Source organism: Pedobacter sp. GW460-11-11-14-TSB4 (assembly GCF_059423705.1).
Genome location: NZ_JBWKYI010000015.1, coordinates 1 through 57,671, shown reverse-complemented (window position 1 = coordinate 57,671; position 57,671 = coordinate 1). Strand labels below are relative to the sequence as shown.

Genomic DNA, 57,671 nt, shown 5'->3' with positions numbered 1-57,671 from the left:
AAGAATTTGTAAACAGGAAAAAAACAGGTTATTCACCTTCTTTGGTTTCGCTAACCTTACTGCGTAAACCCACAATATCTTTATCCAACTGATAAATTCCTCCCCGATCACTACCCACTAACTGAAGTTTCTCTAACATCGTTTTCGCCATTTTTTCTTCTTCAAGCTGTTCATCTAAATACCATTGTAAAAATTTAAAGGTGAGATAATCTTTCTCATTCAATGAAAGTTCTACCAAATCGTTTATACTTTTCGACACCAGCAGCTCATTATCCAGAAAATCCTGAAATACCTCTATCACCTGCCCGAAAGAATTTTTGGGCATTTCAAGAGCAGTGATGATCGCATGTCCATCACGATCATTGATATAATGGATCAGTTTAAGCATGTGATGACGTTCTTCGTCACTCTGGCGGTAAAAAAACTCAGTATACCCCTCTAAACCCGGCTGCGTTTCTAGCCATGAGGCAATGCCCAGATAAACTTGTGATGATTCGGCTTCCAATTTAACCTGGTTATTCAGCGCCGTCAACATTTTTTCAGATAGTAACATAAACTTGTATTTATTTTATAGGTAAACACATTACAATAAATCAATGTTTTAGCATGAGCTTGTTTAGAATCTATCTTTATATTTTTAAAAAATTCAGCATTCTGTTTCTATTTTTTACCTTTGCGCTACGATGAAGAAAAACCTGGTAATAGCAATAGATGGCTATTCATCTTGCGGAAAAAGTACATTAGCAAAAGCATTGGCTAAAAAATTAGGTTTCATTTATGTAGATAGCGGAGCGATGTATCGTGCCGTTACGCTCTATTTCTTAAGAAATAACATCGATATTACTGATGATACTAAAGTTGTTGATGCACTACAACATATCGAATTAAATTTCCATTCCCGCGATTACGAATCCCATATCACGCTTAATGGTGAAGAAGTTTCTGACGAAATCCGTTTGATGCCGGTTTCTGAAAATGTAAGTGAGGTTTCTGCCCATAAAATCGTTCGTCATGAAATGGTGAAACAACAGCAACGCATGGGTAAATCGAAAAACATTGTGATGGATGGCCGTGATATCGGTACTACCGTTTTCCCTGATGCCCCAGTGAAATTCTTTATGACAGCCGATCCGAAAATCAGGGCCGAACGCAGATTTAAGGAACTGGAGAGCAAAGGCAATAACGAAACCACTTTGGAAGAGGTTTTTGAAAACCTGGCGCACCGCGACTACGCTGATACGACCAGAAAGGAAAGCCCATTGGTTCGGGCTGATGATGCCATTATTTTAGATAACACCGATCTTACCCAGGAAGAGCAACTGGCTTTTGCAATGGAAAAAGTAGAACCGTTTTTGGTTCATTAGAACATTTGTTCACTGGTCATTAGTTCATTAGTTCCAAGCTATGAGCTACAAGACTATCAACCATGAACTATCCGACTATTATCCATAGACTTCGGACTCCCGACTGAAGATTCCCGACTTCCCTCCGTTTCCTGAGATAGAAAAAATTTCATATTTTTAGCACTTAACCCAAATGTTACTATGAAATTAAAATCAATTTATCTGGCGGTATTATTTTTATCGCTTAGTATTCTGAATGCAAATGCTCAAAAAGGCTGGATCAATCTCTTTAATGGAAAAGATTTAAAAGATTGGAACATCAAAATTGCCAAACACGAATACAAAGAAAATTTTGCCAATACTTTCCGCGTAAAAAATGGTGTAATGAAAGTAAGTTATGATGGATACAATGAATTTGACAAACAATACGGGCATATTTTCTACAAAAAACCGTTTTCGGCCTATCTTTTAAAAGTTACTTATCGTTTTGTTGGCGATCAGGCTAAAGGCGGTGAAGGTTGGGCAACCAGAAATAGCGGTGCCATGTTACATTGCCAGGACCCGGCAACGATGTTAAAAGACCAGGATTTTCCGATTTCAATTGAGGCCCAAATTCTGGGTGGAGACGGTGAACATGAACGTCACACCAGTAACGTTTGCACACCGGGAACATTAATAAATTATAATGGAAAACTATTTACCGGACACTGTTTAGATTCTAAATCGAAAACTTATGCTGGCGACCAATGGGTAACTGCAGAATTTTTAGTGTTAGGTGATTCGGTTGTAAAACACATTATAGCAGGCGAAGTGGTTTTAGAATACACCAAACCTCAAATTGGGGGTGGTAGCGTTTCTAATTTCGACCCGAAAGTTAAAATAGACGGCAAAGCATTAACTTCAGGTTACATTTCTTTACAAAGTGAAAGCCATCCGATAGAATTTAAAACGGTGCAACTTTACGATTTGGAAGCGTACATGAAAGATAAAGCAAAACTGGATAAGGTATTGGCTAAAATATTAAAAGAGTAAACCATATTAATACTCAGTTGTTAAATGATGATGTAAAAACCTTACACCTAAATTTACACGATGCTCAACCGTCATTTATTTAAACCCGCTACCCTACTATTCTTTCTTTTACTTGCCAATATTACTTTTGGGCAAACTGCTTACCAAGTAAAAGACATTCCAGATCCCAAAAAAAATGGTGAAGGTTATGTAAGTGATCCTGACGATATTTTGGGAAGTAGTGCGGTTTCGGGTTTAAATAATACCATTGCCCGGTTTGAACGTGAAACCAATGTTCAGGTGGCAGTGGTGATTGTTAACGATTTCGATCACGATAAAGAAGATTTCGATTTTGCCTACGAGCTTTTTAATACCTGGGGAATCGGGCAAAAAAAGAGCAATAACGGATTGTTGTTGTTTATTGCGAAAGATCGCCGCAAATACCGCTTTATTACAGGCACAGGAACGGAAGGTGTATTACCAGATGTAAAGCTTAAACATATTGCCGAGCAGAACCTCTTGCCTGCTTTCAGACAAAATGATTTCAATACAGGAATTACCAATACCCTAAATGCCATTGGGGTAATTATTTTAAACCCTGAACATCAATCAGAACTCAACCAGTTTTTCACCCAACGCGAAAGCAACACTTCGCTCGAAAATTTCTGGCTCCCTACGGGAATTATCCTGCTGGCCTTTTTCGGGGTGTTCAAAATCGTAAACAGGCAGGCTAAAAATGGTCTAAATTTAAAAGGTTTTGACAAGAATAAAAATAGTTATGATACGACCATAGCAAAAGGCTGTGGCGTGGTTTTCTTTATTGTATTCGTTTCTATTTTCATCTTTGTTTTTACCGGTGCTTTTGACCTATTTAAAAAAATAAAATTAACGCACATTCCCTACATCCTTTTTGCTATACTGGCCATCGCGCTTTTCTTTCGGTACCTCTTCTATTTGTCGGCATTGAGAAAAGCACACCAGGACGATAAAAATTTCTTTGATGCCGTTGTGGCTTTCCACAAAAAGAACTGGTGGTTGATACTCTTCTCTCCTATCATTTTAATTGCAATGATACTCCACCTCATCAGGCGTGTTAAAACAATTGATCGTTTCAAACCAGTTTTGGATAGTAAAAACAAGCCGATGATCCGGGTTGATCGCGATATCAATACCGAAGGAAAACCATTTTTAACGGCAGGCCAGCGTAAGGAAGAAGTTGTTTTAGCATACGATTACGATATCTGGGAAAGTGCTGACCATCAAGAACATATTATTAAGGCATGGCCTGCAGAAGAATACAATAGTTATACCGAATGCCCTGAGTGCGCTTTTAGAACTTACAAACTGAATAAACGGGTAACCGTTAAACAGGCCACATACAGTCATGAAGGCCAGGCGAAGCTGATAAACGAATGTAGTTTTTGTAAAAAAACAGAATTTATAAAATGGATAACATTGGCCATGCTGGTCGAATCGAGTTCATCATCAAGTTCCTCTTCTTCCGGCAGCTCATCGTCTTCATCATCAGGCAGTAGCTGGGGTGGTGGCAGCAGCAGCGGTGGTGGTACCGGCGGAAGCTGGTAATTGATTCAAAAAATAAACTATGAAAAAGATTATCTTCATTACTGCAGTTTTTTTTGTCATTCTTGTCTGCTTTTGGATTAGCATCAGGTTTTTCGGAATTTTTAACACCTACAAGAATGTTTCCGCTGCAAACGAACCCAATGTTGCCGTTGATCAAATTGTGACGGCATCTAACTTAAAAGAAGCCAAAAGAGGTGATTTCGTAGTGGTAAAAACGAGTGGTGAGCGTTGCATATACCGACTTTGTGCCCTGGCCGGAGATAAAATTGAACTAAAAATGGGCGAAGTTTATTTAAACGGCAAGTTGATGGTCCAAAATTACGACACTAAGCATAGCTATAATTTCAGCAATAAAATATACAATGACTTAGTTAGTTCAGGTAAAATAAAGGCTGAAGAAACCATGTATGCCATTGGAGACGAAATTCATATGGAGCTTATTGATGCTCAGGCTAAAAAAGCTGGTATTTATCAGTACAAAGAAGTAAAAACGCCTGCATACCGTGATGAGCAAATCGAGCAGCAATGGTCAAGGAAGTGGAATGTAGATAATTTTGGTCCTGCCCTGGTTCCAAAAGACAGCTTTTTTGTGCTCGGAGATAACAGAAACAACGCCCGAGACTCCAGATATATTGGTTTTGTCAAAAAAAGTGATCTGCAAGGTGTAGTTTTATAACCATATCGTTTTTACTTTTTTCAATCTTATCCCCTCCTATTAAATTATTTTCTAATTTTGAAACACTTAGCACGGTGTTTGCTTATAGCGTGTGCAATTACCTATTAAAACTGTTTCGCAGAATCCAATACTTATGACCAGAATTTTTTTCCTCCTCATCGCTCTTTCTATTTTTGCTAACCGATTAAATGCGCAGGAATTGTATCGCGTTAAGGCCGACAAATTGCGCGTAAGGGAAAGCAGCGATCAAAAAAGTAAGGTTATTGGAAATATTGCCCAAAATGAAAACATTACGGTTTTAGATGCCAGCAATGCCAAGTTCTACAAAGTAAAGTTTAAAAACCGTGAAGGCTGGGTAAGCAAAGATTTCATCGAAAAAATTGCTCCGGCAGCCAAACCAGTAACTCCTCAGGCAAATACCGCACCGCCCGCAGCTACTACTCAAACGGCAACCAGCACTGACATGTACCGCTCGACTGCAGATGATTTGAGGGTTAGGGAAAAAGCTGATCCGAAAAGTAAGATTATCGGATACCTGCCCAAAGACGAAAATGTTGCTGTTATTGATTCTTCAAACACAAGTTTCTACAAAATCAAGGTTACCAATGGCGAAGGATGGGTGAGTAAAGAATTTTTGGTGAGAATCTCTCCGGTGAAAACCACAGCCGAAAAAACAAGCATTGCCGCATCGGTACCCCAAGAAAACAAAGATTATACGAATATTATCTTTTTTGTTGTTGTGGCCTTAATCCTGATCACCATATTGTACTTTTCGATTAAATATGCCAGCGGCAATAAATTTTTAATCGGTTTTTCAGTAATTGTAATCCTGGTAACCGGTTATTTCTGCTACATTACTTTTATACAGGCAAAAGTGGTAACAGGTACTTTTGCAAGCAATGAAGATATACAATACAAAACTTTCAACTTTAAATCGAAAGATTCGGTAACCGTTACCGATGCCTATACTGATTCTATTTTCACTTCTAAATATGTGATCGAAGGTGACATGATCAAACTTTACGATCAGCAGAACACGATTATGTTATTAATCAGGGATGATGAAACATTAATTGGCGAAGGTTTTACCAGAGGGACGTTTACCAAGAAATAAATCCAGGATCATCAAACGTTCTACCGATGCTTCCTCCCGTTGGGACGAATCATAAACCAAAGCAACCAATTTTTAAATACGGTTCGTCCCATCGGGACGGTTTATGGGTAGCAAATAACATTTTGTTATTTGTGTAACGTTCTGTAGGAACGTTTGGTGGGAAGTTGTGCACAATTCTTTGTTTTTAAACCTGATAGAGCGGAATAGCCCGGAGCGTAGCGAGGACTATAAACGATAGCAGGGCTGCTGTTTTCCGATGAAATGCAGGGCGCTCATTTTCAAATATTTAACAAACAAAACCTACAATATTTCTGAATTTAGCCTGATAGATGCTGAAATAAATTCAGCATGACGCAAAAGCTGATTCTTAATCCGCTAAAAATCAGCAACATTTATTAAAAAAATCTTTTCTATTAATTAAAAAATTTTTACCTTTGCAGTCCCTAAATAGGGAAAAAAGGAGATAATTAATTAATGGCTAAAAAACAAGTAGCAGAAAAAGAATTAGCAGCTAAAACAGCTGAACTTCAGGGAGAAGGCGGACGCCTGACTGAAAAAGAAACGATTGAATCAGAAGCTGATTCAGTTTCGATCGAATCGATCAAATCATCATTGGCTACACCATCGGAAGATTTCGATTGGGATGCAGATGAAAAAGTTTTCGGTAATTACAATGACGCAGACCGTAAAAAGTTTGAAGATATGTATGCCGGAACATTCAATCAGATCACTAAAGGTGAAATCATTAGCGGTATCGTTGTTTCAATTAACAACAAAGACGTAGTATTAAACGTTGGTTTTAAATCAGACGGTTTAGTTTCTACTTCAGAATTCCGTGATACACCAGATCTAAAAATCGGCGATTCAGTTGACGTTTTCGTTGAAGCACCAGAAGATGCTAACGGTCAATTGATCCTTTCTCGCAAAAGAGCTAAAACCCAAAGATCATGGGAAGCAATTAACGAGGCACTTGAAAATGATAGAATCATCAATGGTTTCGTTAAGAGCCGTACTAAAGGTGGTTTAATTGTTGATATCATGGGCGTTGAAGCTTTCTTACCAGGATCTCAAATTGATATTAAACCTATCCGCGATTACGATGTATACGTGGGTAAAACAATGGAATTTAAAGTTGTTAAAATTAACCATGAGTTTAAAAACGTAGTTGTTTCTCATAAAGTGTTAATTGAAGACGATTTAGAAAGCCAAAAAGTAGAGATCGTTTCTAAATTAGAAAAAGGTCAGGTACTAGAAGGTACTGTTAAAAACATTACTGATTTCGGTGTGTTCATCGATTTAGGTGGTGTTGATGGTTTACTTCACATTACTGATATTTCTTGGGGCCGCATAGAGCATCCAAAAGAAGTATTATCATTAGATGAAAAAATCAACGTGGTTGTTTTAGATTTCGATGATGAGAAAAAACGTATCGCTTTAGGCTTAAAACAATTAACTCCACACCCTTGGGAGAACTTAAGCACCGACATTCAGGTTGGTTCTAAAGTAAAAGGAAAAATCGTAACTGTTGCAGATTACGGTGCTTTCTTAGAAATTATCCCAGGTGTTGAAGGTTTAATCCACGTTTCTGAGATGAGCTGGTCACAAAACTTAAGAAATCCACAAGAATTCTTAAAAGTTGGTGACGAGATCGAAGCTGAAGTTTTAACTTTAGACAGAGACGAGCGCAAAATGAGCTTAGGTATTAAACAATTATCTAACGATCCATGGCAAGAAGTTGCTGCTAAATTCCCAGTTGGAAGCAAGCACAAAGCAACTGTTAAAAACATGACTAACTTCGGTGTTTTTGTTGAAATCGAAGAAGGTATTGATGGTTTAATCCACATCTCTGATTTATCTTGGTCTAAAAAAGTAAACCACCCTAACGAATTCACTAAAGTTGGTGATGTATTAGACGTAGTTGTTTTAGAACTTGATGTTGATAACCGTAAATTAAGCTTAGGTCACAAACAATTAGAAGAAAACCCTTGGGATACTTTCGAAACGATCTTCACTTTAGATTCGGTTCACCAGGGTACTGTTGTTAAAGTAACTGATAAAGGTGCTGTTATTGCTTTACCATATGGTGTAGAAGGTTTCGTACCAACTAAACACATGGTTAAAGAAGATGGTACTTCAGTTAAAGCTGAAGAAACCAATGACTTCAAAATCATTGAATTCAACAAAGAAGCAAAACGCATTGTAGTATCTCACGCCCGTATCTGGGAAGAGGTTAAAGCTGAAGCTGTTGCTGAAGAAAGAGCAACTAAGAAAAAAGAAGCTAAAGCTGCTGTAACTGCGGTTAAAAAAGTTAAAGATTCTGTAGAGAAATCTACTTTAGGAGATTTAGACGTATTGGCTCAATTGAAATCGCAATTAGAAGGCGAAGAAAGCAAAGCTAAAAAAGGCTAGTTCTTTTTAACTGATCATATTAATCCCGATAGCGAAAGTTATCGGGATTTTTTTTGTGAGTTTTTTTACCGCAGAGAACATGGCTTTATTCATTACCTCGATTGATCGTCATTTCGAGCGGAGTGCAACGAAGTCGGGAAATCTAATTAGCAGATCTCTCCATTTCGCTGCGCTTCAGTCGAGATGACGATTTGCCTGTTAATTAACACCTCAAGCTAAGTTTTATGTAACATAAGTAGTTCGTTCCACCAAACCTTTTCCTTTCATATAGCTATAATTATTACTTTTGAAGCGGAAAATCACCCTATTATGAAGAAATTTATCTTTTTGTTTCTAACCTTAATTACTTTTAAGCTTTCTGCACAGGAAGTGAATATAATTCCCCAACCTGTAGAACTAAGGCCCGGAGCTTTTCCGTCAGATAAATTCAAACTTAAAAATAGTACCACGATCAGAATATTGGATTCTACAGCGGTAAACGCTGCTATTTTTCTTAAAAATTATATTGCCAATCATTATAATCTTAACTTAGAGATAAGCAATAATCTAGTGGAAACTAAGGGAAATGTCATTAATCTCGTTATTTCAGATCAATTGTATAAAAACCCTGATAAATACTTTGTATCTGTATTGTCTTCCACAATTAATGCAGGTGCTTCTTCACCACAGGGTTTGTTTTATGCAGTTCAAACCATTGTACAGTTATTACCAACAAATGCTGATAAAGAAATCAGTATTCCTTCAGTAGATATTATAGATTACCCCCGCTTCGATTATCGTGGTATGCACCTCGATGTGAGCCGCCATTTTTTTGATGTGGCTTTTGTAAAACAGTACATCGATTATTTAGCACTTCATAAAATGAATTATTTCCACTGGCATTTAACTGATGACCATGGCTGGCGAATTGAGATCAAAAAATATCCTAAGCTTACGGAAATTGGGGCCTGGCGTAACGGAAGCATCATTGGCTTATGGCCTGGACAAGGAAACGAGCATATAAAATATCAGGTATTGCCGGCAGACGTAAAAATTACACCAAAAGATGCCGTTATTAAAACCGATGGTACTCGTCACGGCGGTTACTACACCCAGGAACAAATTAAAGATGTGGTTGATTATGCTGCTAAACGTTACATCACCATCATCCCGGAAATAGAAATGCCAGCACACAGCATGGCTTTATTAGCGGCTTACCCCGAGTTAGGAACGACGCCGGACAAAAAATACCAGGTTGCCGAAACCTGGGGAATGATGAATAAATACAACAATGTACTTCAGGCTTCTGATACCACTTTCAAATTTCTGGAGAATGTACTAAGTGAGGTAATGGCCTTGTTTCCGTCGCAATACATTCACATTGGTGGCGATGAAGCTTCTAAAGTGTGGTGGAAACAATCTGCTGTTTCGCAGCAGATCATGAAAGACAATGGTTTAAAAAATGAAAGTGAACTACAAAGCTATTTCATCCGCAGGATGGAGAAATTTGTAAACAGCAGAGGCAAAACCATTATCGGCTGGAACGAAATTTTACAGGGCGGTTTGGCACCAAATGCAGTGGTGATGAGCTGGCAGGGAGAAAAAGGCGGCATTGAAGCGGCTAAACAAAACCACATGGCCATTATGACACCTGAAGACAAGATGTATTTCAATCATGGTCAATTTGTAAAAGAAGACAGTTTAACCGCAAACAAATTTTCGCCTTTAATTGATGTGTACAATTATGAACCCATACCGGCAGAATTAAATGCCGAACAGGTAAAATACATTTGGGGCGCACAGGGCTGTTTGTGGAGTGAATACATTACCAATCCGGCAAAAGTGCAATATTTGCTTTTTCCAAGGTTAGATGCCTTAAGCGAAATTTTATGGAGTCCGAAAGAAAAACGGAATTATCCGGATTTTCAAAAAAGGCTAAAAACGCAGTTTAAACGTTACGATTTAATGGGAATTACCTACTCCAAAAGGTATTTAGAAAATTAATTTCCGATTGCTGTAATTTTCCCATGCTGTTGCTTACTAACTGCTTAAATCAATTAAAATAGCAATGGAAAACAACAATTCAAAATTAGGTATCGCTGCATTTTTAAGCATTGTAGCCAATACAACGGGCGTTCAAGGTTATACCAAATATTTCTTATTAACGGTGGCCCTGATCTCTTTAGTCATTGGAATTTATCAATACCAGAAGATATTTAAAGCGAATCAATTATCGAAAGGCAGATAAGCTATAACATATGGTTGAAAAATCTTATCTCGACAAACTGGAAGCACATAAAGGCATTATCTATAAAATGGTAAACCTTTATGCCGATGATGAAGAGGACCGCAAAGATTTGTATCAGGAAATTGTTTTTCAAAGCTGGAGTGCTTATGGCAGGTTTAAGGGTGATGCTAAATTTTCTACCTGGCTTTACAAGCTTAGTTTAAATGTATCGCTTTCATTTCTGAGCAAACAGAAAAAGCATAGCCAGGTTAAAGAACGGGGGCAATTTGATCATTACTTCGAGCCGCCCGAATTATCAGAACGGGCCGATTGGCTGTATCGCTGTATCAAACAATTAACCGAAATCGACCGAAGCATCATCATGCTCCATCTTGATGGTTTCGATAATACCGAAATAAGCGAAATGACTGGAATATCACGAAACAACGCCAATGTGAAGTTACATCGGATTAAACAACAATTAAGTACACTGCTAACCCGTAAATAAAATGAATTTAGAACAAGAATGGCAAAATTTGAGTGGAGAATTTAACTCAGGGGTAAACAAAATAGATATCTCGAATATCACTATTGATGAAAAATCGCACAGTCTTCTGCAAGATTTACTATTTAAGCTAAAATGGAAATTAAGGTGGATCAGAATTATCGATTTACCCATTTTGGCTATGGCCTTTTTGATAAAAGGAGATTTAAAGTTCCTCCTGCTTTTTGTATTTATTACTTATGAAATTTCGAGGGCTTTAGGAGTTAACAGCTTCAGGAAAATAAAAACCGGTATAGATTACAACGCCAACACTAAACAAGTACTTACTGACAATTTGAAGGCTATTAAAAGAATTTTAAGAGGTGAAACCATTTATGGATATATTTTCTTGCCGCTTGCGGGACCAACTGGCTGGCTAGCATATCAGCTATATGTACATCAAACTTTTGAAAAAGTATTCAGTTTACCCCATTTTTTTATTCAAATGGTATTACTTATCCTCATTAGCATACCGTTTATTTACATCGCAAAAAAAATGAACGATAGCATATTTGCTAAACCCTTAAAAGAACTTAACGAAAAAATAAATGATTTAATGGATTAACTGATTTGCTACCTGCATTTGATATGCGCCCGGCGTAATCCCAACGATCTTTTTAAATGCCCTGATAAAGTAATTGGCATCACTAAAACCAAGCTCGTAACTGATTGACGCTACCTTAGCACCAGGTTGAGCCAGTAAAAGTTTGGCTTTATTAATCTTTTCGGTTAAAATAAAATCATTTGGGCTGATGCCGAGCTCGCGTTTAAACAACCGGTAAAATGTGGCTTTGCTCATGCAGGCCTTATCGCTCAGGCTATTGATACTGATTTTTTCGTTTAGGTTGGTTTTAATATAGTTCAATACAAAAGCCAGTGGGTTTTGGTTTAGGTTATAACCATCATCGCTAATGGTTTTAAGATTTTGGGTCTGCATAATGCGGACCAACAGTTCTTTTAAGGTTAAATCAGCTAAAACATCTTTTTCTTTCGTCCGCTCCGAGCAAATCCTGATCACCTTATTAATCAGGTAGGCAATTTCTTCATTGTTATAAAAATGGTATTCATCATAATTTAGCAGCCATTTCTCATTACTCCCCTCTTTCGGAAAAAACTCGTTTAAATAAGCAATTGTTTTTTGAATCTGCTCCTGATCGATAGCCAGGGCAATACATTGGGTTGGATTAAGGTTAGTCGCCTCCGGAAAATCAATTTCCATGGTAACGGCAGGCGGAACAATAACAGTTTGGCCAGGGAAATAATCAAAGCCTTTCTTATCAAATAAATGCATCACTTTTTTCCCCCTCAACATACTCGTAATTACGAAGTCGTTAAAAGTAAGCGGAACTCTATACGATTCGGTATAGGTTTCGAAAACATTTAATTCACATCGCTCTAAGGTATAAGAAGTTCTGTTCTCTACCAGAGTTTGCAACGTTTCCGAAGCACTGAGCTTTACCTGATCTAATGTATGCTGCATAAACCGAAATAATTTGGTTAGAAATATTTGCTATAAATCAAATATAATTATTTCATCTGTTTATACCTCACGTCCAAAACACCTATTACAGCTACACAAGCCTCAATCTTCGCTGGCTGGGTCTAAGATCGTTTAGCGTTTCAATATGGTTACATAAGCTGAAACAATAGTGCTATCAATTGATTCGATTATACTATCTGCTCCATCTGCTTTGCCATTAGGTTTGTATTAACCAAATCTTATAACCGCAAAAATCATGATGAGCAATCGCTTTAAAATCCTATACCTAAACCGCTCATGATGGTTTTTAAGCATTCAATAATCAATAATAATTATGGAAAATTTAATTGAGAAACCATCATTCAAACCGCAGTACGATAACTATATCGGGGGGAAATTTGTAGCACCTGTTAAAGGGGCTTACTTCGATAATATTTCACCGATTGATGGCAAAGTTTTTACCAAAGCAGCACACTCTACCAAAGAAGATTTAGAGTTAGCCGTTGATGCTGCCCACGAAGCATTTAAAACCTGGAGCAAAACCTCTTCTACCGAAAGAAGCATCATTTTAAACAAGATTGCACAACGGATGGAAGATAACCTCGAATATCTGGCAGCAGTTGAAACCATAGATAACGGAAAAGCGGTTAGAGAAACCTTAGCAGCAGATTTACCGCTGGGTGTAGACCACTTCAGGTACTTTGCAGGGGTCATCCGTGCAGAAGAAGGTTCATTATCAGAACTCGATCAGAATACCGTTTCTTTAATTGTACACGAACCAATTGGTGTAGTGGCCCAGATTATTCCCTGGAATTTTCCATTATTAATGGGCATCTGGAAACTGGCTCCTGCCCTGGCTGCCGGCAACTGCGTGGTTTTAAAACCAGCAGAAAGTACCCCAGTTTCGATTATGGTTTTAATGGAATTAATCGGCGATTTATTGCCCCCGGGCGTGGTAAATGTGGTAAACGGATTTGGTTCAGAACTTGGCCGTGCATTGGTTACGAATCCAAAAGTTTCGAAAGCTGCCTTTACGGGCTCTACCCCTACGGGCAGATTGGTCATGCAATATGCAACCGAAAATATAATACCCGTTACACTGGAACTTGGTGGAAAATCGCCTAACATTTTCTTCAGCTCGGTAATGGCCGAAGATGATGCCTTTTTAGATAAAGCGGTAGAAGGAGCGGTAATGTTTGCCTTAAACCAGGGCGAAATCTGTACCTGCCCATCTCGTTTATTGATCCAGGAAGATATTTACGAAAAATTTATTGCAAAGGTAATTGAGCGAACCAAAGCAATAAAAATAGGCAGTCCGCTGGATAGAACGGTGATGATGGGTGCCCAGGCCTCCAAAATCCAGTTCGAAAAAATTGCCGCTTACATTAAGTTAGGTAAAGAAGAAGGTGCTGAAGTTTTAACCGGGGGAGAAATTAATGAACTACCTGGCGAATTGGGTGGTGGCTATTACATTAAACCAACCATCTTTAAAGGTCACAACAAAATGAGGATTTTCCAGGAAGAAATTTTCGGTCCGGTATTGGCCGTTACAACCTTTAAAACAGTTGAAGAAGCCATTGAAATTGCAAACGACACTTTGTATGGTTTAGGTGCTGGTGTATGGACCCGCGATGCACATGAGCTTTACCAGGTGCCAAGAGCCATTCAGGCTGGCCGTGTTTGGGTTAACCAATACCACGCTTACCCTGCTGGTGCGCCTTTTGGTGGCTACAAACAATCGGGTGTGGGTAGAGAAAACCATAAAATGATGTTGGGACACTACCGCCAGACTAAAAACATGCTCATTTCTTACGATAAAAATAAATTAGGTTTCTTTTAACAGGAAATAAAGATTTACAAATCTAGTTCCGCTGATTTTGTCGATTACCGCAGGTCTTAAAGATCTGCGGTTTTCAAAAAAAAATCCATTTCAACCTAAAAAACAGATCATGATCAAGCGTATAGACAGTACAGAAAAAGCAAAAGAGCTGATTGCCGTACTTAAAGAAAAACACGGAGAACTGATGTTTTACCAGGCTGGTGGATGTTGCGAGGGTACACAGCCACAATGTTTCGAAAAAGGAGGCTATTACCTGCGGATGCGCGATGTTTGTTTGGGTGAAATAGAAGGCTGTGAGTTTTGGGTAGACCGGGATCTTTTCGAATACTGGAAATTCTCGCACTTTACTTTAGATGTGCTGGATGGATTTGGCGTGGGTGGTTTTTCTTTAGAAACCCCGCTTCAAAAAACATTTAAAATTCACTACAGACTGTTCTCCGGAGAAGAACTAAAAGACCTTGAGCCCGTTAAAACGGCAGAATAAATATTGTTAGTTGGTAAACACAGGTCAGTTTGGAGAAATCCGGCTGACCTTTTTTGATTACTGTTTCGTCATGCTGAATTTATTTCAGCATCTACCATGCTAAAAAACCCCTGACCACGAACCAGACATTAGGCTTTAAACGATCTGTCTTGTAGTTATTCACTAATCAAATCTGGCTAAAAATAACTTCCATTGAAGACTTACGTAATTTTGAAAATTAATGCAATCTTTGCATTAAAAATTAAACCATGCGTAAACTATTTGCCGTCCTTTCTACCATCATTACCTTATTTGCCATCAAAGAAACGGTATACGTATTTACTTCCACTGAGGCAGACATGGTTAAGCAAAAAGCGATCATGATTGTAATTGCCTTAAGTATCACTATTCCGTTAATTATTTTAACACTTTGGCTTTGGTCGCCGGGCAGAAAGAAAAATGATCAGCAACACTAAGCGATAAACTTACTTTTCAATTCGGGTGTTGGCACCCAACAACTTTCCTGCCTGCCCCACCATTGGTAACGGTTTTTGGCAATAATGTCGTAAAACCAATCACGGATAAATTTAGGAACCAGGAGAAATACATAAAGAAGCGGAATCAATCCATTAAGTTTTCCGGCTACCCGTAATGCGGCTGATGATTTGGTGTAAAGCCTCCCTTCTTGCAGTAACAAAATGGTATTTAACTGCTGAGGATCATCGTTAAATTTTGACAAAACTTCTTTGGCGTAATCGCCCTGTAATGCAGTAAATTTGAATTGGTCTTTTTTATCGTGTGCAATAACAAACTGAACCGATGCATTGCACAGATTACAAACGCCATCGAAAAAGATTATTGGTTGCTGGATCATATGCTATAAAAATAAAGCTTTTTAATAAGATAAATATCTGAGGAATGTCTAATAAAGATGAATTGATTAGCAGAACAATCCACATGCAAAAAATTGGATCTTTGATCAATACAGCGTTTTGGTTTTTGCCCTCAATAACTGCAAAAAAAAGGCCATCTAAACCGGATGGAAACGGCAGCTCGCGGTTGAAAACCGGGACTATAGTGTACAGCCGGACGCACATTAGAATAAAAAACAGTCTTTGCTTTTCAAATTTAAGCTGAAAATAGAAAGTCTGAATGAGCTAGAAGCGGAAAGACTAAAGCTTAAAGGCATAAATGATAACGCCAAAACTATGATCAAACAAATTGACCTTTGGTCTTTCTGCTTTGGTCTTTAATCTCTCTGCCTATAAAAATTTATTTTATGCATTTACATTTTGATAAAGAACAATTTAACTATAAAACGTTAAAACAATCTCCATTCAACTTTCTTACCTTAAAACATTTTTATATATTTGCCCAATCCTTCTTCAATGCAAAAGAAAACACTTCTTGACGGACAAAAAATTCAGATTACAATTAAGAGGCTCTGCCATCAATTAATTGAAAACCACGACGATTTCGCGAATACCGTTTTAATTGGCATCCAGCCACGGGGTATTTTTCTGGCAGATCGCATACATCAGGATCTTCAGCTTATCCTTAAAAACAAGAAAATTTTAAAGGGAAACCTTGATATTACTTTCTTTAGGGATGATTTCCGCCGTAAAGACGGACTGGTTACTGCGAGCAGCAACTCGATCGATTTTATCATCGAAGGCAAAAAAGTAATCTTAATTGACGACGTACTTTGGACTGGCAGAACCATTAGGGCCGCACTTGATGCCCTGCTTGCTTATGGCCGCCCGGAGAAAGTGGAACTTTTGGTTTTAATAGACCGCAGGTTTAGCAGACATTTACCTATTGAACCCGATTACATTGGGCATCAGGTAGATAGCTTAAACTCACAACAGGTAAAAGTAACCTGGGCGAGTGAAGGAAGTGAAGACAAAGTGATTTTAATATCGGAACCGCCCTTGCCAAAATGAGCGTAGACACCTTCCAGAATAATTATTTTGGCATGGAAGCTCTATCTGACAATTTAAACGATATAATAAACAGATAAAAATAATAAATAAAAATGGCAGCAGAAAAACTATCAACCCGACATCTTTTAGGCATTAAAGATATTAACCGGAATGATATCGAATTGATTTTCGAAACTGCAGATAATTTCAAGGAAGTGATTAACAGACCGATAAAAAAGGTTCCTTCACTTCGTGATATTACGATTGCCAATATCTTTTTCGAAAACTCTACCCGTACCAAACTTTCATTCGAACTTGCCGAAAAAAGGCTTTCGGCCGATGTGGTTAATTTTGCGGCCTCATCTTCATCAGTAAGCAAGGGCGAAACCCTGATCGATACCGTAAACAACATCTTATCGATGAAAGTGGATATGGTGGTAATGCGTCATCCTTATGCTGGTGCTGGTCAGTTTTTAAGTAAACATGTAAAGGCCCAGATTGTAAATGCCGGAGATGGTGCCCACGAGCACCCGACACAGGCCTTACTTGATGCCTTCTCTATCCGCCAGAAACTGGGCGATGTAGCGGGCAAAAAAGTAGTCATTGTAGGCGACATCCTGCACTCGCGTGTAGCCATTTCAAACATCCTTTGCCTGCAGCGTTTAGGCGCAGAGGTAATGGTTTGCGGGCCTACCACTTTAATCCCAAAACACATCCACCAACTTGGAGTAAAGGTTGAGCATAACCTAATTAAAGCCCTGAACTGGTGCGATGTAGCCAACATGCTACGCATCCAGCTGGAGCGTCAGGACATTAAATATTTCCCATCTTTAAGGGAATATGCCATGATGTACGGCTTAAACAAACAGATCTTAGATAACCTCGATAAAGAAATCATTGTCATGCACCCAGGCCCCATAAACAGAGGCGTGGAGATTACCAGTGATGTAGCCGACAGCAAACAATCAATCATTCTTGAACAGGTAGAAAACGGAGTGGCCGTGAGGATGGCGGTGCTGTATCTATTGGCAAGTCAGGGGTAGGTTAGTTTGGAGTTCTTAGTCTTGAGTCCGAAGTCATTAGTCTGGAGTCGGAAGTCCTAAGTTCAGAGTAATCAGCTGCATTGGTTGATGGTTTGATATAGTTCAAGATTTCATAGTGAAATATGGCAATTTAACAATCCCCAACAATTTAACAATTACTACAATACAGTTAACCAATTTAAACAATTAACCAGTTAACCAAGAAGAGCAATCTCACACTAGGCGGTCAATCTACCAATTACTAATGACCAATGAACCTAACTTTTCCACATTCGTTCAGCCCTTAATACCAAACCAAAAATCCTGTCGTTAATTTGTGTTATTAACAGATGTTAATTACTTCTGTTGATAAGCTTTGATACTATTTCTAATTTAGTACCAACCATATTTGAAACCAATGCAGAAAAAATACCTACTAATTCCGCTAATTTTAGCAGGAAGTTTTAGCACCTACGCTCAGGTTAGCGCTGTGCAAAACCTCAACAAAAACTATCAAACGGGCTTAGAATTATTAGACAAAGAAAAATACACTGCAGCTGCGCAACAGTTTAAACTTGTTGAGCTGCAACGTTATAAACCTTCTACCCAAACGGAGAGCAACGCTGAATTATCTTTACTGAAAGAGAATGCCAAATTTTATGCCGCCGTTTGTGCGCTGGAGTTAACCAACAGCGATGCCGAAAGTTTGTTTCAGGCATTTATACGCGATTATCCGTTAAACCCGAACACCAAACTGGCTTATTTCTACGTTGGAAAAACTTATTTCAACCAGAAAAACTATAAAAAAGCTTTAGAATGGTTCGAAAAAACAGATCCTTCTACCCTTTCGGGCAAACAAAGAAACGAATACCAGTTTAAACAAGGTTACGCTTATTTCGAACTTAAAGATTACGACAAGGCAGAACCTTTATTCGAAAAAGTTAAAAAAGAAGAAGGCGATTTTCAGGAAAGTGCCACCTACTACTTTGCTTATATCAATTACTTAAATAAAGAGTATAAAACGGCATTGGCCAACTTCGAAAAGTTAAAAGGCTCTCCTACTTACGAGGCCAGTTATCCATACTACATCACTTCGATGTACTATCTTGACGAGCGTTACGATGATGTAATCAGCTATGCTTTGGCAGCTATTCAAAAAACCAAGCAGCAGTTCGAACCAGAAATGCTGAGTTTGGTTGCCGCATCTTATTTTGCAAAATCGGAATTTAAAAATGCTGAAAAGTATTTCGCCGAATATTACGCAAAAGATAAAAGCGAAACCAAGAATAACCTCTTCATTTACCAATACGGATATTCTTTGTTCCAGAATAAAAAGTACAAAGAATCGGTTGCCGTTTTAGAAAAACTAAATACCGATGATGTTTACCTTCAAAATGGTATGCATACTTTGGGTAAAGCCTTTATTCAATTGGGCGATAAACCAAAAGCGCAGAGTGCTTTTTTCAGGGCATCGCGTTTAAGTTTTGACAAAGGGATACAGGAAGAAGCCTGGTTAAATTATGCCAAATTAAGTTACGAATTAGAATTCCACCAACAGGCTTTAGAGGCCACGCAGGGTTTCTTAAAAACTTTCCCAAAATCGCGTAAAATAAACGAAGCGAAAACTTTATTAGGCGAGGTTTTATTAACCACCAAAAACTATCAGGCAGCTGTAGATATTTTAGAACCCATTCCGGATAAAAACCTTGAAGCGAAAGAAGCTTACCAGAAGGTAACCTATTTCCGCGGATTAGAGTTTTATAACGAAAGGGCTTTCCCTAATGCATTATCAATGTTTTTACGTTCTGAGAAGTTCCCAGAAGACAATGAAATTAATGCTTTAAACACCTACTGGAAAGCTGAATCGATGTACGAGCTGCGTAAGTTTGGCGAAGCGGTTACCACCTTCGAGAAATTCCTGAAGATGCCCGATGCCGATAAAACCGGTGTTTATAATTTCGCGAATTATGCCCTGGCATATGCGGCTTTCGAAGATGAGAAATACAGCAAGGCTGCCAATTATTTCGAAAAATTCCTGACTGGTAATGATAAAGACCAAAAAACCATTGATGATGCCACCATTCGTTTAGCCGATTCTTATTTCGTAAACAAAAACTATGGCGATGCAATGGCTAATTATAACAAAATCATCAGCCGCAACACCACATCAGAAGATTATGCCACTTTCCAGAAAGGAATGATCCAGGGGCTGGAAAACCAGTACGATGCAAAAATTGCAACCATGCAGAGTTTATTAAAGGCTTTTCCAAACTCAAACTATGCAGATGATGCCGGCTTCGAAACGGCTTATACCTATTTCAACAAAGGCGATTTTGATAAATCTAAATCAGATCTGGTAGAATTGGTTGCTAAATATCCGCGCAGTAGTTATGTAGCAAAAGCTTTGGTTACCATTGGTTTGGTACAATATAACCAGGATCAGGATGATGCTGCTTTAGAATCGTTCAAAAAGGTAATCCGTGATTATCCAACTGCCGACGAAGCTAAACAGGCCATGGAATCGATCAAGAACATCTATGTAGACCGTGGCGATGCGAATGGTTTTATTGCTTATGCCGCTACCACCCCACTTGGAAATTACTCCGGTTCAGAACAGGATAACATCGTTTTTGCCGCAGCCAATAATACTTATTTAAAGGGCGATGCCAACGGTGCATTCCAGGCTGTAAATGCTTATTTTGATAAATTCCCTAAAGCCAACCACGAAAAAGAAGCCAAATTTATCAGGGCAGAATCGCTGGTTAAATTAGGTCGTCCGGATGAAGCCATTCCAGATTACGAGTTTATCTTAAACGACTGGACAAGCGATTATACCGAGCGTTCTTTGGTGAGCATCTCTCAGCTTTTCTTAAACCAAAAGAAATATAACGAGGCGATTGTTTACCTGAAAAGATTAGAAACTACAACCGATTACAAATCGCACTATAGTTTTGCCATCAACAATTTGTTAAAGGCTTACACGGCCTTAAACATGCCTGATGACATGCTTAAATATGCACAATTGACCAAAGAATCGGAAAAAGCTTCAGAAGAAGAAAAAAACAGTTCGAGTTTATACTCTGGTAAAGCTTACTTGTTAAAAGGTGATACCACCACAGCCATTAAAGAATTTAAAAATGTAGTGGCCAAAACAAAAACCATTGCTGCAGCAGAAGCCAAATACAATCTGGCTTTATTGGAATACAACAAAGGTGATTTCAAAACCTCATCTAAAACCTGTTTCGATCTGGTTAACAACATGGCTGCTTACGATTACTGGGTAGCGAAGGCATTTATCCTTTTATCTGATAATTATGTAGCCCTGAAAGACAATTTACAGGCAAAAAGTACACTTCTCAGTATAATTGATAATTACGAAGGCAAGGATGATATCATCCCTACGGCCAAAGAAAAACTAGAAAAACTAAACCAGAAGAAGTAGCATTATGAAATCGATTAAATATATATATAGTTCACTGTTTTTTTTAGCTGCTGGATTAATGACTGCTCAGGCGCAGGATAAAAAAACTGAGGAAAAAGGGGTGGTAAACGAAGAGATTGAAGTAGTGCGCCCGTACAAACCAATTTTGGCCGAGGCTGTAAAGCTAAGAAGAAGTCCGAATCTGGATGATGTTAAAACTTACAAAGCAAAATTGAACTACAGCATTTTGGATAGAAAGCTGGAGTTGAACAGTGATATCCAGAAGTTACAGGCACAGGCCTTAGCCGAAGAAAAAGAAAGCATTTTAGTAAATAATTATGTAAAAGGTGCGTTCGGATCGCTGGCTACACTTTTAGGCGAAGCTTATTTTAATACCGGTAAAGATGAAGGTTTACAGGTTGGCGGATACTTTAAACATTTTAGTCAGGAAGGAAAGCTGAATAAACAAAACAGCAGCAATCAACAGTTAAGCATTTTTGGCCGTAGTATCTTAGAACAAAATACCGTGAGTGGCCGCATCAATTTTGAGCGCAATGGTACTTACTTTTATGGCATAGATGATACCAGGCCTACGCTAAATCCTAACCCTGATAAACAAGCTTTAACCACCATTGAACTGGAAGGCGAACTGGTAAAAAACTTTACCGAAGATGAAGATGCCTTTAGTTATGCATTAAAAGCCAATGCTTATATCTGGAATGATAAATTCAGCGCTAAAGAAAACTACCTGAGCTTAAACGGTTATGTAAATAAACGCATTAATTCGTTAAACTTAGGCTTAGCCGCCTCAACCGAATTTGGTAACAGCAAAGATGCTTTAACCAGTGTTGGTAATAACCTCCTGCGTTTAAATCCATACATCCGTTTACAGGTTAAAGGTGCTAAAATTACTGCAGGGATTAATTTCGTACAGGAATTTGGTGCATTCAGCAGCTCTAAAATCTTCCCTGCCGTTACGGCCGATTTCACTTTAATTCCTGATTATCTACAGGTTTTTGGAGAAGTTAAAGGTGATGTCAACAGAAACTCCCTAAAAGGCTTTACGGATGAAAACCCCTGGTTAAACAGCAATATCGTGGTGAGAAACACGGTTGAAAAGTTAAGTTTCAGTGCTGGTATTAAAGGTACCGGTGGACCGGGTTTTGGTTACAAAGCACGGGTATATGTAAAACAGTTTGATGATATGCCTTTGTTCATCAACAACTTTACTGATTTTAACAAATTTGATGTAATATATGATTTCGGCAAAACGAAATTAACAGGTTTAGAAGGTGAAATTTCTGTTCAGGTAAGCGATGCCTTAAAATGGACAGGTAAATTAAACATCGACGATTGGAAGCCTGCTGCCGAGACTTATTCGTGGTTTAAACCAGGTTTAAAAGTAAGTTCGAACTTTGTTTATACCTACAATAAAAAACTAAGCTTTAACGCAGGTGTGGTTATCCAGGACGATATTAAAGCAAAAGTAAACATTTCTAATCCGGTTAATCCTGCACAATATGTGGTGCCAAATCCATTAATAGAGGAAATTAAAACAGTGAAGGGTTATGTTGATTTAGGCCTTGGTGCTGATTACCGCATCAACAAAAAATTCTCTGTTTTTGCCAAAGCAAACAATATCTTAAATACCAACTACAGCAGATATTTGTATTATCAGGCAAACGGATTTAATATTTTTGGTGGTTTGACTTACTCCTTTTAAGAAATAAAATTTATTTTTAATGCGTTATACGCCTTTAAGTTAAACTTAAAGGCGTATTTTGTTTATCATTAAATAGAAACATAGCGAACCTCAAAAAAACCTGGCATGAAACAAATATTCACAACCATCTTAACTATTTTGGCCTTGACTTCTTACGGTCAGGATAAAAACAACTATACTCATTTTAATAAATTAACAGAAGTTGAAGGGACAGATTATGTGATTGCAAGCGTTGAAAATTGGGGAAAAGTAGCTGATGCCAAAAACAAATACCTGTTGTTCATTAATACTAAAAACGGACAAAGCAAACAGGTAGATTTCCCGGCTGATGGTTATTTCGAAAAAATTGAACAGGTGAAGATTGATAACCTAGGGATTAACCACATTATTATTTCTGCTCAAACGATCGACCTTGACGAAAAAAAGGGAATTGACTGGAACGACCCGAAACAGATTATCATCTTATCTCCCGACGGACAAAAAAGAACACAGTTAACAGATAATAAACTCTTCGTAAGAACCTGGGTTGTGAATAAACAAACAGGAACGATGGTTGTAACAGGACACACTGACACCAACAACAATAACAAGTACGACAAAACTGATAAAAGCGAAATTTTAATTTACGACTTAAAAACGCTGAAACTGGTCAGTAAAATTTGAGAAAAATTGACGTATAATTAAAGCTTTTCGATTAACCACATCTTTAATATCTACCCCCTATCAAATCGTTTTTTTTGTTAGGGGCTTCCTCATAATTTTTATAGAAACGCTGAAAGAGATCATATTTCTATTCAGAATATTTCGTATTATTACATACGGCTTTAAATCAAAAGCCTAATCATCCCCAGAATTATTTCATGTTTAACTAAATTAAAAAAGCTTATGTTGAGCTCAGAAACCGGCTATGCAAAAAATTCGGCCAATTTGAAAGATTTAATTATTAGGTTAAAAACCTTGGGAACTGATTACCAACCACCAAAAGCCATGTATGAAATAAAGGCATTAGAACTGTTATCAAAAAATGCCGACGATGCCATGCGGGTGGTGAACCAACTGCTGCCAGTTTACAGCAAAGCCGTTGATGAGCAGGAACTCATTTTTAAACCCTTAAATAAGCTAATTACCAGAAGCTATAATTATTTAAAGGCGGCGATAGCTAATCCTGCAGCACTACAAACCGCCAAAACGATTGCTGATCATTTGAGGGGTCAGGTAAGAAAAAAAGTTTTGAGTACAGGTGATTCTTCTACTCCCACCCGAACACGCCTCTCTTACGACAGTAAAGTCGAAAATTTAAAACAATATATTGAGGTTTTAATTACCAGCCACGTTTATGAGCCAAAAGAAACAGTTATCAGTATTAAATCTTTACAGACATTGCTTAGCGCAATGGAAAGTAGCATTACATCGGTAGCTGTAGCTAAAACTCCTTTAGACGATGCCCGAAAAAAACGACACACCATTTTTTATGCAGCCCAGATTGGTTTGGTAGAAACGGTATTTGGGGTTAAAAATTATATTAAGGCATCATTAAGTACTGATCATCCGGAACGTAAACATATTTTAGCATTAACATTTAGAAAAATGCCTTAGTCAATATAGCTGTCCAAAATGATTATCTCTTTTAATTTTTTTAATAGGTTATCTGAATAAAGATGGCCTATTTTTTTTGAACTGGTAATTAATTATACAGTGATAAGCATAAAAATTATATCTTTCAATTTTCAACTGATCAAATATGTTAAACCGATTATTAGTATTTGCATTTATCTCAATTGTTTTTTCAGCTTGCGTGCAGAAAGACATAAAACAGTTTGTAACAGAAAACCGGGTGGATATCAAAACCATATCGCCAGATTCGACTAATTTTTCTGAATTGGAAGCTATTGGCCAGGCAATTGGTGATTCGAGAGTAGTCATGATGGGCGAACAAGATCATGGCGACTCACCAGCTTTTTTAGCGAAAACAAGATTGATTAAATATCTTCACGAAAAGAAAGGATTCAATGTTTTGGCCTTTGAGAGTGACTTTTTTGCATTGAATGAGGGCTGGGATCGGCTGGAAAAACAAAAGTCTAAAATTGATCCTTTCCTCTTAAATAATATTTTTAGTGTATGGACTAAGTGTAATTCCTGCGATGACCTTTTGTATCAATATGTACCAAAAACATTCAGAGATAAAAATCCACTTATCATATCTGGTTTCGATAATCAGGTACATGGGCTTTATAGCAAAGAAAAGCTGAAAACATTTCTTGATAATTATCTGAAAAGTAAAAAGATAAATTACACGAACACTGAAAAATATAAAGTAGATTTTCTTTCCTTTATCGACTCAATAACGTATAATAAAAATCTTCAAAAACAGCGAAATTTTAAGGAAGCATTACTCCAAATTAACCGCGAACTTTCGGTAACTGATACTACGACTTTTGAAACCATGTTACTTAAAAGCTTAAATGCTTTAACCAAAAGTGAGATTTCTTTTTTGAACAAGGGTGGTGATTATAACCAAATTAGAGATAAACAAATGGCTGAGAATTTAAAATGGCTCTTAAAATACAAGTTTCCAAAAGAAAAAATAATTGTCTGGGCGCATAATGCGCATATCCTCAAACATCCCGAACTCATAAAAAAATCGAAACGGCATACTGGAGATGAGATGAAAACGATGGGCAATTTTTTCACAGCAGATCCACAGCTTAATGAACAAACTTATATCTTAGGTTTTAACTCCAGAGTTGGAACCTCAGGTTTAGTTACCATCGAAAAAAAATATGCTGCAGAGCCACCAGCGAAAGACAGTTTCGAAACCTGGATTCCTGAAACTGTACCCTATTCTTTTGTAAACTTTAAGCAGTTTCGTGAAGAAAATCCAGGCAATAAAAAACATTTTCTGATGAAAGGTGTGTATCATTTTACTGATTCTGCATCGTGGACGGATATTTACGATGGCATTTTTTATATTCGGGAGATGTATCCTTGTGCCTTGGTGGTTAAATAAATTCTAAAAAACCGCTTTTTACGCCAATAGTTTCACAAAACAACATCATCAATTCCTTTAGAATACACCCCTATGAAAATATTTAATGTACAGCCCATCACAATAAATGAATACATCTACAATGATCAATATATAAAGGAAAGCAAAACATCTTACGATTATCAATCTGGCTTTGAAATTACCGGAGAAAAAATTGGAGAAACAAATACAATGTTCATCTCCTTTGAGATCCTTTACTGTGTAGAAACGGTTACAGATGATAAAGAAATTGTTAGCCCAACTGGCCCAAACACGTGGGATGTTAACGTTTCATTTTCAATTGGAGACGAGGTATTTATCTCTTACAAAAGTTCGTGTCAGTTTAACTTTGAAAGTGAAGGTTTTGATGCAGATGTAACCTCATTAACTCATTTTTTAACCGATTATCAGGCGCATACCAGCTTATTTTTTAGTCAGTATGGATATAAGCCTTTGTTAGCAATTGAAGAAGAAACGCGTTTGCGCCACACCTTAACAGCCGACGCTAAACTTGCAATTGAAAACTTGCGCGAAAACAATATGTATGAGTTTTAAATCTGCTCGCTCCAACGCTAGAAATCGCTGGTAATTTACAATAACGCTTCTTTAATTTGCAACAAAGCACCTGAAGTTCACAACAACACTCCTGCAATTAGAAACAAAGCATATGCAGTTTACAATAAGGCTCCAGCATCGTAAAACAAGACTACTGCAATTGGCAACAAGACAACTTCAGTCTACAACAAGCCACATGCAGTATGCAACAAGGCTATGGCTTCAAGCCATTCCAACAATTAATTACTTATCCCACCATACCCTAGCTGTAAGTACATCGCCCCCCGCTATCCTGGCTATTGCATCTTTATAGTTTTGAGGATTGTTCAGTACCTCCGTCGATAGGTAAATCATCCGGCGTGGTATGGTACCATTGGTAACGTTGCCTTTGTAGCTAATCGGGGTAAGTTTAGGATAATCGCTCCTTTTCCAGTTTAACCAGGCTTCTATAAAATTAAAATTGGTGCCCGTAGCTACCCAGTATTGGGTGTTTATGGCGTTTAATGCACTTTGTGTACTGCTTTCATCAAGCGGATTCTGGTTAACAAATGTGGTAATTTTATTGGCATCAACCGCAGCGAGAGGATCTAACTGCGCAAGCGACTGTATAGCTCCCGTTAATCCGTTGGTATAATGTAGTTTAGCCGTGCCATTAATATTCCAACCCCTCACCTTAGCCTCGGCCAGTAAAAATTCAGTTTCTGCATAACTCAAAATAAAAATCGGTCCTCCCAGTTTAAGGTAAATGGTAGTCCGTGGTCTGGAGTATTTTCCGAGCGGGGCAAAATCGCTTCCGGTACCCGTGCCCCCCGGGTAGTTTGGCGAACGACTGATATCAGTTGTCCCACCCTGCAGATCATATCCATTAGGCATACCCACCTGAACTGCTGCGTCGGTATTTCCACTCAAATTCTGATCGGCATTTCTGGTCAGTCCGTCTTTTGGTACCTCACCAACGACTGCCAGCCTGGGGTCGTTGGTATTTTTTAACTGATCGATTAAGGTTTTACTCCAACGTACTTCCAGGTAATCAGAAAAGGTCCTCAAGGCCAGCGATGTTCCGTTCTGGCTGTTAAACGAGGAAGCGTCGGTTAAGAGGATTGCATTGTCATTTATACTGGTAAAGGTTTTATCAGCAGCTTTCTCTGCCCAAAGTTTTGCTTTCTCCGGATCTGCCTTGGTTAAACGCATCGCAATCCTGAGCATTAGCGAGTAGCCAAACTTTTTCCACTTGCTTATATCGCCTTTGTAAAAAAGATCGGCAGTAGGTCCGGGTTTTTCAGTATCCAGTTGTGCTGTAGCGGCCTCAAGATCATTCAGCATTTGGTTGTAAATATCTTCCTGGCGGTCGTAAACAGGATATTTAATCCCCTGCATCGCCTTAACGGCCTGCGTGTAGGGCACATCGCCATAGGTATCGGTAATCCGTTGCAAAATCAACACAAACATAATATCACCTATCGCAATCAGGTTTTGATAAGCTACCGGATCTTTCAATCTGGCCAGTCGCTGCATCTCCCTGATGTAGGAAGCATCAGTATAACCCTCGTCGAAAATGCGGCCCTGATAATCTGTGAAGCTACCTACATTAATATATTTATCGCCATTGTTGTAATAGTAATAAGTAGAAGACAATAACTGCATCATGGTGCTCTGGTAGAGCAGCTGATAATAACCCAGGTTGGCATATTTTAGCTGCGCCTGTGCCAGCAAACTGTTCGGATCGTAATTGTTTTCGGTAAGTTTGGTGGGGTCGGTATTAATCTCATCCAGCTTTGCTTTAGAACAACTGCCCATTAAAACCAGGAAGAACACACCAATGATATATAACTTGTTCTGGCTCATCCTTTATTTGAATTTAAAGTTAAAATTGATTCCAAAGCTACGTGTAGCCGGTAGCGAGGCGCCTTCTATCCCCGCGTAACCTAATGTTGGCGAAAACTGCGATTCAGGATCGATGTTTTTGGTGTATTTAAGCAGCGTAAACAGATTCCGGGCCACCAGATCGATCCCCACACTGCTAAATGGTGTTCTTTTCAAAAAACGCGGATCAAAAGCATAACCTAAAGTCGCTTGCCTCAGTTTGATAAAACTCCCGTTAAGCACCGATAAGGTAGAAATGTTGGTGGCCAGCTCGGGGTAATAAGCATAAGCCGGAACATTAATCGTGTTCTTTTGACCGTTTTCTAACACGCCTTCGGCAACAATACCGGTCGCCCTGCCCACTAAGGTCGCCTTGTTTAAACCCAGCACATAGCTATAATATTCAGTTGCCGAAAGAATTTTATTGCCGAAACGGTAATCAATCAGGAAGGAAAAGCTAAACCGTTTATAGTTAAAACTATTGGTTATGCCACCATATAAAGTAGGCATGGTACCGCCCATGGGGATAAAATTGCCTCGTTTAGGTATGCCATCCGATCCGATAATGATGTTTCCGCTGGGATCGCGCAGGTAATCGTAAGCCATAATCTGGGTAATTGGTTTCCCTACCACTAAGGCTGTATTGGCGTTTAAAGGCCTGTAGGTGCCTGTAAGGGTATAATTGCTATTGCCATCGATAGAGAGTAGTGTATTTTTCACCTTGGTGAGATTAAAATTAACCTGCCATTTGCTTGTTGTGGTCAGAATTGGTGTATAGCCAAGTGCAAGTTCTATTCCCGCATTGCGGGTTTCGCCCAGATTAACGTAGGCCGAGGTAAAACCGGTAGTTACAGACTGTTTTGCATTGATGATTTCGTTGTGGGTAATGCGATTGAAATAGGTAAAATCAATATCCAGCCGGCTGTTGAAAAACTTCAGATCGAGGCCTGCTTCTATTTCATTCAGGGTAAAGGGTTTTAAATTGTAGTTGGGCAGATCGCCTGAAAAGCCACCTACAGGCGTACCATTCACCTGATTATCTACAGTATAATAAATCTGTGTGGTATAGGGAACAATGGGTTCGCCGCTGGTTTTGGCAAAATCCAGGCGTAGTTTACCGAAATCCAGGCCTTTCCACTTCAAGAGGTCTGAAAAAATAAAACTGCCTGATATCCCCGGCACAAAAATACCGCGATTGTTGGCAGGCAAAGTAGAATAGATATCGTACCGCCCGGTAACCGAGAAATTAAGAAAACGCTGATAGCTTAGATCGGCCGTGTAATAAGCAGATTCCGTTACGATCTTTGAAATGGCCAGTGTTTTGGTGCTGGTAATCAGATTTTCGGGAACATATAAATAAGGGACTTTAAACTGTGAGCCTATTATCTTTTCGCTGTTGCCTTTTCTTTCGCGGTAATTGGCGCCCATAGAAAGTTCAAGATTCAGTTTATCGCTCAGGTTACGGCTGGCACTCAGCAGGATATCGCTATTCAGTTCCGAAGTACGATTCTGGTTATAAGCATTTATGCCACCCTGCCGGTTGATAGAAAAAGCAGTTCCAGTGGGTAAAATACTCACCACCTCATCTTTACTCGAATCGTAACCTATTCTTCCCTGAATGGATGCCCAACTGGCCAATTGATATTTCAGTACTGCCGAAGAGATATAACGGTTCCGATTGGCATAATCGGCTTGTTTGTTCATCAGGAAATAAGGATTGGTTTTGTATTCATCGGCGTTCCAACGGCTTTCGAAACCTGTTGCGGCATCAAAACCGGGTGCCAGAATAGACTGATCTAAACTGGTGGCCAGGGCAGAAATCCCGTAATTAGGGTTTAAGGGGCCATCGCTCAGGTAACTCTTGTTTTTATTCCATTCGTAAATATAATTACCCGTTAAGCTGAGCGATATTTTGGGACTTAAGGCCACTGTACCATAAAAATTTAACGTTTTACGGTTTAAAGACCCGTTTGTTAAAACAGAATTATAATCCATATTGGAAACCGATACACGATAATTGTTCTTTATATTTCCCCCAACCAGCGAAAGTGTATTGATAAATGCCGGAGCTGTGCGGTAAAAAGTCTGAATGTTATTTTTCACAGGAGAATAAGGCCGCATAGAACCATCTACCTGAGGGGTTAATTTGCCATCCATGATTTCTCCCCAGCTTAATAAACCGGTTGAAATGGCATTGTACAAATCCGCAGGGCGCTTGTTTTGAGCGCCTTGTCCATACAAATATTGAAAATCAGTTGAATTAACAGGAACATCGAAAGACAGGTTCGTATTGTATTCGAACTTCGCTTTGGTATCCTCTCCTCCGCTTTTCAGGTTAATGAGGATTACGCCATTTGCAGCCCTTGCACCATATAAAGCCGAAGCGGCCGATCCTTTTAATATGGTTATCGTTTCGATATCGTCTGGGTTGATATTGCTGATACCGTCGCCATAATCGGCGCCACCATATTCATTAGCACTGCCCCTAATGCTGTTATCGATGGGTACACCATTTACGATGAATAACGGAGAAGCGGCAGTCATGCTCGAAACACCCCTGATGAGCACCCGTGCCGCTGAGCCAGGACCACCATTTACGCCGGTAATGTTTAGTCCGGCAACCCTGCCCTGCAGTGCCATAATCAGGTTGCTTTCTCTTGCTTTGGTAATAGATGAGCCTTTAATGGTGGTAAGGGCATAACCCACCTTATGATTATCTTTTTCGATACCCAATGCGGTAATCACGACCTCTTTTAAAAAACGAACACTATCCCTATCCATTTTTCCTTCGGCGTTTTTTCTGATCACAATTAAATTATTGGGAAGCACCGAATAAGTGTACCCACTGCCAAGCAGGAGTTGATCGATTACTTTTATGGCCTCTTCTTCTTCAACTTTGATTGATACCCGATGTTTAGGGATTTTAGATTCGCCGTATGCGAAGTGGTAAAGGGTTTGCGTTTGTATGGCTGCTATTACCTGTTCAAAACTGGCTTCGGTAAAATTTAGGCTAACCTTGGTTTGTGCGTATACACCTAGCGGAAAAATCAATCCAATTAATAATATGATTCTCTGCGCACAATTCATGGCTACAAATATACATGGCTTAACGGTATGTGCTAACGATAGATATATACATTTTCGCCCTTTATCGAATAATTGAAGTTTTCGATCAGTTTTAGCACCTCTAAAGCTTCGGGGAGTGTTTCTTTATCTACATGGCCCGTAAATCTTACTGACTTAAGTTCAGGTTCTTTAAAGGTTATTTTGATGCCATACCAACGTTCAAATAGTTTGGCTACTTCATCAAAACTGTTGTTTTTATAAATGAGCTCGTGGTTTGTCCATGCGGTTTCTAATATACGGTCAGCTCCTGTACCATTAAAGTGAGTGAGCTGGCTCATACTTGCTTTACCACCTGCCAAAGTAAATTTATCGTTTGGCTTCAAGATAAAAGTTTGTGCAGTATTGTTTTTAAGGGAGATGGATACCTTCCCTCTGATTAAGGTGGTTTCGGTAAAAGCATCGTTCTGGTAAGCTTTAACATCAAATGCGGTACCCAGTACTTTTACAGCCAGCTGTTCTGTATGCACAATAAAAGGATGTTTAGGATCTTTTTTAACATCAAAAAATGCCTCACCAGATAAGTAAACGTCCCTCGTATCTGCCGTAAAATGTTCGGGATATTTTAAGCTGCTTCCTGAATTGATTTTTACAGTAGAGCCATCAGCCAGTACAAGGGTTTTCACCTCTGCGGCTTTAGTTAATACCTGTGTTAGGGGCAACTGATCTGTTTTATTGAAGAAAATGGTTTCTCTATTGTAAACCAATACGCCTGCAATAAAAATAGCCAGCACCGCAGCAATTTTAAACCAGATGCTGTAAGGTTTATTTTTGGTAAACGTTAAACCCGATTCAGCAGAAACTTTAATCTGGGTTTTGATCCGGTCAAAAACCAGGTCGATATTTTCATCTTCAACAGCTTCGGCATCAAAATAAGTTTGTAACCGTTCATACTCCGCCCTAAGCGAACTATTACCAGCTAAAATAGATTTCAGTTCAACAGATTCATCCGGTGAAATTTCACCGGCCAATTGTTTTCCAAGCAATTCTGTAAATCTTTGATCTGTCATTTTTTTCCGTCCTTTATTATATGTTCCTTTTTCCGTTAAAATTGCCTACAAAAAATATAAAAAAGATAACGTACCTGCTAAGATAATCAGGGAGATCAGTTTTCCCAGTTTTTTTTCATCAGCTCCCCTATCTTTCAATGGTTGTAATACCAAACGAAGTTTAGCAATGGCCCTGAACAATTGAGTCTGTACCGTCCGGGGTGAGATATTCAATAGCTCAGCCACTTCTTTGTACTTCATTCCGCTTTCTTTTATCAGCCTGAAAACAGTAGCCGCCTGTGGTGCTAAACCTGCAATGGCCTGGTCGAGCTGCTGATGCAGTTCCTTAGTTTCGAGAATATATTCTGGTGTATGGGTTGATACCGAAATATTATCCTTTTCATCAACTAAATCGATAAACGTAATCGCCGAATTTTTTTTAAGGTATTTAAGCGATTGATTTTTAACGGCGATAAAAAAATAACTTTCGGGATTTAATACATGGGTACTGCTGCTACGGTTTTCCCAGCATTTCACAAATACCTCGGCTACAAGATCTTCTGCAACCTGTTTATCCACCACATAATAAACGGAAAACTTAATTAACCGGCTATACAGAAAGCGGTACAGCTGCTCAAAAGATTTGATATCACTTTCGAGGCAAATCTTATTCCATAAAACGACTAGATCTGGCTTAGCTGCTTTCAACTTGGTTAGTTTAGTAAATCGAATGTAAAGTAATTAAAAAAAAATCATAAAAAAATTTTAAGCCTGTAGGCAGTTTGTCAAAAAAAAGGATTCTTGTTAATGGTGTTCTACCTTATACACTAACCATTTTATAGAACTTTTGATGCAGAAAACAATAAATAACGAGCAATATGTGCTTGGAATCGATATCGGGGGCTCACATATTACTGCTGCCTTACTCGATATGCAACAGCGCAATATCCTTAAAAACACTTATACCCGCGAGCGGGTCGACTCGCATGCATCGGCAGAGCAGATCATCCAAACCTGGTGTAATGCCATTAGCACAGCCTACAAAAAAGCGGGAGTAGAAATTGGCCGCTTAGGCATTGCCATGCCCGGGCCTTTCGATTATGAAAACGGCATCTCCTATATCGCTGGCAACGATAAGTACGCCGCCTTTTATGGATTAAACGTAAAGGACCTGCTGGCTGGTGAATTGCAGATCAACCGCGATCAGATTTTGATGAGTAACGATGCCTCTTGTTTTTTAGCCGGAGAAGTATTTGCAGGCGAAGCCCGTGCCTACCAAAACCTGATTGGCATTACATTGGGTACCGGATTGGGGAGTGCCATATGTGTGGAAGGAAAAATTACAGATGCCAATCTGTGGTGCTCGCCTTTTTTGAATGGTGTAGCAGAAGATTACCTTTCTACCCGATGGTTTTTGAAACGTTATTACGAACTTACAGGATTAAACATCCTGAATGTTCGCGAGCTGACCTTGCTTTATGATGAGAACCCGACGGTACGGAAAATATTTACGGAATTTGGCCATCACCTTGGTCTTTTCCTCAAAAAATTTCAACAGGATTATGCTGCGGAAGCGATTGTAATTGGCGGTAACATTGCCAATGCTTCCGGCCGTTTTGTACCAAATGTGATTAAATACCTCGAATCGCAGGGCATCACCACACCTATCCACATCTCCAGGCTAAATGAAGATGCCGCGCTGGTTGGTGCCGCAGGTTGTTGGGCAGTTGGCCTTGCTAAGATAAACGAAAGAATCTGATTTTGGATGATTGAGCTTGAAGCATCGCCATTGCTAAACCAATTTTTCATCGGCTGAAGCCTGCCTGCTACAGGCAATCTTTATAGCACGAATGATAACCTATGTTCTAATCTATGTTTTCACTGTTTCCGTGGCTGCAAAAAAAAATAAAAATAATTCAATTTCCTTGTAGGCAATTTGTGTAAGCAAAATACTCTTATCTATAAAACCCTCAGGATGGAATCCTTAAGGTGAAAAACAATTAACCAAATACTTATTCAAAATTATTCGTAATGAATATGAAAAAATCTTTACAGCTCACGTGCTTATTGCTTTATGCATCCACAGGCCTGTATGCAGCTACACCAAACGATCATTTTAACCGTGCCGTTTCTTTCCATTCTGTTTACCAGGATGTGATTAAAGGAACAGTAAAAGACGAAACGGGTGCTACTCTTCCGGGAGTAACCATTACAATAAAGGGGGCCCAAGGCGGAACCCAAAGCAATACTTCAGGGCAATACAGTATTCCGGCTAAAGCGGGTGATGTTTTGGTATTTTCGTTTATCGGTTACCAGAGCAAAGAGGTTACCGTAGGCACCCAAAGCACCATTGATGTTACTTTAGGCAGTGATTCTAAAAACCTCGAAACGGTTGTGGTAACTGCTTTAGGGGTAAAAAGATCAGAGAAATCTTTAACCTACAATACACAACAGGTATCGGGCGATGAACTGTCAAAAGTAAAAAGTCCAAATTTAATGAACTCCTTAAATGGAAAGGTTGCAGGTTTAACCATTAGTCCAAGTGCATCGGGTGTTGGTGGTTCTGCAAAGGTAATTTTGAGGGGAAGCCGTTCGGTAAGTGGCAATAACCAACCTTTGTATGTGATTGATGGGGTTCCAATCAGCAACAATGGAAATGCAAATGGCCAGCAGAACAGCGTGTTCGGTGGTGGTCAGGATGGTGGTGATGGTATCTCTAACCTTAATCCTGATGATATTGCCAGCATCACTGTTTTAGAAGGTGCATCAGCCGCAGCCCTTTACGGTAGCCAGGCACAGAATGGTGTAATTTTAATTACCACCAAACAAGGTAAGGCAGGAAAAGCCGAAATTGGTTTTTCATCAGGTGTGACCATTGATAATATTGCTTACGAGCCAAAGTTCCAAAACAGTTACGGACCTGCATCTACCACAACGAGAGATAGCTGGGGTGGTGGAATCAGCAATACGACTGATAATTTAAAAGATTTTTTCAAAACAGGAATTAACACCTCGAATGCGATAAATCTTTCGGGTGGATCGGAAATGGCGCAAACATATTTTTCTTACTCCAATACTTACGCCAGTGGCATTCAGCCAGGCAATAAGTTAAACCGGAACAATTTAAACCTTCGCGAAACAGCTAAGTTTTTCGATAACAAATTAACGGTAGATGGAAGTGTGAACTACATCAATCAACGCATCAACAACAGTCCTTCTTTAGGTTTGTATTTAAATCCGTTATTAGGTTTATATCTTTTCCCCAGAGGTGTTGATATTACCCCTTATAAAGATCAGTATTTATTGGCTGGCAATACAGGTGGCGCACGCCAGAACTGGCTGGGTGGCGCTGCTGATATTAACCAAAACCCATGGTGGTTAACCAATTTAAACCCGAATACATCAGTGCGTAACCGTTTCTTATTGAGCGGAAGCGTTAAATATGATGTTGCACCATGGTTAAATGTACAGGTAAGGGGAAATATGGATCGTACTACGGATGATTATGAAAACCGCAGATACTCGGGTATTGCAACCAATTTCAACTCTACCGGAACAGGTTATTTTGCACAGAGCAACCAAACCTATGTACAAAAATATGTAGATGCGATTGCCAACATTACCGTTCCAATGGGTGGTTCTGATTTTAAAGTGAATGGATTAATCGGTGGAAGCATTAATGACCAGAAAACTTCAGGTTTATCTTTAGCAGGTAACCTTTCGGCAGTCGATTTCTTCTCTCCTGCCAATACTATCGTTGCCCTTCCAGGTACTTTTACCGGAAATACCTTAACCAATGTAGTGCCAATTGTTCCAAATCACAGCCAGCTACAGGCCGTATTTGGTAACGCCAATATCTCGTATAAAGACTGGGCATTCTTAACGGTAACGGGCAGAAACGATTGGTCTTCTAACTTATCGTATACACCAAACGATTCTTATTTCTATCCATCAGTTGGTTTATCATTTATTGTTTCGCAGATGTTCAAACTTCCTGAGGCCATTACCTACGCCAAATTAAGGGGAACTTATGCAGAAGTTGGAAATACCGTTCCGCCATACCTTACGTTTATTCAAAATACCTTAAAATCAGACGGTGCATTAAATTTCAACACCAACGCTGCTTTCAGGGAGTTAAAACCTGAAAGAACGAAATCATTTGAGGTGGGTACCGATTTACGTTTCCTGTCAAACAGAATCAATTTCAGCTTTACCTATTATAAAACCAATACCAAAAACCAGTATATCCCTGTAGTGGCACCTCCTTCCTCGTTGGTATCAACAGGCTATCTGAATGCAGGTAATGTAGAGAACAAAGGTTTCCAGTTTATTTTGGGTGCTGATGTTGTTAAAGGCGACGGACTGAACTGGAATACCTCAATAAACGGTTCGTTAAACAGGAATAAAATCATCGATATCGCTTCTGCTGATAAAATTAACAGTGTAGATTTAACAGGCGCAGGCAATACCTCTTATATTTCGAGGCTAAAAGTGGGTGGTTCTTACGGTGATATTTATAGCTATACTTTACAAAGAGATGCACAAAACCGCATCATATTAGGTGGAGATGGAACAACTGCTTCGCCCTATACACCGCTAAAAAGTAAAGAATTTAACTACGTAGGCAATCCAAACCCAAAATTCCAACTGGGATGGAATAACAGTTTCAATTATAAAGATTTCAGCTTAAGTTTCTTAGTTGATGGTAAATTCGGCGGTCAGGTATTATCACTTACCGAAGCCTTAATGGACGAAGCAGGTGTATCTGAAGCAACTGGTAATGCCAGGGCTCAAGGCGGCGTTAAAATTGATGGTGTAGATACAAAAGGTAACGCAGTATCTACAACGGTTAATCCACAAGCTTACTATTCTTTTGTGGGTGGCAGATCAGGCGTATCAGGCGAATATATTTATAGCGCTACAGTGGTCCGTTTAAGAGAGGCTGCTTTGGGTTATACCCTCCCGTTAACTGGCAAAACGTTTAAAAGTGTTAAATTTTCGGTTACCGGCAGAAACCTGTTTTATTTCTATAAAAAGGCGCCTTTCGATCCTGAAATCACCATGTCTACCGGCAATGGTTTATCTGGTGTAGATGTTTTTAACCAGCCTGCAACACGCAGTTTAGGCTTCAATCTAAATTTATCATTTTAATTCTATTCAAAAACAACATGAAAACTATATATCATAAATCCTCCAATAACGGGATTAAAGGATTGTCTGCTGTTTTGCTGGCATCTTTGATGTCCTTAAATTTTGGATGTACAAAAAACTTTGAAGATTTTAACACCAACCCAACGGCACTTTCACCTGAGCAGACTACTGCGCTTTTAAAATCGGCAATTGGTCCAATAGAGCAGGAAATTTTTCACAACTATCAGATTGCACAAAACCTCAGTGCCGATGCTTTTAGTGGTTACATGATGGCACCTACACCTTTCGGTGGCGGGATCAACAACATGAATTATTCACTAAATGATGGCTGGAACAGTGCCGGTTTTAACGATCAGTATAACTATGTAATGGCTCCGATTTCTAAAATCGGCCAGAGCGAGGTAAAAACCAAATCGCCTGAAGCCTGGGGAATTGCCCTTTTGGTTCAGGTAATGGCCATGAGCAGGGTAACAGATAAATTTGGTCCGATTCCATATACTACCGCGGGTTCTTCTTTGGTATCTACACCTTATGAAGATCAGAAAACGGTTTATAATGCCTTTTTTAAACAGATCGATACAGCAGCCAATAACTTACAGGCCTATATTGCTGCCAATCCTGGTAAAACGTCCTTCTTTGATAAGGGCGATTTAATCTACGCTGGCGATCCGGTTAAATGGTTAAAATTAGCCAACTCTTTACGTTTACGCTTGGCTACACGTATTGTAAAGGCCGACGCGGCGACGGCTAAACTTCAGGCCGAAAAAGCCTTAAGTGCACCTGGCGGTTTATTAACTACTGCAGCAGATAATGCAGCGGTAGCTCAATCGGGTACAAGGGACAATGATTTATGGGTGGTTACCGTTGCTTACGATGGTGATAATGCCTTAGGTGCAGCTTTACAAACGTATCTGGTGGGTTATAACGATCCGCGCTTACCGGTTTATGCCAGACCTGCTACCGATCCTTTATTTACGGGTCAATATGTAGGAATCAGATCGGGTGCAAATACCTCATTTAACGGTTTGGGTAAAGCAGGTTATAAAACTTATTCTACTTTAAACTCAACCGATAATGCCAAATCACCTATCGGACAAAAAGCACCACAAATTTTAATGACCGCTGCTGAAGTTTGGTTTTTAAAGGCAGAGGCTGCTTTACGTGGCTGGACAGGTGCAGGAGATGCACAAACCAACTATGAAACCGGAATTACCACCTCTTTACAGCAATGGAGCGTAGCTGCAGGAAGTTATTTATCAGATGCAACCAGTAAACCTACAGCCTATGTAGATCCAAAAAATGCCGGAAACAATGCTGCAGCCGTAAGTACAATAACCGTAAAATGGGACCCTACATCTACCAATGAACAAAAATTAGAGCGCATTATTACACAAAAATGGCTGGCTATTTTCCCTGACGGACAGGAAGCCTGGAGTGAATACAGACGTACAGGTTATCCTAAATTATTTGCAGTAGCCAATAATAACAGTGCAGGAAGTATCAATACCCAAACCCAGATCAGAAGATTACCGTTTCCATCAACTGAATATGGAAATGGTAACAGCGCCGAGGTGGTTAAAGCAGTTGGCCTTTTAGGCGGACCAGACAATGGCGGTACCAGATTATGGTGGGATATCGATAAACCGAATTTCTAATCGCCCCAAGCATTACCCGGTAGGATGACGTAAGTTGTCCTACCGTTTTTATAAAAACCTATTTCTAACCAAAATTTTTAAACCTATGAGAAAACTAACCGTTTTCGGCGTATTGCTGTTAACAGCTTTCGCCTTGTTGTACGCTTGTAAAAAAGCCAATTCTGAAAGAGAAGACAACCAATTAAATTCCAAAAGTACAGCCCGGGCTGCAACCAATGCTTCTGCCCTGGCATTAACCGCTCCATTCATGACCGCCTACGTGGAGGTTAACAGTAACAATTTTGTAAATCCGGGTTGTTATACCTACGGAACTTCAGCAAGTCAGTTATTTGGTGTTTCTGTTATTTTTGCGGCGAATATCAATTCAGTAAATGGCACACCTACCCTATACTTCAATCCGCAGGTACAGGAAACTTTAAATTCGGGTAAGGTAGCTTATCTTAAATCACTAGGCATAAAAGTAGTGCTCGATGTACTTGGGAATCACCAAAATGCAGGCTGGGGCTGTTTTACCACCTATGCCCAGGCTGATGCCTTTGCCATTCAATGTGCCAATGCCGTACAGCAATATGGCTTAGATGGAATTGATATTGATGATGAGTATTCTGCCTGTACTGCAAATGATGGTTCGCTCGTGCTGGCAGCTACAGCGTTGAGGGCACGTATGGGTGCCGACAAACTGATTACCATGGCTGCATTCAATCAGGCCAATTATTTTACGTCTACTTATAACAACCAAAAACTGGGCGATATTTTAGATTATGTATTTGAGCAAACTTACTTTTCTACCAATTATGCGGGTCGTTTACAGCCTTACATTAATGCTGGTGTACCCAAAAGTAAATTGGGCTTAGGTACTGATTTGGGTAATAGCGATCAGGCAGCAGTAGCCACTTATGTAAAAAATAATGGTTTGACCAGTGCAATGGTTTATAATGTCGCGAACAACTCTCAAACCAAATTATCGGCCATGTCTAACGTCCTGTACGGTTCTGCAACTGCTGTAAAAGCAAACTGTATCGATGGAAATGGAGGTACACCACCAGCAGCTGGAAACCGTTCATTGATTTTCGACGGCACAAATGAATATTTAAATTCGAATACTTTTAATCTTGCAGGCACCAGCTTAACTTACGAAGCCTGGGTTAAACCAAGCGCTTTTAAAGCTACTGCTCCAAATATCTCAACCATTATGGGTATTGAAGTGAGCGACGCCAATGTGGCTTTGCTCCGTTTAGGTGATGCTTCCTTAGCCAATAATAAAGTACAGTTTGTATTGAATACAGGTGGTGCAACACCTAAAAAACTAAATTCTGCTACAGCCCTAAGTGCCAATACCTGGTATCATATAGCGGCTACATATGATGGCTCGACCATGAAAATCTACATCAATGGCACTTTAGATGCCAGCATGAGCGCAACTGGTACTATTGCTGCCAATGGTACGTTCCAGATTTCGAGAAGCTGGGATGCCAACAGAGGTTTCAATGGTCAGTTTGATGAAATGCGGGTTTGGAAATCGGCACTGGCACAGTCGGCAATTTCTGCCAACAAATGTAGTGTAAGTGCAAGCAGTACCAACTTAGAGGCCTATTGGAAATTTGATGAAGGTACCGGAACCACCATTGCTGATGCAACCGGGCACGGGCACACTGCAAGCTTACTTAATATGGAAAGTACCGATTGGTTTACTACCGTTCCTTGTTTATAGGCGCTTTTCATAATTGTTAATTACCAAAAAACCTAAGAAGAGGTCGTCATTGCGAAGCCAATTTTTCATTGGATGAAGCAATCTTCATAGCAGAGGCTCGCAAGCATAAAAGATTGCTTTGTTGCTCCTCCCCGCAATGACGACCTTTCTATTTAATCTATCAATAGTAGCCTGCACGAGGCAAGCCTACATACTTTATCAGCTCAACGAGACAGATCTACATTGTTTTTATTTCATGATACAGCCGCTTTTAAATTCCCCCTCTTCGTTTTCTACATACGCTTTTCTATCGTTAAGCGCTTCTATGGCTTAGGCTTTAGCTTCAAATTAGATATTATATCGATTTAGCCATTTGCTTACTAGCATACCATTTCTATCTTTGTAACCGTTATCTTTGCACGGATACAGCTATAGGTTTAAAAAACTGTGATTTTTTTCATGACTAAAATAACAAAACTGTACTCGTTTTTGTCTCTTTATTGGAATAGGATGTGTAATAGCACCCATAGACACTATTTGAAGGTAGAATATAATTTTTAATTTTAAACGCTTAATTTTACCCGAATGGATATCTTATCATACCTGTTAGAACTCTTGCAGCAACGCAAAGAAGTTGGTATTACCGGCTTGGGCACTTTTTATAAAAAGAAATACCCGGGAAGATACGATAAGGAAAAACAAACGTTTTTGCCTCCCGGATATACGCTGCAGTTTTCGGCCGAAGTAACCGAAGAAGATGCTTTAGCCAATTTTATTTCGACTAAAACGAATACTGCAATTGAAGATGCCCGTAATCAAATCGCTGGGTTTGTTGAAGAAGTCAATCAAAAATTAGAGCTAAACCATGAGGCCGAACTGCAAAATACCGGCCGCGTTTTTTTTACCGAACAAGGATTAGGTTTCGAACCGGTTAAAAACATGAACTATGGTTCTGAATTTTACGGACTTCCGTCATTGGCAGAAACCGCAGTTGAAGAAACAAAAACCGATTCACCTCAACCAGAGGAAGAAGTTTATGATGAAATTGCGGAAGCACCGGCGGTAACTTCTCCATTTGAAAATAAGTCGTACCAGGCCCCGATAATCGAAAATATTGAACTGGATGAAGTTAAAGATGATCTTAAAAACACTTTAAAACACACAGAAAACGCTGCAGCAGAAATTACTGAGGCGCCTGATTTTATCAAAGAACAGCACGAAGAACATCCAAACCGTTTTGGTCATACGCCAGAATCGGAGGTAGAAAATATTGCTGCCGAACAACATGCGATTGAAACGCCTGAATCGGCTGAAACACCAACTGAGGAAGAAGAACTAGCAAATACTGTTGACGAAGTAGAAATACCTAAATCGGAAGTTGAAAATATCGCGACTGAACATCCTGCTATTGAAACACCAGAATCAGACGATGCACAAGATGAAACAAATGTTGCAGAAAATACTGCTGCATCTGAAGAAGGCAATACAGTAGAAGTCCCAGAAACGGTTATCCCGCAAAGTGAACACCCAGGTCGTTTCTCGCTAAGGTCGGAAACAGAGGAACCAAAAACATACATCAATTTAGAAGACGAAGCTAAAAAAGAAGAGCCAGTAATTGAGGCGCCGGCGTTTATCAAAGAGCAGCACGCTGAGCATCCAAACCGTTTTGGCCATGATCCAATTGAACATGGAGAAGATACGAGGCAAGGAATGTCTACCTGGCTGATGATTACCATTGCCGTTTTGGCCTTGGTGGTTATTGCAGCGATAACTTATCTGGTTAAGCCCGAATTATTCACCGGTGAAACAACAGCGCCTGTAAAACAGGAACAAGCAATTGTCGATTCGCCAAAGGTTGTTATCGATACCTTACAAGCTAAACAGGATTCAATAGCTAAAACAGATAGCATTTTAAAAGCCAATCAGGTTCAGAAAAAAGCAGATACCCTTAAAAAAGTAGCGGCAAAACCTGTGGTTAAACCTATTGTAGAAACACCAAAAGAAAATAAAATTGTACCAAACCCTGGTCCTTCTACGTTTTACGTTATTGCAGCGTCTTTTCAATCAGAGAAAAAAGCAATGGTATTTATTAAACAAATGGAGAAAATCGGTTTAAATGCTGAAATCGCAAAAGTACCCGGCCGTTTAAAAAAGGTAAGTATAGCGAGTTTTACAACTGAAAAAGAAGCTAAAGAACAGAAAGATATTTTACAGAAAAAACTAAAAGGAAAAGGATATTTCGTACAACAAAAATCTAACAACACACAACCATAATGATAACTTTATTAATTCAGGACACCACACAAGCACTACAAGACACCGCAAATGCGGTTAACCAGGCAGTAACACAACCACAACCAGAATTACATTTTATCGATCTGCTTTTTAAAGGCGGCTGGGTAATGATTCCATTGGCCTTTCTCGCTTTTTTAGCTTTGATTATTTTTGTTGAACGTTACTTAACCATTAAAAAAGCAACTAAAGACGAATCGAACCTGATGGGTCAGATCAGGTCTTATATTCAATCCGGAAATTTAGAGGGCGCAATGTCGCTTTTAAGAAATAATAACTCTCCGCTTTCGCGCATGTTGCAAAAAGGTTTAAAACGCATTGGTCGCCCGATTAAAGATATTGAAGGTGCAATTGAAAATGTGGGTAAATTAGAGGTTTCTAAATTAGAGAAGAACATTAGCATATTGGGTATTGTTGCAGGTATTGCGCCAATGCTTGGTTTCGTAGGTACCATTGTGGGGGTTATTACGATTTTCCACCAGGTATCCATAAAAGGTGCGATTGAAATCGGTACGATTTCTGGTGGTTTATATACCAAAATGATTACTTCTGCAACCGGATTAATTATCGGTATTATCGCTTACGTACTGTATCACATTTTAAACATTATGGTTGAAAAAATCATTCTTAAAATGGAAACCGATGCAATTGATTTTATTGATTTACTAGAAGAACCAGGCAAATAATGAATTTACGCAAAAGAACAAAAGGATCGGTAGAAGTACATACTTCAGCGTTGAACGATATTATGTTCTTCCTGATGTTGTTTTTCTTATTGGCCTCTGCCGTGGTAAATCCTACGGTGGTTAAATTATTATTGCCGCAATCATCAAGCGGGCAGCAATCTACCGCCAAGAAAGCAGTTACGGTTACGATAGACGAAAACCTTAAATATTTCGTTGAAAAAAAACCAGTGAGCATTGAAGAATTAGAGCCAACTTTGGCATCATACCAAAAACTAGCACCAGATATGACCATTCTTTTATATGTATCGCGCAATGTGACCTATCAGGATGGATTTGTGGTAAACGATATTGCCAATAAATTAAAATTAAAACTTGTTGTAGCCGTTGAGCCTAAAAAATAATGAACTACAAAGCACAAAACGTACCTAACGAGGAAAACAATTACCCTAAGGCCATTGCCATAGCAAGCGGAATTATGGGCTTTTTATTGTTGATCAGCTTTTTTATTGTGATTGGTTCTTTCCAGCCACCTGAAGAAGTAGGTATGGGTGGTATGGTTGTAAATTATGGAACTTCTGCTGAAGGAATGGGCGATGATTATACGAGTATTGAAGAACCATCAGCAGATCCAAATGCGAATGGCAAACCACCTGAAAAGGTAACGCCAGAAGAAAAAGTTACCCCAACCACCTCTACCCAAAGCAGCGACAAAGAAGTTCAAACGCAAAATACGGAAGATGCCATTGCGGTAAATACCAAACCTACAAAACCAACCACAGCGGCACCAACTCCGGTTACAGAAGACAAACCGGCCAAACCGGTAATTAACCAAAACGCACTTTACAAAGGCAAAAAGAATACTGGCCAGGGTCAGGGAGATGGAACCGGAAAAACACCAGGCAACCAGGGCGATAAAGATGGCGATCCGTTAGCATCAAATTATGGCGAAGGTGGTTCCGGAAATGGTAACGTGCAGTTATCATTGGCGAGCAGAAAATTCATCGACATCCCACGAATACAGGATGATGGACAAAGCGCAGGTAAAATTGCTGTTCAAATTCGTGTAGATAAAAACGGTAAAGTGGTCCAGGCCCGTGCAGGAGCAAAAGGCACTACCCTATCTGATTTAACCCTCTGGAGAAAATGTGAGCAGGCGGTATTAGGCGCAAGTTTAAACAAATTAGAATCAGCACCTGATGTACAAACCGGGATTGTGATATTCAACTTCAAAGTGAAATAAAAAATATAAATGGTCTGTGTCCTCACAGACCTTTTTTTTATTATTATCGTCACCCTGAATTTATTTCAGGGTGTTTATAACATGAAAGATGCTGACCACTTAGCAGCTACAAGGCAATTGAAAATACTATTTCTACTTGTAAAATAAATTACCTTCGGTGAACTCGCTTAAGGCTCGGTTTACTTCGTAGCTTTCCACTTCGTTACAGGTCAGCATGGTGATAACTCGCAATACTATATGGTCTATGTTCCAACAGACCTTCAAAATCATTTAAAGACTTCCGAAGTTTCCCCCAAAACAACCAGCCAAAACTTTGGAAGAAATCTCATCATTTCGTTTCATAATAACTCCAGTCAACTTATATTTGATCCATATTATGAACTACCAACAAACGCTTGATTTTTTATACAGTAAACTGCCCATGTTTACCCGCGTTGGCGCATCTGCTTTCAAAAAAGATTTAACCAATACCATTATTCTTTGTAAGGCTTTGGATAATCCACAGGATAAATTTAAAAGCATCCATGTGGCGGGTACCAATGGAAAAGGATCCACATCACATATGCTGGCTTCCGTATTGCAGGCACAGGGATACAAAACAGGTTTGTACACTTCTCCCCACTTAAAAGATTTCCGCGAGCGCATCCGCATCAACGGAAAAATGATGAGCAAAACTGAAGTCGTGTCGTTCGTAAAAGATCAGCAAAAACTGATCGAAAAAACGGAGCCTTCTTTTTTCGAAGTTACCGTGGCCATGGCATTCGATCATTTTGCTAAACACGAGGTAGATGTGGCGGTAATCGAAGTAGGTTTAGGCGGAAGGTTAGATTCGACGAACATCATTACCCCGCAAATTTCGGTCATTACCAATATCAGTCTCGACCACATGAACATGCTGGGCAATACCCTGGCAGAAATTGCCAGCGAAAAGGCAGGTATTATTAAAAAAAATATCCCAGTCGTTATTGGCGAAACACAGGAAGAATCTGCTCCTGTATTTATAAACAAAGCTAAATCGCTAGCTGCACCCATTGTTTTTGCCGATGCCGTATTAACCGCGAAAGATTTTAAAATCAGGAACAATAAACTTTCCTTATCCGTATATCAGAAAGGGGAAATTAAATACAAAAATCTTCAAAGTGATCTTACCGGGGTTTATCAGCACAAAAATATTTTAACGGTTTTAGAAACGCTGGCTGTGCTGAATGAAAAAACGGGTATTAAAACCGACCAAGAAGCAATCTACAAAGGAATAAGTCAGGTTAAAAAGCAAACTGGTTTACAGGGACGCTGGCAAACTTTGGCTAAAAATCCTTTAGTTATCTGCGATACCGGCCATAATGAAGCGGGCATTACCGAGGTGATTAAAAACATCACGCAAACCAATTATCAAAACCTGCACATTGTTTTTGGAATGGTAAAGGACAAAGATATTTCGAAAGTTTTATCCTTAATGCCTAAAAATGCGACTTACTATTTTTGCAAACCAGATTTAGAACGCGGTTTAGCAGCTGATGAACTTAAAGAACAGGCGGCAACATTTAATTTAATTGGAAACAGTTATACTTCGGTAGCCGAGGCCAAAGAAAAGGCCATTCAATCAGCCGATCCAAAAGATTTGGTTTTTGTTGGTGGAAGTACGTTTGTGGTAGCCGAAGCGATATAAGCAAAGGAGATCAATACCATCATCCCCTTTGCTTATAATTAAACTACTGTGCTTCCAGTAGCCATTGCTGGTTTGATGATCCCGTATTACCATTCATACTATACTGAACAATCTTAGTACCACTGCTTGTACCACTACCCGGATTGTCAAGAACATAGTGATTCGAAAGATTACTTTGAATTACATATTTATTGGCGCCAACAGGAATTAAATTCCATTTTTGATTTGCCCCATTGGTAACGGTATACTGAATGATATTCCCATTTAATGCCTGTACCCCTCCTGAAATATCCAATGCTTTAGTGCTGTTGGCATTAACAATAACATAACTTGTTCCCTGCGTATTAAATTGCCACTTCTGGCCATTTCCGGTAGCACTGGTACTTTGAACTAAAAAGGCACTATTAGCTGTGCTGTTATTTTCTATAGCGAGGTAAAGTCCGCTTGATGCATTTTTTATTTTATACCATGTACTGGCTGAAATGCCATTGGTAACCGGCACTGTTAGTGGTGTTGAATTCTGGTTAAAAATATCTGTAAGGGTAATTCTAACCGAATAACTACCTGTTCCTAGGGTACTGGAAATGGTTACAGATCTTTTTTGAGGCAATACCTCATTTACCGTACTAACTACTCCACCTGATGAATTTAGTAATTCTATTTTTGAAGAAAGTTGCGGACTTTTGAGCTGATTGTTTACCCAGTTTACGGTAACCGTATTACCACTGGCAACAGCCGTTGCAGATTGTACTTCTCCAATGGTTAATGTAGGTGCAGTGCCTTGGTTGCTTTGTGCCGGAAGGCTTAATGTGCGTCCTGTACCAAAAGCGGCACTAGGTTGTGTATTTCCTCCATGTTCCATAAAATAAGCATCTTCAGTAGTATCATAACCTGAATTAAAAGCCCTGTCGTAAATCCCGTTTCTACCTTCATCTCCAGCATTGGCACTAAAACTTCTGCTGGTATGTTTCACCCAGGTATTGCTTGTGCTTAAGTTCCAGCAATCTTTAAAAAATGCCTTTCTAACATATCTTCCATCATAATCAGGATTAGTTCCAACCCAGTTTTCTAAAAACGCATCGTTACCCGAACCCAGGAAGGTGGTGCGCTCAGGAATAGCCAATGTACTGGTATGAAACCAGACACCACTCGATTGATTTTGGATAAAAGTGCCTATATATAATTTCCCATCACGTTTCCATGCCCTTAAGGCTATATTGTACCAGGTGTTAAGCGCCCATTGGTATGGATTGATTGTTTTATATCCATCACCTTCTCCTCCAAATCTGCTGCTAATGGTTTGTGGGCCCGTATAAGCCACTTCAGAATAGATCCCGCCAGCAGTATTCGGATCCCATAATGAGGATATAAGGATGTTTGGTGTTCCAAAGGAATTATCAGGTGTTTGCTGTAAGCCTGCATAGCCACCCGAATAATTATGTACAGAAAAATATTCGGCATTGGCAGATTGTGTAATTTTTATTTTATGTATTTTGGCAATAGCATCAGACGGAAAAGAAAAATAAAGATGTTCTGATGGAGCAGCGTTTTCTCCGCTGACAAGAGCTGCATTCACCGAACTCATTTTGGGTATTGATAATTGGGGATTTTCAGCAATAATGTTCTTTTGACAAGACATCATGGAAAATAATAGTATCATCCAAGCCGTTAACGACCAGGAAAAAAAAGTAAATGGTTTCATAATTTTTTTAGATTAGGTTAGGAATGTATTTGGTTATTAAAACTACTCATAAAACTATGCTGATATTATTTTTTGTCTACACAAACGATTGACTGCGCTTTTAGACCTGAAATAATTATTTTAACAACCTAAAAATGAGACACCTAATCCGAATTACATGATTTTTACGCTTCAAATTCAAAGTATTGAACCAATTAACCGCTTTTTGACTTGTATCAATAAGGCAAACGTTTGCGCGTAATTAATACTACATACCCGATTAGCCTATCAATATTGCAATAGTTTCTAAATCTTTACATAAACTTCAAAATATCTTCACTTAAAAGTTATTACTTTAGCCCTTTAACTAAAACACAATGAAGAAAATATCCTGTCTAATCTTTACCATTTCTATTTTTTCGATTTCGCTTTCCTCAGCCCAAACTAAAAAACCTGCCACAGCAACTGCTAAAGCATTCCCTGCCGAAGTTGCCCGTCCTAAATTGGTGGTTGGCTTAGTGGTTGACCAAATGCGCTGGGATTATCTATACCGCTATTATAACCGCTACAGCAACGGTGGTTTTAAAAGATTAATAAATGAGGGTTTTTCTGTAGAAAATACATTTATCCCTTATACCCCAACTTATACTGCATGTGGCCATACCTGTATCTATACGGGTTCGGTTCCGGCGGTTCATGGTATTATCGGCAACGACTGGTATGACCCTGAAACTAAAAAGAATGTATATTGTACTGAAGATTCTTCAGTAACTACTGTTGGCAGTACACCTTCATCAGAAGGGAATATGTCGCCTAAAAATATGTTAACCACCACCATTACTGATGAATTGAGGTTAGCTACAAATTTTAGAGGTAAGGTAATCGGCATTTCATTAAAAGACAGGGGTTCGATCCTTCCGGCTGGCCACGCGGCAAATGCGGCATATTGGTATCAAGGCAGCACCGGAAACTGGATTACCAGTACTTATTATATGAAAGAAGTACCCACCTGGATTGCTGATTACAATAAGCTGAAATTAGCCAATAAGTTTTATGCAAAAAACTGGGAAACATTGTATCCAATGAATACTTATGTAAACAGCACTGCAGATGAGAAAGCTTACGAAGGAAAATCGAGTACCTTCCCTCACCAGCTTACCCAAAACATTGATAAAAACTTCGATGCCATCAGAAGTACACCTTACGGTAACACCATCACTTTAGACCTGGCCAAATTGGCCATTCTTTCTGAAGATTTAGGACAGGATAACATTACCGATTTCCTGGCAGTAAGCTGTTCATCTACCGATTATGTTGGTCATGCTTACGGTCCGAATTCAGTCGAAGCAGAAGATACCTATTTACGTTTAGATAAAGACTTCGAGGAGTTTTTCAATTACCTGGATAAAAAAGTAGGTAAAGGAAACTATACCGTATTTTTAACTGCCGATCACGGTGCTGCCCATGTTCCTGGATTTATGCAGGAGAATAAATTACCTTCAGGCGTAGTGAGCGATAGAGATATTGCAAACAAATTAAACGCTTATTTAAATGATAAATTTAAGGTCAACAATGTTGTTTTAAAATCGATGAATAACCAGATTATTTTCGATCATGACAAAACAGACAAGGGAAATGTGAGTTTTGATGTAATTAAATCGGCATCGGTAGAATTCTTAAAAAGATTAGACGGTTTCCAGAATGCAGTTGATATTGCTAAAATATCACAATCTACCATTCAGGAAATCCAGAAAAAAATGATTACAAACGGATACAACGCCCGTAGAAGCGGTGATATTTATTATGTATTAGCCCCAAACTGGTTTAACGGTGGCAGCACAGGTACTACGCACGGAAACTGGAACCCCTACGATTCGCATATCCCATTGGTTTTTATGGGCTGGGGAATCAAAGCCGGCGCATCTAACAAAACACATTACATGACTGATATTGCGCCTACCCTGGCGGCACTACTCCATATTCAAATGCCAAATGGTACTGTCGGAGAACCGATCACAGAGATTACCAATAAATAATTCGAAAAAACTATGCCCACCAGCATAGTTTTTTTTGTTTTACGGTATTTATTTAAACTAGAGTCGTCTAGCTTCCAAAGAAAAATTTTCAGCCAGCGTTTTTTGGTTCTTTTTGACGCTAAAAAGAAGGAGCCCATCGACGGCGGCGAGGCGAGGCAAGGAAGAGCTGTAGACAAAAAATAACGAATTATACATATCCTTCATATCAACTTTTACGAAATAAATTATTCCTTGAAATGAACTCCTCATAAAATATCCTATATGTTAAAAAAAATTGAACTGTTTGTTTTATTTTAGATCATGGCAACATACACCGCAACCAAACTTACCCCCATGCTTGAGTCGCATGATATGCCGGCAACATTAAAATTCTATACTGAAATTTTAAATTTCAGCTGTGCTGCAAAATTCGATGACCTGAGCTGGTTAAGTCTCCAGAAAGATGGTATAGAAATCATGTTCTGTATCCCTAATGTGCACCACAATATCCCCAAACCGATTATGAGCGGCTCACTTTATATCAAAACAAACGAAGTAGAAAGCCTCTGGGAAAGTTTAAAAGATACCTGCGAAGTTTGTTACCCGCTTGAAGATTTCGAATTTGGCATGAGAGAGTTTGCCATTTACGACAATAACGGTTATTTACTGCAATTCGGGCGAGATTTATAGCTGAACCAAAAGCCATAACGGTATAGGGTATTCGCTGTTTAAGCTGCTTATTTTAGTACATTTGCGTACCAAATATATTTGGAAACAAGGATCGGTAATGAGCGCATACCGACCCCTAAAATCCCATAGTATGCAACAAGTAGAAATCTATAAGCCTAAAAATAAAATCCGTTTTGTAACCGCTGCTTCTCTTTTCGATGGGCACGATGCAACCATTAATATCATGCGTCGTATCCTCCAGTCTTCAGGGGCTGAAGTGATCCACCTCGGCCATAACCGGTCAGTTGATGAAGTGGTAAATTGTGCCATTCAGGAAGATGTTCAGGGTATTGCAATGACTTCTTATCAGGGCGGACACATTGAGTATTTCAAATACATGTACGATCTCCTGCAGGAAAGAGGATCAGGCCACATCAAAATATTTGCAGGTGGCGGTGGTGTAATTTTACCTTCAGAAATTGAAGAACTCCAGGCCTACGGAATTTCTAAAATATATTCTCCAGATGACGGGCGCAAGATGGGTTTACAGGGCATGATCAATGATATGCTGGTACAAACCGATTTTATTACCAAAGCCAGCATCACCAATGAGCTCGAAACCATTCCTTCAAAAGATATCAAAGCCATTGCGGGAGCCATCACGGTTGCAGAAAATGATCCTGAAGGTGCCCAGAAATTTGTTGATGAATTAAAGAAACTTTCTAAAAATAATACCGCTCCTATTTTAGGTATCACCGGAACCGGTGGGGCAGGAAAATCGTCATTGGTAGATGAATTGGTACGTCGTTTTCTGGTAGAAGTGAAAGATAAAACCTTAGCCATTATCTCCGTCGATCCTTCAAAAAGGAAAACTGGGGGTGCATTATTGGGCGATCGGATCCGGATGAATGCCATCAATAACCCGAGGGTTTACATGCGTTCCTTAGCAACCCGGCAGGCAAACCTTGCGCTATCTAAAAACGTACAGGAAAGCATCGATATCTGCAAAGCGGCAGGTTACGATTTAATTATTGTAGAAACCTCAGGCATTGGCCAATCCGATACCGAAATTACCGAGCATTGTGATGTATCACTTTATGTAATGACGCCAGAATTTGGTGCAGCAACACAACTCGAAAAAATCGATATGCTTGATTTTGCCGATCTGGTGGCCATTAACAAATTTGATAAAAGAGGTGCTTTGGATGCCTTGCGTGATGTACGTAAACAATACAAGCGCAACCATAATATTTTCGACGCCAAGGATGATGAAATTCCGGTTTATGGCACCATGGCTTCGCAATTTAACGATCCGGGCATGAATAACCTGTTTGTGGCCTTAATGGAGCAGATCAAGGTAAAAACCGGAACTGATTTTAAGGCCAAAATGGAACTCACTTCAGATCAGTCAGAGAAGATTTATATCATTCCTCCCGATCGCATCCGCTATTTGGCAGAAATTGCAGAAGCAAGCCAGATGTATAACGAATGGGTAGATAAACAGGCTACCATTGCCCGCAAAATGTACCAACTGAAAGGTGTAATTGATCTGTTAAGTGAGGCAAATTTACCTGACAAATCAAAAGTCTCCCCAACAGGGGGAGATTTAGAGGGGGTTTATGCTTTCTTCGAAGAACAGTTAGATGGCGAATGCAAACGTTTATTGCGTCAATGGCCTGATACCAAAAGGGCATACAAGGAAGAATTTTTCATTTATAAAGTCCGCGATAAAGAGATTAAACAACCTTTATTTTACGAATCACTTTCAAAATTGAATATACCGAAAGTCTCTTTGCCGAGGTATGAAGATTGGGGTGATATATTAAGGTGGCTGTTAACCGAAAATCTTCCGGGCGAATTCCCTTATGCTGCAGGTGTATTCCCGCTAAAAAGAGAAGGAGAAGATCCTACACGGATGTTCGCAGGAGAAGGTGGTCCTGAAAGAACGAATAAACGTTTTCACTATGTTTCATTGGGTCAGCCTGCACATCGCTTATCGACCGCTTTTGATTCTGTTACGCTTTATGGAGAAGATCCGCATATTCGTCCCGATATTTATGGGAAAATCGGAAACTCAGGTGTATGTATTGCCACTTTGGATGATGCTAAAAAACTCTATTCGGGTTTTGATCTATGTGCGCCATCAACCTCTGTATCCATGACCATTAACGGTCCGGCCCCAATGTTATTAGGCTTTTTCATGAATGCCGCCATCGATCAGCAATGTGAAAAATACATTATCGAAAATGATTTAACCAAAGAAGTTGAGGCTAAAATTGATGCCATCTATCAGGCGAAAAATATACCAAGACCATCATACAATGGTACTTTACCCGAAGGAAACGATGGTTTAGGTTTGATGCTTTTAGGTGTTACCGGCGATCAGGTTTTACCAGCCGATATTTATGCGAAGATCAGGACCAAAGCCATCAGTTCAGTTAGAGGAACTGTTCAGGCCGATATTTTAAAAGAAGACCAGGCACAGAATACCTGTATCTTCTCTACCGAGTTTGCCTTAAGGATGATGGGCGATATCCAGAAATACTTTATTGATGAAAAAGTAAGGAACTTCTATTCGGTATCCATTTCGGGCTATCATATTGCCGAAGCAGGTGCTAACCCCATTTCGCAGCTGGCCTTTACCCTGAGCAATGGATTTACCTTTGTTGAATATTACTTAAGCAGGGGCATGCATATCGATGATTTCGCGCCTAATTTATCTTTCTTCTTCTCTAACGGTATCGACCCGGAATATGCCGTTATTGGTCGCGTAGCCAGAAGAATATGGGCTAAAGCCATTAAGAATAAATACAAAGGAAACGATCGATCACAGAAGCTTAAATACCATATCCAAACTTCTGGCCGTTCCTTACATGCACAGGAAATCGATTTTAATGATATCCGCACTACTTTACAGGCACTCTATGCGATATATGATAACTGTAATTCATTACATACCAATGCCTACGATGAGGCCATTACCACCCCTACAGAAGAATCTGTTAGAAGAGCGATGGCCATTCAATTGATCATTAACAGAGAATTGGGCCTTGCCAAAAACGAAAACCCATTACAGGGTGCCTTTATTATTGAAGAATTAACCGATCTGGTAGAAGATGCCGTGCTTGCCGAATTCAAACGCATCAACGATCGTGGCGGTGTTTTAGGTGCTATGGAAACGATGTATCAACGTGGAAAAATTCAGGAAGAAAGCTTGTATTACGAAACACTTAAACACACAGGCGAATATCCGATTGTTGGTGTGAATACTTTTTTAAACAAGAATGGCTCACCGACTATTGTTCCCGGAGAAGTAATCCGCGCTACAGAAGATGAAAAACAATACCAGATTTCGGCATTGCAAAAATTTCAGGATCGTAACGCAGACCGTGCAGTAGATCTTTTAAAACAACTTCAAAAATCGGCCATAGCAGGCGATAATATTTTCGAGCAGCTCATGGAAGTTTGTAAAATATGTTCGTTAGGACAAATTAGCAAAGCGCTTTACGAAGTTGGCGGTCAGTATAGAAGAAATATGTAGATGAGGGCATTATTATTAATTTTCATACTTGGCTTTGCGATCCAAGCCCCGGCTCAGAAAATGCCCGAGTCATCATTTATTATGGTATTAGGTGTGGCTCAGGATGGTGGCTACCCACACATGGGTTGTCAGAAAAACTGCTGTAAAATGGCCTGGAAAGATGAAAAGTTAAGAAGAAATGTGGTTTCACTTGCTTTGGTAGATCCTAAAACCAAAAAATGGTGGCTTTTTGAAGCGACACCTGATATTAAGGCACAACTTCAGGATTTTAGAAAAAAAACGAATGAAACTTATCCTTATTTACCAGAAGGCGTATTTCTTACACATGCTCACATTGGTCATTACACAGGCCTCATGGAATTCGGCAGAGAGGTAATGGCCACACGCAATCTAAATGTGTATGTACTCCCCAAATTCAAATCTTTTTTAACAGAAAACGGCCCATGGAGCCAATTGGTTTCCTTAAAAAATATCAACCTTATCGAACTGAAGGCAAATAATCCCCTTGCCATAGCAGAAAATAAGATCACTGCATTTACCGTACCTCACCGCGACGAATTTTCGGAAACAGCTGGTTTTAAGATAGAAACACTTGTAAAGAAGTATCTTTTCATCCCAGATATTGATAAATGGAGCAAATGGGACAAAAGTATTATTGAAGAAGTAAAAAAAGTGGATGTAGCCATGCTCGATGCTACATTTTATACCAATGCCGAACTTGGTAATCGACCTATTTCAGAAGTACCTCACCCACTGGTAACCGAAACAGAAGACTTATTTGATAAAGAAGATATTGCCATTAAACATAAAATTTTCTTCATCCACTTCAATCATACCAACCCTTTACTTTGGGATTTACCTACACAAAAACAGGTTTTAAAGAACGGATTTAATATTGCGAAACAGGGAGATGTTTATTGATAATTCAATATTTCAATTCTAAAGATTTTAGTTCTCCTATTTAATGCGATCGTCATGCTGAATTTATTTCAGCATCTTTCTTGCAAGATAGATCCTGATCCCGAAGGTTCGGTACAGGGTGACGACTCTTACTTATAGAGATATTTAATCAACAAAAAAAGCCCCGATTTTACATCGGGGCTTCCATATATCTATCAATTGCTCTTATCCGGCAATCCAGCTAAATTTATAATCTATAGTTGGGTTTTTCATACGTTCAGCAACACGTAATAAACGCGAAGGTAGAGCCATAATATAATCCCGGGCTTTTTCACCAGCTTCATTTAAATCACGCATCCCCTCAATTTTCCAATCTTCAATCAACTGTTGCATAATCTCAACATAATCAATCGCGGTATAAACACCTAAACGTTGTGCAGCATCTGTAAAGTGACCAAATGTTTGACCTATTTTCAAACCTACCTCGCGTAAGAAATGCGCTGGCATTACAATTTTCTGGCGCATCATATCTTCAAAAGCCAACATCGCTTCATTAGGGTCAACCTCAAAAATACGGTTCATGAAATCTTTATAAGCTTTTGCATGTCGGGCTTCATCCGATGCAATTACCCCACACATTCTAGACAATAAAGTATCGCCGTCTTTTTTTGCCAAAGAGGCTACCCTTCTGTGTGAAATGTTAGTGGCCATCTCCTGGAAAGAGGTGTAAATAAAGTTGCGGTAAGGATCATGACCGGTACCAATATCGAAACCATCAGCAATCAGGTATTGAGTAGAGATTTCCATCTGGCGCATATCTACACGGCCCGACAGGTATAAATATTTATTCAATAAATCACCATGACGGTTTTCTTCAGCAGTCCAGTGTCTGTTCCATTTCATCCAGCCGCCATCTTCCTTCATGCTTGGTCCCTGCACCATGGCTAACCACGATTCGTATGTAGGTAATGCTTCTTCAGTGATCGTATCACCTATTAATACAGCTACAAGATCGTAAGAAAGATCCTTTGCATTATCCCTTAAAATTCTAATATCTTGATAAAATGTTTCGCTAGTAGAATCAGGAAGAAAATCAGACGGTTGCCAGTTAGTATCAATTGGTTTTAGATAGGTATCCATCATCTCCAGCATATACTTTTCTATATGCACCATTACTTCCCTTCTTTTATCTGCAAAAAAACTCATTACTTTTGTTTATATATTGTTAACAACAAAGATAACCAAATATTACAGCAAACCTTGTGATATTAACATATTTAGCATTAAATGAGTTTTAAAAGAGGCCTAAATTATCAACATCGCGCTTTAAAAGGTTAAAAGCATAGTTTAACTTACATGGTAGCATCATCCAGATGATTAAATATCTGACGATTTAGAGCGTAACATTAAGGGCATCCAATCCCTTAATTACCTTAACGGCTTAATGGTTGAAATAAACCTGTTATAATTCTTTTTATCATTAAGGCATTTAGGACATTAAGAAACATGGTATCCAAATCCTTACCTGCTTAATGGTAGAAACAACTATTTGGACTTATGAGTATGCAGACGAGACTTAAAATCATAGCCCATACATTTCGAGGTTTTGGAGCGCAATTTCTGCACCATGTAGGCCGGGTCCTGTCCTGCTGTGCGCTGTAATCCTTTTGGAAAACCCTTATGATAAACAATCTACCGCTGCCCAAAAGGGATTTCCGCTGCCATCAGGGCTATTGAACCTGGACTGGAGATGTGTCAATAAAGATGGCAAACATTCAGCGTAATCTGCAGGAACAAATCTTAACTACCTTAACTCCTTAATGGTTGAAATAAAGCTTGCTACCAATCCTTTTACCATTAAGGCATTTAGGACATTAAGGGACATCCAGCATCCAGAAACTTAACTTTCTTAACTGCTTAATGGTGAATAAAACTTGCTGCCAATCCTTTTACCATTAAGGCATTTAGGACATTAAGGAACATCCAATCCCTTAACTTTCTTCACTCCTTAATGGTAATTGAAAGTAGAAGGTTTATTTTACAAAAGGTTATAAACCAAGAAAACCCTTCAACATTGCTGTTAAAGGGTTTCTTATAAGATTTGGCACCGACCTACTCTCCCACGTGTTACCGCAGTACCATCGGCTCTGGTGGGCTTAACTTCTCTGTTCG

General features: G+C 39.2%; 43 protein-coding genes and 1 rRNA gene. 34 read left to right on the top strand and 10 right to left on the bottom strand.

The window, feature by feature from the left end; genetic code table 11:
- Positions 1-28: 28 nt before the first annotated feature.
- Positions 29-553 (bottom strand): ferritin, encoded by a 525-nt coding sequence (locus AC07YT_RS15490; protein ID WP_086547359.1) that lies wholly within the window; start codon positions 551-553, stop codon positions 29-31.
- Positions 554-683: 130 nt separating this feature from the next.
- On the opposite strand from AC07YT_RS15490, the gene cmk reads away from it, so the two are divergent.
- The 10 genes from cmk (at position 684) to AC07YT_RS15440 (ending at position 11,452) form a co-directional block, all read left to right on the top strand.
- Positions 684-1,364 (top strand): (d)CMP kinase, encoded by a 681-nt coding sequence (gene cmk, locus AC07YT_RS15485; protein WP_086547360.1) that lies wholly within the window; start codon positions 684-686, stop codon positions 1,362-1,364.
- Positions 1,365-1,544: 180 nt separating this feature from the next.
- Entirely contained in the window at positions 1,545-2,375 is an 831-nt protein-coding gene (locus AC07YT_RS15480) for a 3-keto-disaccharide hydrolase (RefSeq protein WP_086547361.1), read from the top strand.
- A gap of 60 nt (positions 2,376-2,435) precedes the next feature.
- Complete coding sequence (locus AC07YT_RS15475) at positions 2,436-3,938, top strand: TPM domain-containing protein (RefSeq protein WP_086547362.1); 1,503 nt, start codon at positions 2,436-2,438, stop codon at positions 3,936-3,938.
- Between the two features lie 19 nt (positions 3,939-3,957).
- Positions 3,958-4,614 carry a signal peptidase I gene (gene lepB, locus AC07YT_RS15470; protein ID WP_086547363.1) on the top strand — a complete coding sequence of 219 codons (657 nt, stop codon included), beginning with the start codon at positions 3,958-3,960 and terminating at the stop codon, positions 4,612-4,614.
- 133 nt (positions 4,615-4,747) lie between these two features.
- A complete protein-coding gene (locus tag AC07YT_RS15465) occupies positions 4,748-5,728 on the top strand; it encodes an SH3 domain-containing protein (protein ID WP_086547364.1) in 981 nt (326 codons plus the stop codon).
- Positions 5,729-6,202: 474 nt separating this feature from the next.
- Positions 6,203-8,137, top strand: coding sequence for a 30S ribosomal protein S1 (gene rpsA / locus AC07YT_RS15460; RefSeq protein ID WP_057933658.1), 1,935 nt, complete (start codon positions 6,203-6,205; stop codon positions 8,135-8,137).
- 309 nt (positions 8,138-8,446) lie between these two features.
- Complete coding sequence (locus tag AC07YT_RS15455) at positions 8,447-10,120, top strand: beta-N-acetylhexosaminidase (RefSeq protein ID WP_086547365.1); 1,674 nt, start codon at positions 8,447-8,449, stop codon at positions 10,118-10,120.
- Between the two features lie 64 nt (positions 10,121-10,184).
- Positions 10,185-10,364, top strand: a complete 180-nt coding sequence (locus AC07YT_RS15450) for a hypothetical protein (RefSeq protein ID WP_086547366.1) — start codon at positions 10,185-10,187, stop codon at positions 10,362-10,364.
- 10 nt (positions 10,365-10,374) lie between these two features.
- Complete coding sequence (locus AC07YT_RS15445; protein WP_086547367.1) at positions 10,375-10,851, top strand: RNA polymerase sigma factor; 477 nt, start codon at positions 10,375-10,377, stop codon at positions 10,849-10,851.
- Between the two features lies 1 nt (position 10,852).
- On the top strand, positions 10,853-11,452 hold the full coding sequence (locus tag AC07YT_RS15440) for a hypothetical protein (RefSeq protein WP_086547368.1): 600 nt from the start codon (positions 10,853-10,855) through the stop codon (positions 11,450-11,452).
- Here AC07YT_RS15440 and AC07YT_RS15435 read toward each other — a convergent pair.
- Positions 11,441-12,367, bottom strand: coding sequence for an AraC family transcriptional regulator (locus AC07YT_RS15435; protein WP_086547369.1), 927 nt, complete (start codon positions 12,365-12,367; stop codon positions 11,441-11,443). The genes AC07YT_RS15440 and AC07YT_RS15435 overlap by 12 nt on opposite strands.
- Before the next feature lie 334 nt (positions 12,368-12,701).
- On the opposite strand from AC07YT_RS15435, the gene AC07YT_RS15430 reads away from it, so the two are divergent.
- The 3 genes from AC07YT_RS15430 (at position 12,702) to AC07YT_RS15420 (ending at position 15,146) form a co-directional block, all read left to right on the top strand.
- Positions 12,702-14,207 carry an aldehyde dehydrogenase family protein gene (locus AC07YT_RS15430; RefSeq protein WP_086547370.1) on the top strand — a complete coding sequence of 502 codons (1,506 nt, stop codon included), beginning with the start codon at positions 12,702-12,704 and terminating at the stop codon, positions 14,205-14,207.
- Between the two features lie 109 nt (positions 14,208-14,316).
- Complete coding sequence (locus AC07YT_RS15425) at positions 14,317-14,691, top strand: DUF779 domain-containing protein (RefSeq protein ID WP_086549385.1); 375 nt, start codon at positions 14,317-14,319, stop codon at positions 14,689-14,691.
- 248 nt (positions 14,692-14,939) lie between these two features.
- Positions 14,940-15,146: a hypothetical protein gene (locus AC07YT_RS15420; protein WP_086547371.1), complete on the top strand. Its 207-nt coding sequence runs from the start codon at positions 14,940-14,942 to the stop codon at positions 15,144-15,146.
- Here AC07YT_RS15420 and AC07YT_RS15415 read toward each other — a convergent pair.
- The gene (locus tag AC07YT_RS15415) at positions 15,143-15,544 is read right to left on the bottom strand and encodes a thiol-disulfide oxidoreductase DCC family protein (RefSeq protein ID WP_086547372.1); all 402 of its coding nucleotides are present in this window, start codon (positions 15,542-15,544) and stop codon (positions 15,143-15,145) included. The genes AC07YT_RS15420 and AC07YT_RS15415 overlap by 4 nt on opposite strands.
- Before the next feature lie 514 nt (positions 15,545-16,058).
- Between AC07YT_RS15415 and pyrR the strand changes: the two genes are divergently transcribed.
- From pyrR to AC07YT_RS15375, 8 genes are all read left to right on the top strand, one after another.
- Positions 16,059-16,613 carry a bifunctional pyr operon transcriptional regulator/uracil phosphoribosyltransferase PyrR gene (pyrR, locus tag AC07YT_RS15410; RefSeq protein ID WP_086547373.1) on the top strand — a complete coding sequence of 185 codons (555 nt, stop codon included), beginning with the start codon at positions 16,059-16,061 and terminating at the stop codon, positions 16,611-16,613.
- 92 nt (positions 16,614-16,705) lie between these two features.
- A complete protein-coding gene (locus tag AC07YT_RS15405; RefSeq protein WP_029279355.1) occupies positions 16,706-17,635 on the top strand; it encodes an aspartate carbamoyltransferase catalytic subunit in 930 nt (309 codons plus the stop codon).
- A 397-nt stretch (positions 17,636-18,032) separates the two neighbouring features.
- Positions 18,033-21,056: a tetratricopeptide repeat protein gene (locus AC07YT_RS15400; protein ID WP_086547375.1), complete on the top strand. Its 3,024-nt coding sequence runs from the start codon at positions 18,033-18,035 to the stop codon at positions 21,054-21,056.
- Between the two features lie 4 nt (positions 21,057-21,060).
- Positions 21,061-22,758: a porin family protein gene (locus tag AC07YT_RS15395; RefSeq protein WP_086547376.1), complete on the top strand. Its 1,698-nt coding sequence runs from the start codon at positions 21,061-21,063 to the stop codon at positions 22,756-22,758.
- Positions 22,759-22,863: 105 nt separating this feature from the next.
- Complete coding sequence (locus AC07YT_RS15390) at positions 22,864-23,421, top strand: hypothetical protein (protein ID WP_086547377.1); 558 nt, start codon at positions 22,864-22,866, stop codon at positions 23,419-23,421.
- 222 nt (positions 23,422-23,643) lie between these two features.
- On the top strand, positions 23,644-24,354 hold the full coding sequence (locus AC07YT_RS15385; RefSeq protein WP_086547378.1) for a hypothetical protein: 711 nt from the start codon (positions 23,644-23,646) through the stop codon (positions 24,352-24,354).
- Positions 24,355-24,553: 199 nt separating this feature from the next.
- On the top strand, positions 24,554-25,765 hold the full coding sequence (locus AC07YT_RS15380) for an erythromycin esterase family protein (RefSeq protein WP_494945395.1): 1,212 nt from the start codon (positions 24,554-24,556) through the stop codon (positions 25,763-25,765).
- A gap of 72 nt (positions 25,766-25,837) precedes the next feature.
- A complete protein-coding gene (locus tag AC07YT_RS15375) occupies positions 25,838-26,338 on the top strand; it encodes a hypothetical protein (protein WP_086547380.1) in 501 nt (166 codons plus the stop codon).
- A 243-nt stretch (positions 26,339-26,581) separates the two neighbouring features.
- Here the strand turns inward: AC07YT_RS15375 and AC07YT_RS15370 are convergent, their stop codons facing one another.
- Genes AC07YT_RS15370 through AC07YT_RS15355 form a run of 4 tightly spaced genes read right to left on the bottom strand, consistent with a single transcriptional unit; the run spans position 26,582 to position 33,021 of the window.
- On the bottom strand, positions 26,582-28,183 hold the full coding sequence (locus AC07YT_RS15370; RefSeq protein WP_086547381.1) for a SusD/RagB family nutrient-binding outer membrane lipoprotein: 1,602 nt from the start codon (positions 28,181-28,183) through the stop codon (positions 26,582-26,584).
- Positions 28,184-28,186: 3 nt separating this feature from the next.
- Entirely contained in the window at positions 28,187-31,288 is a 3,102-nt protein-coding gene (locus AC07YT_RS15365) for a SusC/RagA family TonB-linked outer membrane protein (protein WP_086547382.1), read from the bottom strand.
- Between the two features lie 32 nt (positions 31,289-31,320).
- Entirely contained in the window at positions 31,321-32,334 is a 1,014-nt protein-coding gene (locus AC07YT_RS15360; protein ID WP_086547383.1) for a FecR domain-containing protein, read from the bottom strand.
- Positions 32,335-32,379: 45 nt separating this feature from the next.
- Positions 32,380-33,021 (bottom strand): RNA polymerase sigma-70 factor, encoded by a 642-nt coding sequence (locus AC07YT_RS15355; protein WP_494945394.1) that lies wholly within the window; start codon positions 33,019-33,021, stop codon positions 32,380-32,382.
- Between the two features lie 142 nt (positions 33,022-33,163).
- Here AC07YT_RS15355 and AC07YT_RS15350 point away from each other — a divergent pair, with 142 nt between their 5' ends.
- From AC07YT_RS15350 to AC07YT_RS15310, 9 genes are all read left to right on the top strand, one after another.
- Complete coding sequence (locus tag AC07YT_RS15350; RefSeq protein ID WP_086547385.1) at positions 33,164-34,072, top strand: ROK family protein; 909 nt, start codon at positions 33,164-33,166, stop codon at positions 34,070-34,072.
- A 278-nt stretch (positions 34,073-34,350) separates the two neighbouring features.
- Positions 34,351-37,464, top strand: a complete 3,114-nt coding sequence (locus tag AC07YT_RS15345) for a SusC/RagA family TonB-linked outer membrane protein (protein ID WP_086547386.1) — start codon at positions 34,351-34,353, stop codon at positions 37,462-37,464.
- A gap of 17 nt (positions 37,465-37,481) precedes the next feature.
- Complete coding sequence (locus AC07YT_RS15340) at positions 37,482-39,119, top strand: SusD/RagB family nutrient-binding outer membrane lipoprotein (RefSeq protein ID WP_086547387.1); 1,638 nt, start codon at positions 37,482-37,484, stop codon at positions 39,117-39,119.
- 85 nt (positions 39,120-39,204) lie between these two features.
- A complete protein-coding gene (locus tag AC07YT_RS15335) occupies positions 39,205-40,830 on the top strand; it encodes a LamG-like jellyroll fold domain-containing protein (RefSeq protein WP_086547388.1) in 1,626 nt (541 codons plus the stop codon).
- A 564-nt stretch (positions 40,831-41,394) separates the two neighbouring features.
- On the top strand, positions 41,395-43,083 hold the full coding sequence (locus tag AC07YT_RS15330; protein WP_494945393.1) for an HU domain-containing protein: 1,689 nt from the start codon (positions 41,395-41,397) through the stop codon (positions 43,081-43,083).
- The gene (locus AC07YT_RS15325; RefSeq protein ID WP_086547390.1) at positions 43,083-43,787 is read left to right on the top strand and encodes a MotA/TolQ/ExbB proton channel family protein; all 705 of its coding nucleotides are present in this window, start codon (positions 43,083-43,085) and stop codon (positions 43,785-43,787) included. The genes AC07YT_RS15330 and AC07YT_RS15325 overlap by 1 nt, the downstream gene beginning before the upstream one ends.
- On the top strand, positions 43,787-44,188 hold the full coding sequence (locus AC07YT_RS15320) for an ExbD/TolR family protein (RefSeq protein ID WP_025144642.1): 402 nt from the start codon (positions 43,787-43,789) through the stop codon (positions 44,186-44,188). The genes AC07YT_RS15325 and AC07YT_RS15320 overlap by 1 nt, the downstream gene beginning before the upstream one ends.
- Positions 44,188-45,027, top strand: coding sequence for an energy transducer TonB (locus tag AC07YT_RS15315; RefSeq protein ID WP_086547391.1), 840 nt, complete (start codon positions 44,188-44,190; stop codon positions 45,025-45,027). Before AC07YT_RS15320 ends, AC07YT_RS15315 begins: the two co-directional genes overlap by 1 nt.
- Positions 45,028-45,403: 376 nt before the next feature.
- Positions 45,404-46,693, top strand: a complete 1,290-nt coding sequence (locus AC07YT_RS15310; RefSeq protein WP_086547392.1) for a bifunctional folylpolyglutamate synthase/dihydrofolate synthase — start codon at positions 45,404-45,406, stop codon at positions 46,691-46,693.
- Positions 46,694-46,736: 43 nt separating this feature from the next.
- Here the strand turns inward: AC07YT_RS15310 and AC07YT_RS15305 are convergent, their stop codons facing one another.
- Positions 46,737-48,395 carry a DUF3472 domain-containing protein gene (locus AC07YT_RS15305; protein ID WP_086547393.1) on the bottom strand — a complete coding sequence of 553 codons (1,659 nt, stop codon included), beginning with the start codon at positions 48,393-48,395 and terminating at the stop codon, positions 46,737-46,739.
- A 356-nt stretch (positions 48,396-48,751) separates the two neighbouring features.
- Between AC07YT_RS15305 and pafA the strand changes: the two genes are divergently transcribed.
- From pafA to AC07YT_RS15285, 4 genes are all read left to right on the top strand, one after another.
- Positions 48,752-50,410: an alkaline phosphatase PafA gene (gene pafA / locus AC07YT_RS15300; RefSeq protein ID WP_086547394.1), complete on the top strand. Its 1,659-nt coding sequence runs from the start codon at positions 48,752-48,754 to the stop codon at positions 50,408-50,410.
- A 300-nt stretch (positions 50,411-50,710) separates the two neighbouring features.
- Complete coding sequence (locus AC07YT_RS15295) at positions 50,711-51,079, top strand: VOC family protein (RefSeq protein WP_086547396.1); 369 nt, start codon at positions 50,711-50,713, stop codon at positions 51,077-51,079.
- Between the two features lie 130 nt (positions 51,080-51,209).
- A complete protein-coding gene (locus tag AC07YT_RS15290) occupies positions 51,210-54,599 on the top strand; it encodes a methylmalonyl-CoA mutase family protein (RefSeq protein WP_086549386.1) in 3,390 nt (1,129 codons plus the stop codon).
- Positions 54,600-55,520 (top strand): MBL fold metallo-hydrolase, encoded by a 921-nt coding sequence (locus tag AC07YT_RS15285; RefSeq protein ID WP_086547397.1) that lies wholly within the window; start codon positions 54,600-54,602, stop codon positions 55,518-55,520. It abuts the gene before it with no gap.
- A gap of 204 nt (positions 55,521-55,724) precedes the next feature.
- Here AC07YT_RS15285 and AC07YT_RS15280 read toward each other — a convergent pair whose 3' ends face one another.
- Complete coding sequence (locus tag AC07YT_RS15280; protein ID WP_086547398.1) at positions 55,725-56,705, bottom strand: acyl-ACP desaturase; 981 nt, start codon at positions 56,703-56,705, stop codon at positions 55,725-55,727.
- Between the two features lie 893 nt (positions 56,706-57,598).
- Positions 57,599-57,671 (bottom strand): 5S ribosomal RNA (rrf, locus tag AC07YT_RS15275); the annotation flags it as partial.

Bases quoted from the DNA above. Each gene is read 5' to 3' on its own strand.
- AC07YT_RS15490 (WP_086547359.1), bottom strand. From the start codon at position 553: ATGTTACTATCTGAAAAAATGTTGACGGCGCTGAATAACCAGGTTAAA.
- AC07YT_RS15475 (WP_086547362.1), top strand. From the start codon at position 2,436: ATGCTCAACCGTCATTTATTTAAACCCGCTACCCTACTATTCTTTCTT.
- lepB (WP_086547363.1), top strand. From the start codon at position 3,958: ATGAAAAAGATTATCTTCATTACTGCAGTTTTTTTTGTCATTCTTGTC.
- AC07YT_RS15415 (WP_086547372.1), bottom strand. From the start codon at position 15,544: ATGATCCAGCAACCAATAATCTTTTTCGATGGCGTTTGTAATCTGTGC.
- AC07YT_RS15420 (WP_086547371.1), top strand. From the start codon at position 14,940: ATGCGTAAACTATTTGCCGTCCTTTCTACCATCATTACCTTATTTGCC.
- AC07YT_RS15390 (WP_086547377.1), top strand. From the start codon at position 22,864: ATGAAACAAATATTCACAACCATCTTAACTATTTTGGCCTTGACTTCT.
- AC07YT_RS15280 (WP_086547398.1), bottom strand. From the start codon at position 56,705: ATGAGTTTTTTTGCAGATAAAAGAAGGGAAGTAATGGTGCATATAGAA.
- AC07YT_RS15395 (WP_086547376.1), top strand. From the start codon at position 21,061: ATGAAATCGATTAAATATATATATAGTTCACTGTTTTTTTTAGCTGCT.
- AC07YT_RS15405 (WP_029279355.1), top strand. From the start codon at position 16,706: ATGGCAGCAGAAAAACTATCAACCCGACATCTTTTAGGCATTAAAGAT.
- AC07YT_RS15385 (WP_086547378.1), top strand. From the start codon at position 23,644: ATGTTGAGCTCAGAAACCGGCTATGCAAAAAATTCGGCCAATTTGAAA.
- AC07YT_RS15370 (WP_086547381.1), bottom strand. From the start codon at position 28,183: ATGAGCCAGAACAAGTTATATATCATTGGTGTGTTCTTCCTGGTTTTA.
- AC07YT_RS15320 (WP_025144642.1), top strand. From the start codon at position 43,787: ATGAATTTACGCAAAAGAACAAAAGGATCGGTAGAAGTACATACTTCA.
- AC07YT_RS15290 (WP_086549386.1), top strand. From the start codon at position 51,210: ATGCAACAAGTAGAAATCTATAAGCCTAAAAATAAAATCCGTTTTGTA.
- AC07YT_RS15480 (WP_086547361.1), top strand. From the start codon at position 1,545: ATGAAATTAAAATCAATTTATCTGGCGGTATTATTTTTATCGCTTAGT.
- AC07YT_RS15340 (WP_086547387.1), top strand. From the start codon at position 37,482: ATGAAAACTATATATCATAAATCCTCCAATAACGGGATTAAAGGATTG.
- AC07YT_RS15315 (WP_086547391.1), top strand. From the start codon at position 44,188: ATGAACTACAAAGCACAAAACGTACCTAACGAGGAAAACAATTACCCT.
- AC07YT_RS15455 (WP_086547365.1), top strand. From the start codon at position 8,447: ATGAAGAAATTTATCTTTTTGTTTCTAACCTTAATTACTTTTAAGCTT.
- AC07YT_RS15365 (WP_086547382.1), bottom strand. From the start codon at position 31,288: ATGAATTGTGCGCAGAGAATCATATTATTAATTGGATTGATTTTTCCG.
- pyrR (WP_086547373.1), top strand. From the start codon at position 16,059: ATGCAAAAGAAAACACTTCTTGACGGACAAAAAATTCAGATTACAATT.
- AC07YT_RS15440 (WP_086547368.1), top strand. From the start codon at position 10,853: ATGAATTTAGAACAAGAATGGCAAAATTTGAGTGGAGAATTTAACTCA.
- pafA (WP_086547394.1), top strand. From the start codon at position 48,752: ATGAAGAAAATATCCTGTCTAATCTTTACCATTTCTATTTTTTCGATT.
- AC07YT_RS15335 (WP_086547388.1), top strand. From the start codon at position 39,205: ATGAGAAAACTAACCGTTTTCGGCGTATTGCTGTTAACAGCTTTCGCC.
- cmk (WP_086547360.1), top strand. From the start codon at position 684: ATGAAGAAAAACCTGGTAATAGCAATAGATGGCTATTCATCTTGCGGA.
- AC07YT_RS15445 (WP_086547367.1), top strand. From the start codon at position 10,375: ATGGTTGAAAAATCTTATCTCGACAAACTGGAAGCACATAAAGGCATT.
- AC07YT_RS15330 (WP_494945393.1), top strand. From the start codon at position 41,395: ATGGATATCTTATCATACCTGTTAGAACTCTTGCAGCAACGCAAAGAA.
- AC07YT_RS15375 (WP_086547380.1), top strand. From the start codon at position 25,838: ATGAAAATATTTAATGTACAGCCCATCACAATAAATGAATACATCTAC.
- AC07YT_RS15450 (WP_086547366.1), top strand. From the start codon at position 10,185: ATGGAAAACAACAATTCAAAATTAGGTATCGCTGCATTTTTAAGCATT.
- AC07YT_RS15425 (WP_086549385.1), top strand. From the start codon at position 14,317: ATGATCAAGCGTATAGACAGTACAGAAAAAGCAAAAGAGCTGATTGCC.
- AC07YT_RS15435 (WP_086547369.1), bottom strand. From the start codon at position 12,367: ATGCAGCATACATTAGATCAGGTAAAGCTCAGTGCTTCGGAAACGTTG.
- AC07YT_RS15310 (WP_086547392.1), top strand. From the start codon at position 45,404: ATGAACTACCAACAAACGCTTGATTTTTTATACAGTAAACTGCCCATG.
- AC07YT_RS15345 (WP_086547386.1), top strand. From the start codon at position 34,351: ATGAAAAAATCTTTACAGCTCACGTGCTTATTGCTTTATGCATCCACA.
- AC07YT_RS15305 (WP_086547393.1), bottom strand. From the start codon at position 48,395: ATGAAACCATTTACTTTTTTTTCCTGGTCGTTAACGGCTTGGATGATA.
- AC07YT_RS15465 (WP_086547364.1), top strand. From the start codon at position 4,748: ATGACCAGAATTTTTTTCCTCCTCATCGCTCTTTCTATTTTTGCTAAC.
- rpsA (WP_057933658.1), top strand. From the start codon at position 6,203: ATGGCTAAAAAACAAGTAGCAGAAAAAGAATTAGCAGCTAAAACAGCT.
- AC07YT_RS15295 (WP_086547396.1), top strand. From the start codon at position 50,711: ATGGCAACATACACCGCAACCAAACTTACCCCCATGCTTGAGTCGCAT.
- AC07YT_RS15360 (WP_086547383.1), bottom strand. From the start codon at position 32,334: ATGACAGATCAAAGATTTACAGAATTGCTTGGAAAACAATTGGCCGGT.
- AC07YT_RS15325 (WP_086547390.1), top strand. From the start codon at position 43,083: ATGATAACTTTATTAATTCAGGACACCACACAAGCACTACAAGACACC.
- AC07YT_RS15285 (WP_086547397.1), top strand. From the start codon at position 54,600: ATGAGGGCATTATTATTAATTTTCATACTTGGCTTTGCGATCCAAGCC.
- AC07YT_RS15400 (WP_086547375.1), top strand. From the start codon at position 18,033: ATGCAGAAAAAATACCTACTAATTCCGCTAATTTTAGCAGGAAGTTTT.
- AC07YT_RS15430 (WP_086547370.1), top strand. From the start codon at position 12,702: ATGGAAAATTTAATTGAGAAACCATCATTCAAACCGCAGTACGATAAC.
- AC07YT_RS15350 (WP_086547385.1), top strand. From the start codon at position 33,164: ATGCAGAAAACAATAAATAACGAGCAATATGTGCTTGGAATCGATATC.